Raw genomic sequence first — 55,643 nt, 5'->3', positions numbered from 1 at the left:
CCGCGGGGGCGGGTGGCGTCCGCCGCCACCCGCCCCCTCGTCCTGTCACTCGTCGTGACCCAGCCGGTCAGGAGTCCCCGCCGGTCTCGCCCACCGGGGCCGCCGCGACGTCGTCGATCGCGTACTTCTTCGCCGCCTCGGCCGGTACCGACGGCGGTACGACCCCGCCCAGCGCCAGCTGACGCAGCGTGGCCACGGCCACCGACTCGGCGTCGACGTGGAAGTGCCGACGCAGCGCGTGCCGGGTGTCCGACAGGCCGAAGCCGTCGGTACCCAGCGAGGTGTAGGCACCGGGGATCCAGCGCGAGACCAGGTCCGGCACCGCGCGCATCCAGTCGCTGACCGCGATCACCGGACCGTCCGACCCGGCCAGCTTCTGCTGGATGTACGGCACCCGGGGCTCGTCGCCGGGGTGCAGGAGGTTGTACTCCTCGCACTCCACCGCGTCCCGGCGCAGCTCGGTCCAGGAGGTGACCGACCAGACGTCGGCCGCCACCCCCCACTCGTCGGCCAGCAACTGCTGCGCCTTCAGCGCCCACTGCATGCCGGTGCCGGAGGCGAGGATGTTGGCGCGCGGCGCGGAGCCGCCCTTGCCGCCGGAGACCGCCGGGGCCGGCGAGTACCGGTAGATCCCCTTGAGCAGCCCCGCCACGTCCACGTTCGCCGGCTCGGCCGGCTGCAGGATCGGCTCGTTGTAGACGGTGAGGTAGTAGAAGACGTTCTCCGGCTTGTCGCCGTACATCCGGTGCAGGCCGTGCTCGAAGATGTGCGCGATCTCGAACGCGAACGCCGGGTCGTACGCCACCACGGCCGGGTTGGTCGCGGCGATCAGGTGCGAGTGGCCGTCCTCGTGCTGCAGACCCTCACCGTTCAGGGTGGTCCGGCCGGCGGTGGCGCCGAGCACGAAGCCCCGGGCCATCTGGTCGGCGGCCGCCCAGAACGCGTCACCGGTGCGCTGGAAGCCGAACATCGAGTAGAAGATGTACAGCGGGATCATCGGCTCGCCGTGCGTCGCGTACGACGTACCGGCGGCGGTGAACGAGGCGACCGAGCCGGCCTCGTTGATCCCCTCGTGCAGGATCTGCCCGGTGGTGGCCTCCTTGTACGACAGGAACAGCTCCCGGTCGACCGAGGTGTACCGCTGGCCGTGCGGCGAGTAGATCTTCTGGGTCGGGAAGAGCGAGTCCATGCCGAAGGTACGGGCCTCGTCCGGGATGATCGGCACGAACCGCTTGCCGAACTCCCGGTCCTTCATCACGTCCTTGAGCAGCCGGACGAAGGCCATCGTGGTGGCGACCTTCTGCTTGCCGGAGCCCTTCTTGACGTCGGCGAAGCGCTCCTTGCCCGGCACCGGCAGCGGCGCCCACTCGGTCCGCCGGGTCGGCAGGTAACCGCCGAGCTGCTGGCGCCGCTCGCGCAGGTACTCCATCTCCTCGGACTTCTCGCCCGGGTGGTAGTACGGCGGCAGGTAGGGGTTGTCCTCCAGCGCCGAGTCCGGGATGTCGAGGTAGAGCCGGTCACGGAAGCTCTTCAGGTCGCTGAGCGTGAGCTTCTTCATCTGGTGGGTCGCGTTGCGGCCCTCGAAGCTCGAACCCAGCGTCCAGCCCTTGATCGTCTTCGCCAGGATGACGGTCGGCTGGCCGGTGTGCTCCATCGCCGCCTTGTACGCCGCGTACAGCTTGCGGTAGTCGTGCCCACCCCGCTTGAGGTTCCAGATCTCGTCGTCGGTCATCCCCTCGACGAGCTTGCGGGTGCGCGGGTCGCGGCCGAAGAAGTGCTCCCGGACGTATGCCCCGGACTCCGCCTTGTAGGTCTGGTAGTCGCCGTCCGGCGTGGTGTTCATCAGGTTGACCAGCGCGCCGTCGGTGTCCGCGGCGAGCAGCGGGTCCCACTCCCGGCCCCAGACCACCTTGATGACGTTCCAGCCGGCGCCCCGGAAGAACGCCTCCAGCTCCTGCATGACCTTGCCGTTGCCCCGGACCGGGCCGTCCAGCCGCTGCAGGTTGCAGTTGATCACGAAGGTGAGGTTGTCGAGCTCCTCGCGGGCCGCCGCGCCGATCGCGCCGAGCGACTCCGGCTCGTCCATCTCACCGTCACCGAGGAACGCCCACACGTGCTGCTGCGAGGTGTCCTTGATACCCCGGTGGTGCAGGTAGCGGTTGAACCGCGCCTGGTAGATCGCATTGAGCCCGCCGAGACCCATCGAGACGGTCGGGAACTCCCAGAAGTCCGGCATCAGCCGCGGGTGCGGGTACGACGGCAGCCCGCCGCCGGGATGCGAGAGCTCCTGCCGGAAACCGTCGAGCTGGTGCTCGCTCAGCCGGCCCTCCAGGTACGCCCGGGCGTACATGCCGGGGGAGCCGTGACCCTGGTAGAAGATCTGGTCCCCACCACCCGGGTGGTTCTTGCCCCGGAAGAAGTGGTTGAAGCCCACCTCGTAGAGCGACGCCGAGCTGGCGTACGTGGAGATGTGGCCGCCGACGCCGATCTCCGGCCGCTGGGCCCGGTGCACGAGCATCGCCGCGTTCCACCGGATGTATGCCCGGATCCGCCGCTCGATGTGCTCGTCCCCGGGGAACCAGGGTTCCCGCTCCGGGGGGATGGTGTTGATGTAGTCGGTGGTGGTCAGGGGTGGGACCCCCACCTGGCGTTCCCTGGCCCGCTCCAGCAGGCGCAGCATGACGTACCGTGCGCGTTTGGCGCCGCGTTCGTCGATGACACCGTCGAGTGACTCGACCCACTCGCTTGTTTCTTCGGGGTCGATGTCCGGAAGCTGGCTCGGCAGGCCGTCGCTGATCACCGGGCGCTTGCGTTCCGTGGCCACAGGCGTTCCCTAGGTTGTGTGTGGGATAGGTCTCTAGCGCCATCCTGCCTCCTTGTGCCGGTGTCCGTCACGTCTAGACCCGCCAGAGGCGATGCTCGACACAGGTACCAGGGGGTAACTTTCCGGCAACACGTCGTTCTCGGACACGGACCAGGCAGGCGTTCATGAATGGGACGGACGGCCGGTGCGGCAGACTGGGCACATGGACAGTGAGGTGATCACCATCCGGACCGGTTCCCGTCCGGTGGTCCGGGACATCACCCAGGAGGCCGAACGGTTCCTCGCCGGCCGGGGCGACGGGCTGCTGCACGTCTTCGTGCCGCACGCCACCGCCGGCCTGGCCATCATCGAGACCGGCGCCGGCTCCGACGACGACCTGCTGACCGCGCTCGACGACGTACTGCCCACCGACGACCGCTGGCGGCACCGGCACGGCTCGCCCGGGCACGGGCGGGACCACGTGCTGCCGGCCTTCGTGGCGCCGTACGCGACCCTGCCGGTGCTCGGCGGGCGGCTCGCCCTCGGCACCTGGCAGTCGATCTGCCTGGTCGACCCGAACGGCGACAACTCCACCCGCCAGGTCCGCTTCTCCTTCCTCGCCGGCTGACGGCCGGCCGGCTGGACGGGAGCGCCACCCGATCCGGGCCACCCGGAACGGGTGGCCCGGATCGGCTAGCCTCGCGCGGATGACACCCTCCCCGATCGAGGCGCCGATCGTCGCCGTCACCGTCTTTCCGGACCGGGCCCGGGTCACCCGCCGGGCCGACCTCCGGCTGCCCGCCGGCGAGCACCGGGTACGGATCGGCCCGCTTCCGCTCGGCCTGCGGCGGGACTCGCTGCGGGTCGGCGGTCGTGGGCCGGCGAGCGTGCTCGGCGTGGACGTGGCGACCGACGTGCGACCCCGGAGCGCCGAGCCGGGCGCGGTCGAGCTGGAGCGGCGGCGCCGTGAGCTGACCGCCGAGATCGCCGAGCTGGCCGACGCGGAGACCGTCGAGACCCGCCGTACGGAGTTCCTGACCCAGCTCGCCCAGCGGGCCGGCGGCACGTACGCCCGGGCCCTGGCCGGCGGCGACGCGACGCCGGGCGACGTCCTCGGCTTCACCGACGCGGTGGCCGAGCAGACCGCCGCGAGTCAGGCCCGGCGGCGGGACCTGACCCGGCGGCGTGACGAGGTCCAGGAGCGGCTGGCCGCCGTCGACCGGGAACTCGCCGCGCTGCCCGGCAAGCGGCAGCCGGACCGGCTCACCGCCGAGGTGGTCGTCCAGGTCGAACCCGACGGTGCCGGCGAACCCGGCCCGGAGGCCACCGTCGAGGTCCGACTCGAGCTGTCGTACGTGGTCGACGGGGCGGGCTGGACCTCCTCGTACGACCTGCGTCTGGTCGACGAGACCCTGACCCTCACCTGGTTCGGGCAGGTCAGTCAACGTACCGGTGAGGACTGGCCGGAATGTGAGCTGCTGCTCTCCACCGCCCGGCCGACCACCGGCACCAACCTGCCGGAACTGAGCCCGTGGTATCTGGACCAGGCGGACCCGACGGCCTGGATGGCGAAGGAGGCCGCCCGGGGCGGCGGACCGGTACGCGCGTTCGCCGCCGCCGCACCGTCGGGCGGGCCGGGTGGACCGGGGCGCCCCGGATCCGCGCCCCGGCCACCGGCACCGGTCGCCCAGCCGACCGCGACCCTGGAGCAGGGCGTGGCGGCGGCCACCTACCAGCCGGCCCGTCCGGTGGCGGTGCCGGCCGACGGCGGTACGCACCGGGCGGTCGTCGCGGTGCTCGAACTCGGGTCCACCCTCGACTACGTCACCGCGCCGGTGCGTACCCCGGACGTGCACCTGCGGGCGACGGTGACCAACAGCTCCGACCACACCCTGCTGCCCGGCTCGGCGTCGGTGTTCCACGGCAACGACTTCGTCGGCGCCACGAAGCTGCCGACCTGGGCGCCGGGGGAGGAGGTCGAGTTGGCGCTCGGCCTGGACGACCGGATCCGGGTCAAGCGCGAGCTGGTCCGCCGCACGGACACGAAGGCCACCCTCGGGTCGACCCGGCGCCGGGAGGTGGAGTACCGGACCACCCTGGCCAACCACACACCCCGGCCGGCCCGGATCACCGTGCTCGACCAGTTGCCGGTCTCGCGCGGCGAGGGGATCACCGTGCGCGAGCTGCGGCTCGACCCGGCCCCGACCGAGCGGGGTGACCTGGGCGAGCTGCGCTGGCGGCTGGAGCTGCCCCCGGGCGGGTCCCGGGAGGTCCTGTTCGGCCTGCGGGTGGAACTGGCCAAGGGCGTCGACCTGACCGGCTGGCGCGAGTAGTCGCCAGGATCCCCCTGGACGGCCGGTGCCGGCCGACCCGGACCCGAACCGGGTCGGCCGGCACCGTGGGTGGGTTCCGGCGCGCGGGCACGCCCGCCGGAACCGCGGGTTCGGCTCAGGGCCGGACGGTCTCCTGGGCAACCGGGTCGACGGCCGGGGCGCTTCCGGTCCGGGTGGCGGCGGACGCGGGCGGGTCGAGCGGCCGGTCGTACGTCTGGTGCAGGCCCGGTGCCCGGTCCTCGACCACGAACGACGCCCGGGTGTGCACCGGCGCGTCCGGCGTGGTGACGTACGGCAGCACCTTGAAGTCGACCGCGAGTTCGTCGGCCCTGATCTTCGTCAGGACGTAGCCGCGCTGGTTGTTGTAGAACTTCAGGTGCGGGTTGATCTTCAGGAACGAGTGGTCGGCGGGGTTCGAGTCCGCGCCGTTGCCGGTGGTGGAGATCGAGGAGCAGACCAGTTCGGCGCCGACCGTCCGTGAGGTCGGGTCGGCGTAGTCGAGCTTCAGCTCACTGGCCCAGTGCGCGTGCACGTCGCCGGTGAGGACCACCGGGTTGCGGACCCCGGCGTTCAGCCAGCCCCGGGTGATCCGGTCCCGGGAGGCGACGTAGCCGTCCCAGGAGTCCATGCTGGTGACCGTCGCCGGGCCGGCGTTGTTGTCCCGCTGGGCGAAGAAGACCTGCTGGCCGAGGATGTCCCAGCGGGCGTCCGAGCGGTGGAAACCGTCCAGCAGCCAGCGCTCCTGCTCCGGCCCGGTGATCGAGCGGGCCGGGTCGAGGGCGGCCGGGCAGTCCTGGTAGCCGTCGCCGCAGGCCTGGTCGTCGCGGTACTGCCGGGTGTCGAGCATGTGGAAGTTCGCCAGCCGGCCCCACCGGATCCGCCGGTAGAGCTGCATGTCGATGCCGCGCGGTACGGAGGTGCGACGCAACGGCATGTTCTCGTAGTACGCCTGGAACGCGGCCTTCCGCCGGGCCAGGAAGTCCGGCTGCGGGATGTCGGGCTTCTCGTACACCTCGTCGGCCCAGTTGTTGTCCAGTTCGTGGTCGTCCCAGACCACCAGCCAGGGCGCGGCGGCATGTGCGGCCTGCAGGTCGGCGTCGGTCTTGTACTGCGCGTGCCGCTGCCGGTAGTTGGCCAGCGTCACGGTCTCCGGACCCTCGTGGTCCCGGATGTTGCCGCCCGGGATCGTGTAGCTGTCCCTCGTGTACTCGTACTGGTAGTCGCCGAGGTGCAGGACGAGGTCCGGCTCCTCCTCGGCGAGCCGCCGGTAGGCGGTGAAGTAGCCGTGCTCGTACTGGGAGCAGGAGGCGAAGGCCATGGTGAGGGTGCCACCGAGCGCCCACGGCGCCGGGGCGGTGCGGGTCCGGCCGACCGGCGAGGTGTGCTTCTCGGCGTGGAACCGGTAGAAGTACTCACGTCCCGGGGACAGTCCGTCGAGTTCGACGTGCACACTGTGCCCGGTCTGCGGGCGGGCCAGCGCCGTGCCCCGGCGTACCACGTGCCGGAACCGTTCGTCGGCGGCGACCTCCCAGCGGACCGGCACGGTGCGGTCCGGCATGCCGCCCATGCCGTCCTCGGCCAGCGGCTCGACCGCGAGTCGGGTCCAGAGCACAAAACCGTCGGCGTCCGGGTCGCCGGAGGCGACCCCGAGGGTGAACGGGTCGGTGCGCAGCGGTCGGGCGGCGGCGGCCGCGGTGGGCAGGGCGGTCAGCGCGCCGGCGGCGCCGACCGCGGCACTGGTGGCCAGAAGGGTACGGCGGGACAGGGCCATCGAGATCTCCCAAGATCCGGTGGACAGACTGGCAAGCACGTTGGTCGGCACCGGTGCCGGGAACGGAGCGTGGCGATAGCCGTCGGCCGAACAACCGGTGAAGGGACGGTCGTGCGGTCGGTCGGGCCTTCGGCGACGGTTGGATGGCGCGATGACGACAGTCGGTCAGGCCAAAGGCGACGGTCGGTCGAGGTCGGCGGCAGTCGGTCAGGACGGTCCGGTGGTGCTGGGCGATGACGGGCGCAGCAGCCGGCGCAGTTCGGCGGGGGTCCGGCCGAGCTGCGCCCGTACCGTCCGGGTGAGGTGGGCCTGGTCCGCGAAGCCGAGGTCGGCGGCGAGCGCGGCCAGGCTGTCGGTGCCCTGTTCGAGCCGGTCGAGGGCCCGGCCGACCCGCAGCCGGTTGCGGTACCGGGTCAGCGGCACCCCGACCAGCTGCCGGAAGGACCGGCTGAGCCGGTACGGCGAGACGTCCAGCAGCCGGGCCAGCGGTACCAGTCCGGTCGCGGCCGGCTCTCCGTCGTGCAGTGCCTCCCGGGCGGCCTCGACGACCCGACGGTCCCGCGCCGCGTTTCCCGGTGTGCCGGCGGCCGGGGGGACGCCCGTTGCCCGCACGAGCAGGGCCACCAACCGCTCCGCCGCCGCGAACTCCGGGTCGGGACCGCTGCCGGCCCGACGGAGCAGCCGGTGGGCGAGATCGAGTTCGGCGTCGACGTAGACCGTTTCCGGAACCGGCCGTGCGTCGAGCAACTCGTGCCAGAGCGCCGTCGAGATCGTCAGTGCGGTGCAGTCGTCCCCGCCATGCGGATGGGCGAAACTCGCCTCGTCGTGCGGGTGCGCCAGATAGCCCAGCGTCTGGTCGAGCAGCGCCTCCCCGGTCCGTCCCCGGCGGCGGAACCCTCCGGCGCGGACCAGCACCAACTCGTACCGGTCGACGGGCTCCGGCGCGGACCAGCCGGTGTGGTCGTCGTGGCAGCGCACCGCGCAGATCCGGAAGTCGGGCTGGTCGACCAGCACAGTCGTGGTGCGCACGCCGGTCAGGCTAGGCCGGCCGGCGGTGGCCCGCCAACGGGGTTCGGACGCGGGCCGCCGCAAGATTGTTCAAGACGTCGGCCGGGGGCGGGCCGGAGAGTCTCCGGCATGACGGAGACACCTGCGCCGGCGACGGTCGCGGCGCCCGACCGGTCCGGCCTGGTCCGGACCGGGCCGATGCTGGCGGTGCTGCTGATCGGACAGGCGATGGCGACGATGGACGGTTCGATAGTCGCGGTGGCCGCCTCGACGATCCGGGCCGACCTGGGCGCCAGTGGCGCCGAGCAGCAGTTGCTGCTCGCGGCTTACACCCTGGCCTTCGCGGTGCTGGTGGTCACCGGCGCCCGCCTGGGTCAGCGGTACGGGCACGCCCGGATCTTCCGGCTCGGGTTGGCCGGTTTCACCGCCGCGTCGCTCTGCTGCGGCGTCGCGCCGGAGCCGGTGACCCTGCTGGCGGCCCGGGTCGGACAGGGATTGACCGGGGCGCTGATGGTGCCCCAGGTGCTGTCGATGATCCACCAGCACCTCTCCGGACCGGCCCGGTCCCGGGCGATCGGCCGGTACTCGATGGTGCTGGCCCTCGGTGTGGCCGCCGGTCAGATTCTCGGCGGGGCGCTGATCACCCTCGACCCGGCCGGGCTCGGCTGGCGGGCCGTGTTCCTGGTGAACGTGCCGATCGGGGTCGCGTTGCTGGTCGTGGCGGGCCGCTTCCTGCCCGTGGAGGAGCCGGCGCGGACGCCGTCCGACCGATCGGACCGACTGGACCTCGCCAGCGTGACAATGCTCGGCGCGGCGATGGCGGCGATCGTGTCACCGCTGGTCCTCGGCCGGGAACTCGGCTGGCCCGGTTGGCTCTGGCTGCTGTCGTTCGCCGTCGGCGCGGCCGGCCTCGCCGGCTTCGCCACGCGCCAGCGGCGGATGGCCACCCGGGGCGGCTCGCCGCTGCTCGACCTGCGGGTGCTGACCCACCCCGGGGTCCGCTCCGGACTGTTGGCCTGCTGCCTGGTGATGGGCGGGTACGCCGGGCTGGTCTTCGGGCTCGTCCTGCGTCTGCAGGACGGCACCGGGTATCCACCGCTGCTCGCCGGGCTCGCCTTTGTGCCGTACACGGTGGGTTTTGCGGTCTGCGGGCTGCTCGCACCCCGGTTGTCCGGGTGGCCGGCCGACCGGCTCCCGGTCGCCGGTCCGCTGCTGTTCGCGGCGGCCGCCGGCGCGTTGGCCCTGGTCTCCCGGGAGGACTGGCCGTGGGTCATCGCCAGCCTGCTGCTCTGCGGCGCCGGGGCCGGGCACGCCGCCGGGTTCAGCCCGCTGGTGACCCGGATCGCGGCCCGGATCCCGGCCGACGCCGGCGCGGCGCTCTCCGCACTGGTGTCGACCGGTACGTTGCTGGCCAGCGCGCTCGGGGTGGCCGGCCTCGGCGGTGTCTACCTGTCGACGAGCGGACCACAGGACGGGAATCCGACCGCCGGGCTGGGCGGCACGGTCGCGGTGCTCGTCGTGGTGCTCCTGGTCGCCGCCACACTCGCCGGTCACGCGGTCCGGAACCGTCGCCCGGACGGGTGACCGGTCCGGACGACGGTGAACCGCGATCAGCTCTGACGCTGCGCGGTCGCTGGTGGACGATGTGTGGTTGCCCTGCCCGCCCGGGCGTCGTGTCGAGTGGTCAGGGACGGCCGTGGTCGGTAATGCTGTGCGACGTGACCACCCCCCAAGATCTCGACGAACGGTTCCGGGAGGCGGTCGGCGCCCTCGTGGCGCCGGCGACCCGACGGGCGCCGGAGGAGCCGCTGCGCGACGGCGGCACCCTCGACGGGGCCCGGGCCCGGGAACTGTTCGACGCCCAACTGGTCAGCCGGCACCTGGATCTCGCCGCGCGGTGGCTACGGAGCTTCGGCGAGGGCTACTACACGATCGGCTCCTCGGGTCACGAGGGGAACGCGGCGGTGGCACTCGCCGTCCGGGCGACCGACCCGGCGCTGCTGCACTACCGGTCCGGCGCGTTCTACTGCGCCCGCGCCGGCCAGGCCGACGCGTCGCGTGACCCCGCCGAAGCCGGGGCGGACGGCGGGCGTCTCGCCCACCGGGTCGGCATCGCCGAACGGGTCGCCGAGGCGCTGCGCGGGCAGGAGAACGGCGGCGGCAGCGGCCCGCGCCGGACCGACGACGAGACCGGCGATCCGGACGCCCCGCCGGACGCGCTGCTGGGCGCCGCCCGCGACGTGCTGCGCGGCGTGGTGGCCTCCGCCGACGAGCCGGTCGCCGGCGGCCGGCACAAGGTCTTCGGCAACTCGGCGCTGGCGATCGTGCCGACCACCTCCACCATCGCCTCCCACCTTCCCCGGGCGGTCGGACTCGGGTTCGCCATCGAACGGCAGCGCCGCCGGGCCGACGGCCGGGCCCAGCCGACCGGCCGCCGACCGGCCGGCGGACCGGCCCGGGGCGGCGACGTCGACCCGTCCTGGCCGGCCGACGCGATCGTGGTCTGCTCGTTCGGGGACGCCTCGGTCAACCACGCCACGGCGGTCGCCGCGTTCAACACCGCCGGCTGGTGCGACCACACCGGGCTGCGCATCCCGGTGCTCTTCGTCTGCGAGGACAACGGGCTCGGCATCAGCGTGAAGTCGCCGGACGGCTGGGTGGCGAACACACTGCGGGCCAAGCCGGGGATCCGGTACTTCTCCGGCGACGGCTGCGACCTGGTCGAGGCGTACGAGGCGGCGGTCGAGGCGGCGGCCTGGGTACGCCGGCACCGGCGGCCCGCCGTACTGCACCTGTCGACGGTACGGCTGATGGGACACGCGGGGGCGGACGCGGAGGTCGCGTACCGGAGCACCGCCGAGATCAACCGGGACCTGGCCCGGGACCCGGTGGTCACCACCGCCCGACTGCTCGTCGAGTCCGGACTCGCCACCCCGGAGGAGCTGATCACCCGGTACGACGAGATCGGCTGGCAGGTGCGCAAGGTCGCCGAGGAGGTGATCGGCGAGCCGAAGCTGGACAATCCCGCCGACATCGTCGCGCCGCTCGCCCCGCGCCGACCGGTGCGGGTCGCCCGGGCGGTCACCGAGGCCGCCAACCGGGCCGCCGGGCCGGGCGCCGCCGCCCGGGCCGCCGCCTTCGGCGACAGGCTCCCGGAGAACGATGGGCCGCTCACCCTCGCCCAGACGATCAACGCGGCGCTGGCCGACGGGCTGATCGACTATCCGCAGATGACGGTCTTCGGCGAGGACGTGGCGGTCAAGGGCGGGGTGTACGGGGTGACCAAGGGGCTGCGGGAGCGGTTCGGCGCCCCCCGGGTCTTCGACACGCTGTTGGACGAGACCTCGATCCTCGGCCTCGGGCTCGGTGCCGGGCTCGGCGGGATGCTGCCGGTGCCGGAGATCCAGTATCTGGCGTACCTGCACAACGCCGAGGACCAGTTGCGCGGCGAGGCGGCGACGATGCAGTACTTCTCCCGGGGGGCCTACCGCAACCCGATGGTGGTGCGGATCGCCGGGCTGGCGTACCAGGAGGGGTTCGGCGGGCACTTCCACAACGACAACTCGCTTGCCGTACTCCGGGATGTGCCCGGGCTGGTGCTGGCGGTGCCGGCGCGGGCCGACGACGCCGCGCCGATGCTGCGGTCCTGCCTGGCCAGCGCGGCGGTCGACGGCAGTGTCTGCGTCTTCCTGGAGCCGATCGCGCTCTACCACACCCGGGACCTGTACGCCGAGGGCGACGGCGAGTGGCTCGCCCCGTACGCCGGACCGGGCGGCTGGTCGGCCGGCCACGTCCCGATCGGCCGGGGCCGGGTGTACGGGGTCGGCTCGGCCGAGGACATCACCATCATCACTTTCGGTAATGGTGTTCGGATGTCGCTGCGGGCCGCGGCGAAGCTGGCCGAGGAGGATATCGGCACCCGGGTGCTGGACCTGCGCTGGCTCGCCCCGCTGCCGGTCGCGGACATCATCCGGGAGGCCCAGGCGACCGGCCGGGTGCTGGTCGTGGACGAGACACGCCGGTCGGGAGGGGTCGGCGAGGGGGTGGTGGCGGCGCTGGTTGATGCCGGTTTTGTCGGGTCTGCTCGTAGAATCGCCGCTATCGACACTTTCGTCCCGTTGGGCCCGGCCGCCCGTCGGGTTCTCGTCTCCGAGGAGGCCATTACCCAGGGTGCCCGTACGCTGCTGGCACGGTAAATTCCCTTCGACTCGGTGCGCCACTTGCGCGCGGCCGGACAACTGTGTGGACTTTGCGTCATCGGCGTCACAGGGATGCCGCTGGCAGGGAGATGAGGAGGCACGTGACAGTGAGCGCGACCGCTGGTCAGGCCGCCGACGGAGTACGGAGTCTGGCGGACCGGTTCGGCATCGAGCCGGGGATGGTCGTCATGGAGATGGGGTACGACGACGACGTCGACCACGACCTCCGCGACGCCCTGACCGATCGCTGCGGAGAGCTGGTGGACGAGGACACCGACGAGGTCGTCGACGCGGTGCTGCTCTGGTACCGGGACGGCGACGGTGATCTGTTCGAGCTGCTCACCGACGCCCTGGGGCCGCTGGCCGACAACGGGGTGGTGTGGCTGCTGACGCCGAAGGCCGGACGGGACGGACACGTCGAGCCGAGCGAGATCAGTGAGTCGGCGCCCACCGCCGGCCTGCAGCAGACGTCGACGGTCAACGCCGGCAAGGACTGGAGCGCCGCCCGGCTGGTCCTCCGCCGTGGCGCCAAGGCCAAGAAGTAGCGCGGGCCACGGCAACGGGTGCCGCCCTCCCCGCCGGTGGTGCCGGTAAGGGCGCCAGGGGAGGCGGTACGCCGCGGTGGTGCGACGGTAACTGGCCAGCTCGGTGTGGCCACGATCGGAAGGAGACGCCAGATGCTGCTCGAGGTGGGTGCGCAGGCACCGGACTTCGTGCTGAAGGACCAGAACAACCAGGAGGTCCGGCTGACCGACTTCCGGGACCGCCGGGCCGTGCTGCTCGTCTTCTATCCGCTGGCCTTCACCGGCACCTGCCAGGGCGAGCTGACCGAGGTGCGCGACAACCTCGACGAGTACCAGAACGACGAGGTGCAGGTTCTGACGGTCAGCGTCGACTCGGTCTTCTCCCACAAGGTGTGGGCCGACCGGGAGGGTTTCGGGTTCCCGCTGCTGGCCGACTTCTGGCCGCACGGGGCGGTGGCCCGGGCGTACGGGGTCCTCAACGAGACCACCGGCGTCGCCCACCGGGGCACGTTCGTGATCGACAAGGCCGGCACGGTCCGCTTCGCCGAGCTGAACGGGCCCGGTGAACGCCGCGACCAGGCGGCCTGGCGCAAGGCACTGGCTGCCGTAGTGGCCTGACGGGCGAGCGTCCCGCCACACCGGGACGTGACCCTGGCCGCCGCGATCCGCCCGGCCCGTCGCGGGCGACGCCGGTCCCGCCCGGCCGGTTCGCCGGGCGCGGGTGACCCCGGCCGCCGCGATCCGGGAACTGGTTCGACCACGGGCGGGTCCGGCAGGGTAAGCTTGCCGCCGCCGGTAGCCCGTACGGGCGTTCCGGGCGCGTAGCTCAGTGGGAGAGCACTCGCCTTACAAGCGAGGGGTCGCAGGTTCGAAACCTGCCGCGCCCACCAGTGCGGACGTGGGGGTGGAGGCGCCCGCTCACCGGCGCCCCGCCGCACCCCTCCCGTCGGGAGACGGTCTCCGTCGTCCCGTCCCGGGACGGCTTCTTTCGGAATTTCTCCGCCCCTCTTTCAACTTTTTCCTTCACCGCCGGGTCTGTTTCCTGTCGAACAACCCCGACCGACCCGGAGGAGCATGTGGCGGAGGACGGATTCCGTGAGTTCGTGGAGGTCCGATATACCGACCTGTTACGGACCGCGTACCTGCTCACCGGGTCGACGCACGCCGCCGAGGACCTGGTGCAGAGTGCCCTGATCCGGGCGATGCGCCGGTGGCGGGACGTGCAGGAACCGATGGCGTACGTACGCCGGATCATGGTCAACGAGCGGCTGAGCCGGTGGCGGCGGATCGGCTCCCGGGAACTGCTCACCGGAGTGATTGGCGACTGGGGACGCGGACGTGAGCCGCAGACCCGGGACGTCGCCGACGGCGTGGTGGTACGCGACGAACTGCTCGGCGCGCTGAACGGCCTACCGGCCCGGATGCGGGCGGTATTGGTGCTGCGCTACTGGGAGGACCTGTCCGAGGCCCAGATCGCGGAACTGCTCGGCTGCTCGGTCGGCACGGTCAAGAGTCAGGCGTCCCGGGGGCTGGCCCGGCTGCGGACCGTACTGCCGCCACCCGCCCCGGACGCCACGCCGTTACCCGCTCCGGCTTCCGCTTCCGGGCCGGCGCCCGCTCCCGCGCGTACCCCACTCCCGCCGTCGACCGCCCGCCAGTTCGGGAACCAGCGTCTGCCGGCCGACACGATCTCCGGAAGGAACGTTTGATGACCCAGGAACTCAGGGACGGACTGGCCCGGCTCGCCGACCCCGTGGTGTCGCGCCCCGAGCCGTACCGTCGGTTGCTCGAGCGGGCCCGGCGACGCCGGCGGCGGCAGGCGCTGACCACCGGCGCGGCGGCCCTGGCGGCGCTGGTCGCGGTGGTCCCGTTGTTCGGCGGAACGGTCCGCGGGGGCGAGGCCGACCCGGCCGACCAGGTGGAGATCCAGCCGCCGGCCCCGGTCGCCGACCCGCTGGCCCGGCGGCTGCTGGACTCGCCGCTCCGGGGCAACCTGGCCGGCGACCACCAACTGATCGAGTCCATCACCCGCGGCTACCGGGCCGCCCGGGCGGAACTGCGGGTCGACCCGACACTGGACGCGGTACGGGTACTCTTCGCGCACGACCTGCCCACCGCGCGAGTGGTGGTGGTCGTTTTCGCCGACGACGAGCACGCGGTGCTCCGGACGGCGATCGGCGATCCCGGCGCGTCGGTACGGGGTCTGCTCGACAAGACCGGCACGCCGATCGACACGCTTCCGTTCGAGTCGTTCGTCAACATCGCCCGGGGCGGCCAGCACGCCTCCGACGACGTCACCCTGGCGCTCGGCCCGGCAGGTTGCCAGGTCGAGTCCACCTCGAACGGACAGCTGACCGCCGACGGAACGGTACGCCGCGAGTGGCGGCCGACCGGCGGCGACGGATACGTGGTGGCGGGCCCTGAGCAGGTCGGCGAGCGATGGCGGTTCCGCTGCGACGGCGTCGTACGGTACGACACCGTGCCCGGGGTCACCCGGTCCCACCCCCGACCGGATGCCACGGCCGTGCCGCCGGGTACCCCGGACGGTGTCGACCCGACCGCCGCCGCGAACGCCGCCCGCGCGCTGACCGAGGAACTCACCTACGCGGGGCTGGCGGTCGGACCGGTACAGGTCAGGTGGCACGGCCGGATTCCCGGCGCGTCCGCCGACACCCCGCCGGCCCTGCTCGTCACGTCCTGTGCCGCCGGTGGCGGTTGCGCGGCGCTGCTTCAGGTGGGGACGGGGCGGACCGAGTCGGTCAGGATCCCGTCCGGCGGAGGATCGCTCGTGCTTCCGGCGCTGTGGCGGAAGGCCGTCGGGCGCCCCGACCTGGTGGTCGCCCAGATCCCGGCCGACCCGACCGATGCGCCGGCCGACCCGTCAGGCCGGCCGGCCACGCCGACGGGTGTGCTGGTGGTCGGCCCGGCCGCGGCGACCCGGGTCGAACTGCTCGGTGCCGGGAAGCGCGTGGTCGCCGAGGGGCCACTCGACGGTGGCGTCGGCCGGCTGGAACCGGGCGCCGAGGAGGTCAGCACGGTCCGGGTCTACGACGCCGCGAACCGGCCGGTGGCGTCGATGCCGGTCCGGCCCGGCTTCGGGTCGGTCGACTTCGGCGAGGAGTGGCCCTCACGCTGACCCGTCGCCGCCGCCACGCCGGCCCGACCGGTCCGGGCGCCGCCCCTGTGGCCCGGTCCGGCCGGTCGTGGCGGCGCCCGGCCGGCCGGCATAGGTTTCCTTTAAATGTGGCCTAAGCTTCGCTATCTCCCGCGTCCGGAGATTGACTCAGAATCCCGTTCGGCAATACGGTTCGGGCCGAAAACGCACCGGTAACATCGCGTCACCCGGGGAGGATGAGGACGTGGCCACGGCCCGATCTGCAGTGAAGGCAACGCGTTGGACGGCCACCGTACTGGTCGGCTTTGTTGCTGGGCTGCTCACACTGCCGGCGGCGGGACTGGCCGCCCCGGCCGGGCCCACCCAGCTCGGAGCGGCGGACATGACGCTGCTCAACGGCGTACGGCTGGCCGGACTCTGGGAGATGCCGGCTGGCACGATGGCGGCCGAGAAGGGCAGCAAGGAGGAGGTCCGCAAGGTCGGGGCGGAGATCGCCGCCCAGCACGACGAACTGGACCGGCTGGTCGTCGAGGCGGCCAACAAACTCGGCGTCCAACTGCCCACCGAGCCGAGCGCCCAGCAGAAGGGCTGGCTCGACGAGATGAAGGGCGCCACCTGGGACCGGTTCGACCGGATCTTCGTGGACCGGCTGCGGGCCGCGCACGGCAACATCTTCCCGGTGATCGGCGTGGTCCGCTCCAGTACCCGCAACGACGTCGTTCGCACGCTCGCCGAGCAGGCCAACGGGTTTGTCATGAACCACATGACGCTGCTGGAGAGCACCGGCCTGGTCCGCTACGCGGAGCTGCCGCCGATCGCCCTGCCCGCGCCGCAGGACGAGGGACTGGTCGCGGTGGCCAAGGCCAACGCGGAGTTCGGTGCCGGGCTCAGCTCCACCGTCATCTGGGCGGTGCTGCTCGGCGCACTGGCCCTCGGCAGCATCGCCACGGTCCGGCTGGTCCGCCGACGGTAGCCGGGCATTACCGTAGCCGGGCTGTTCCGCCCTGGGTCAGGAGGCCGGTCCGCGCCACCGGTAGACCCAGGGCGGTCCCTCGTCCCGGGTCGCCTCCAACTCGTAGATCTCCGCCCGGGCCAGTCCGCCGTCGACCAGGTGGTGGTGGGTGAGCGGCGGCCGGCCGTGTACGTCGAGGTCGACGATCACCGTGTCGCCGTCGGCGACGCCGCCGACCAGCGGGATTTCCGTGGTGACCTCCATGCGCCCATCCTGCCGTCGTCGGCGCCCGGGCGCAGCCGAACTCAGCGCCAGTGGTACTCGAGGTCGGCGACGCCCAGTCCGACGCTGACCCGGGCGAGCACCGCGGCCAGGATCGCCGGCCGCTGGTCGTGCGGTACGTCCCGGGCCGCTTCCCCGTACCGTTGGGTGACGTGTGCCCAGACCAGCTGCTCGGTCTGCTCGGCCGGTATCCACGGGCGCGGACAGCGCCGTTTCGGACAGCCGTAGTACCGGCGTCCGCTCGACGAGAACGACGGGATCAGCAGTCCGTCGCAGGGACCGCAGCAGAGCAGGTCGCGGAGCAGGTAGCGCCCCGGGGTGGTCCGCTGCACGATGGGAAAGTCCATGGTCACCACCTCGCGTCAGGATGCGACGCATCCATAACTATCGTCATCTTGTCCGGTAGTACGGCTCGCCGGGCCGAACTGTTCGATTCGCGACTGGACCGGACGAAAAGCAGCCACCGCCGGACCCGCTGTCCGTTGTCGTCGGCGGGCCGGGGCGGCCTGTCCCGGCCGGGTGCTAGAAAGGACCCGCCGAGTGGCTGGTGTGGTGGAGAGAGGACCTGTTCGTGCTGGTGGTGCACGGAGTGTGGCGGGGCGCTGGCCGGCTCGCGGTGTGGGCCGAGGACTCCGCCCTGCCACCCCGCTGGCCGCGCCGGCCCGGCCGGGCACCCCGGGAGCGGCCGCACCCGTTCGCCGCCGACCACTCCGGGCTGGCCGACGCGCTCGGTGAACTCGCCGCCAAGGCGGCGACCGGCACCGTCCTGCTCACCCTGCCGACCCGGAGCGGTGGGCCCACCGACTCGCCGGAACTGGTCCGCACCGAGCCGGTCGAGCCGGGCCGTGGCCCGGTCACCCTCGCCGGTTGGCGGGCGCCGACCCTGGAGTACGACGCCGACCACGCGCTGCCGCTCCTGCTGGCGTTCGGCGAGCGGGAGCCGACCGACGTCGACCGGCCGGTGCCCGGAGCGTCCCTGCGGCATCTGGCGCGGCTCGCGGAGTTCGCCGTCGAGCTGGTCGGACGCGGCCGGACCCTGCCGGGTCTGCGCCGCCCGACCGCGACCGGCGCCGTCGACGGCATCCGGCCCGGTACGTCGCCCGGCCCGGCGACCGCTGGCGGCGGGGCGGGTGGCGAGACCGTCGAGGCGGTGTGGCGACCGCTGTTGACCGGGGCGGACGCCGGCTGGGCCCGGGCCCTGACCATGGCGCTGCCCCCGGCGGCCCGGTCAGCCGGGCCGGACACGCCACCCGCGGCGGTCGATCCGGCACCGCCGGCCTCTGGCGCGGCGGTCGACCCGGCGGTCGGCTCGGCGGGGGCGACGGTCGCCGACGCACTCGACACCCTCACCGACGCCGCCGCCCGGAGCGCCCTGGACGGCGTACGCCTGATCGGGGCCGGTCGGACCACCGGCGCGGACACCGCCGTGCGGGCCTGGCTGCGGGCCCTGACCGGCCGGCAGCGTGCCTTCACCGCCCGGCCCGAGGCGATCGGCGTACTCGACGCGGAGCTGCGGGCCTGGCAGCGCGACGCCGCCGGGGGCCCGGTCCGGGCCTGCTTCCGACTGGTGGAACCGGCCCTGCCGCTGCCCGACGTCGACCCGGAGCTGGCCCCGCGGGTCGACCCGGAGACGGTCGCGCCGGTCGCCCCGGGGACGGCTTCCCGGGTCGACTCGGAGTCCGTCGACCCGGAGTCCGTCGTGTCGGTCGAGCCGGACGCCGGTGCTGGCCTTTCGTTCGCGACCGCAGGGCTCGCGAGCTCACTCCTCGCGCTCACCCCGTGGCGGATCGAGTTCGCGCTCCAGGCGGCCGACGAGCCGAGCCTGATCGTCGGCGCGGACCGGATCTGGGCGTCCGGGGCCGACCTGCCGGCGCTCGCCCGACAGTTGGCCGCACCGCAGGAGATCCTGCTGACCGAACTCGGCCGGGCCAGCCGACTCTGGCCGGAGCTGGAGGACGCGCTGCGGACCGCCGCCCCGGAGGCGATGGAACTGGACACCGAGGGCGCGCACCGGTTCCTGCGGCACGGCGCACCGGTCCTGCACGCGGCCGGCTTCGGGGTCCTGCTGCCCTCCTGGTGGCAGCGGCCCGGTGCGCGGCTCGGCGCCCGGTTGCGGGCCCGGTCCCGGACCGCGCCCGGCACCGTCGCCGGCCGCAGCGCCCTCGGTATGGCGGCCCTGGTCGACTACCGCTGGGAGCTCGCCCTCGGCGACCAGCCGCTCACCGCCGACGAACTCACCGCGCTGGCCACCCTCAAGACCCCACTCGTACGGCTGCGCGGCCAGTGGGTCGAGCTGGATCCGAAACGGCTCGCGGCCGGGCTGCGGCTGCTGAGGACCACGGGTGAACTGAGCGTCGGGGACCTGCTCCGGCTCGGCCTGGCCGACCAGGACGATCCGGCGGCGTTGCCGGTGCTCGCGGTGGAGGCCGACGGTCCGCTCGGCGACCTGCTCGCCGGGCAGGCCGAGCGGCACCTCGCCGAGCGTGACGCGCCGGAGGGCTTCCGGGGCGCGCTGCGCCCGTACCAGCGGCGCGGGTTGGCCTGGCTGGCCTTCCTCCAGTCACTCGGCCTGGGCGGCATCCTCGCCGACGACATGGGGCTCGGCAAGACCGTGCAACTGCTCGCCCTGCTCGCCGGGGACCCACCGGACAGCGGGCCGACCCTGCTGGTCTGCCCGATGTCGCTGGTCGGCAACTGGCAGCGGGAGGCGGCCCGGTTCACCCCCGAGCTGCGGGTGCACGTACACCATGGTGCGGAACGGGTGCGGGGGCCGGAGTTCACCGCGGCGGTGCGGGACGCGGACCTGGTGGTGACCACGTACTCGTTGGCGGCCCGGGACGCCGCCGCGCTGGCCGAGGTCGACTGGCACCGGATCGTGGTCGACGAGGCACAGTCGATCAAGAACGCGGCGACCCGGCAGGCGGTCGCGGTCCGGTCGCTGCCGGCCCGGCACCGGGTCGCGGTCACCGGTACGCCGGTGGAGAACCGGCTGGCCGACCTCTGGTCGATCATGGAGTTCGCGAACCCGGGCCTGCTGGGCGGCGCGACGACCTTCAAGAAGCGGTACGCCGAGCCGATCGAACGGCACGGCGACGACGAGGCGGCGGCCCGGCTGCGCCGGATCACCGGCCCGTTCGTGCTCCGCCGGGTCAAGACCGACTCCTCGATCATCTCCGACCTGCCGGAGAAGCTGGAGATGGAGGTGCTCTGCAACCTGACCCGGGAACAGGCCTCCATCTACCAGGCGGTGGTGGACGACATGCTGGCCAAGATCGAGAGCAGCGAGGGGATCGAGCGGCGCGGACTGGTCCTGGCCACGATGACCAAGCTCAAGCAGGTCTGCAACCATCCGGCGCAACTGCTCCGGGACGGTTCGGCACTGTCCGGCCGGTCCGGCAAACTCGCCCGACTGGAGGAGATCACCGAGGAGATCCTCGCCGCCGGCGAACGGGCCCTGCTCTTCACCCAGTACGCCGAGTTCGGCGGCATGCTCCGGGCCCACCTGGCCGCCCGGTTCGGCCGGGAGGTGCTCTTCCTGCACGGCGGGGTCGGCAAGGCGGACCGGGACACGATGGTGGCCCGCTTCCAGGACGAGACCGGACCGAGCCTTTTTGTGCTCTCCCTGAAGGCCGGCGGCACCGGGCTGACCCTGACCGCCGCCAACCACGTGGTGCACGTCGACAGGTGGTGGAATCCGGCGGTGGAGGACCAGGCGACCGACCGGGCGTTCCGGATCGGTCAACGCCGGGCGGTGCAGGTACGCAAGTTCGTCTGCGCCGGAACGGTGGAGGAGAAGGTGGCCGCGATGATCAACGAGAAGCGGGGACTGGCCGCGAAGATCGTCGGCAGCGGTGAACAGTGGCTCACCGAACTGTCCACCGCACAGCTGCGCGACCTCTTCGCCCTCGAGTCCGGGGCGGTGGTGGAGTGAGCGGGCGGCAACCCTTCACCGAGTACGGCCGACCCCGACGGGTCAGCGGTGGGCTACGGGCCCGCAGCACCCGGGGCACGATCGGCGAGTCCTGGTGGTCCCGACGTTTTGTCGACGTACTCGAGTCGTTCGCGCTCGGCACCCGGCTCAGCCGGGGACGGTCGTACGCCCGCGCCGGACAGGTGCTCTCGCTGGAGGTGGCACCCGGCGAGGTGACCGCCGTGGTGCAGGGCTCCCGCCCGCGGCCGTACGCGGTGTCGATCCGGTTCCGGCCGTTCCCGGAACCGCTCTGGGCCCGGCTCGAGACCCTGCTCGCCGCAGAGGCGCTGTTCAGCGCCCGGCTGCTCGCCGGTGACGTACCGCCGGACCTGGAACAGGTCTTCGCCGAGGCGGGCGCGCCGCTGTTCCCGGCCACGATCGACGAACTCGACCAGCGGTGCAACTGTCCCGACGTCGCGGTGCCGTGCAAACACCTGGCCGCGACCCTCTACCTCCTCGCCGAGGCGTTCGACGCGGACCCGTTCCAGCTGCTGCACTGGCGGGGTCGGGAACGGAGCCGACTGCTCGCCCGGCTTCGGGCGCTCCGTACCGGTGAGTCCACACCCGACCTGCCGGGGCACGGTGCCGATCCGGCGGGGCGGAAGGTGCGCCGGAGCGCCCGGCGTACCGGTCGGACCGCTGCCGCGGCGGCGGACCCGGACGGGGCGGTCGCGGCGGCGCCCGCGGTCCCGTCGTCGGCGGACGCCGCGCTGGCGTCGCCGGTCGGTGCCGGGATGGCGCTCGCGGACCTGCCCGCCACGACACTCGCCGAGGTGGCGGACCGGTTCTGGGTCAACCCCGTCCCACTGCCGGACCGACCGCCGGTGCTGGCGACCGGTCCGGGGCTGGTACTGCGACAACTCGGCCCGCCCGGCGCGGCCATCGGCGGCCCCGGGCTCGTCGAACGGTTGACCCGGGCCTACCGCCGGTTCGACCCGACCGGGGACTGAACCCTCTCCGCCCCGGCAGCCGTGGCGCTTCACCACCGGTGGCGTCGGGCCTGCCACATCAGCAGCGTCGCCGCGACCAGGACCGCCGGAGCGATCGCGACGGCCAGCCAACCGCCGAGGACGACCAGGGCCGGCACCGTCGCCCACAGGACGAAGGTCATGATGAGTATCAGCCGGGCCCGGCGGACTCTGGCCCGGTCGCCCAACCGGGCGACGAACTCCGGATCGGTTACGCGAAGATGGTGCGTGATCTCGTCAAAGCGGCGCTGATCCTCTTTGCTGAGCATGGCGCGGGCCCTTTCCTCAGGCGTCAACCAGTCCGACGCCGGAGTACCCGGTCCCGGGCCGCTCTCACGCTCCTGCTGCTCTCGCTACCTCCCACGGCGACCCGGACGATCGCGACACACCGATCAGTGTGGGCACCACCCGCCCAGACCGGTCAGTAGCTGCGGCGGGGAGACGGCAGGTGGGCCGGGAAGAGCGGCTCGGGCAGCGTCGGGGTGACCGCGTGCAACGCCTCCAACAGCAACTCCTGGACGCTGTACGGGTCGGGGAGCCGCCAACGGGTCTGCTCCGGCGACCGCACCCAGCGGACCGTGCCCTCCGGCAACCGGGTCGGTGGGGCCGGAATCCACGAACCGGCGCCGTGCTGGATGACGTACAGGGACTGGTCGAGTTCCGGGCGTAGCGCCTCACCGGGACCGACCAGCAGCATCCACCGGCCACCCGGGGTGGCCGCGACCGGACCCCGGGCCCGCTCCGCGACACCGCGACCCATTCGGGACCGCACCTGTTCCAGCGCGTACCGGCCCAGATAGGCGGGGACCTCCAGGACGTCGAAGGCCCGCCCGGTCGCCAGCAGGATCGAGTGTGGACGCAGGCGCCACCAGGTGGCCACCCGGGCCGGATCGGCACTCGCCTGCTGGTCCCACTGCTCCAGGGCGGGATGACAGCCGGTGGTGGGGCAGCCCGCCCGGCCACAGATGAACCGGTGCCGGGCCAGGCAGGCGCCGGGTGTGACGGTCCAGCCGTGGCTGGCGTACCGCACGGCGACGCGGCGCAGCCGGACCCGTTCGAGCTGGTCGAGGCGGACGGAGGGCGGACGGACTTTCCTCCACATCGCGGTGAACCCCCTAATTTATCGATTTCGGCCAGTGACGGGGGTCGAAACCCGTCACTGGTGGCGAACGTGGTCGTTCTTTCGGGCAAGCGGCCGATCGTCGCATCGAAAACTACGAGCGGCCGCCGACCGGGTGACGTACATGCTGTGCGACCTGCACAGACGTGAGAACAGCACGGTTTGACCGGCGCGGGAGTGCCGGCCGGAACTGTCCGACGAGGTGGAGAGGAGGGACGAGGTGGACGAACTTCCGATCGGCCGCCGCGTCGCCTACTGGCGTGGTCGCCGCAAGATGTCCCAACAGGTCTTCGCCGATCGGCTCGGCAAGTCCAAGAGCTGGGTGGACAAGGTCGAGCGGGGCGTACGACGACTCGACAAGTTCTCCGTGCTCTACGAGATCGCCGACATCCTCCAACTCGACGCCCAACTGCTGCTCGGCAAGGCGCCGGAGCGGCGGACCGACGGGCTGACCTGCATCGACGAGGTCGAGGTCGAGGAGATCCGGTCGGCGTTGGAGCGCTACGACTCGATGACCTCGTTCTTCACCGCCGCCCCCGAACCGCCGTCGCTACAGGAGATGGCGAAGTCGGTCAGCCACGCCTGGCTCACCTACCAGTACGCCCGGTACGGCGTACTGACCCGGGCCCTGCCCAAACTGCTCCGCGACGCGCAGGCGCTGGACAGCACGGCCGGCGGTGACGACGCCCGGAGAGCCGCCCACCTGCTCGGGCAGGTCTACCAGATCGCCTCCTCCGCGCTGCGCAAACTCGGCGAGTACGAGCTCGCCTGGCTCGCCGCCGACCGTTCGATGGCGGTGGCGCAGCGCGCCGACGACCCACTGCTGGCCGGCGTGGCCACCTACCGGGTCGGCAACGCGCTGCTCGCCCTGGGGCGGGCCCGGGCGGCGCTGGAGGTCAACGTCAGTTTCGCCAACCGGATCGCCCCCGGTGGCATCAACGGTGCCACCCCGGACCGGCTCTCGGTCTACGGCATGCTGCTGCTGCAGGGCGCGATGGCGGCGGCCCGGATGGGGGACAACAACACCGTCCGCGACCTGGTCAACGGGGCCGCCGAGGCGGCGGACCGGCTCGGCGGCGACGACAACCGCTACTGGACCAGTTTCGGCCCGACCAACCTGGAACTGCACCGGGCGGCGGCCGCGGTGGAACTGGGCGAGGGCCGGCACGCGGTGGAGACCCACGAACGGCAGATCGTGCGGCGGGAGGGGTTCCACGCGCTGCTGCCGGAGCGGCGGGCGCACCACATGCTGGATCTGGCCCGTGGCTTCGCCCAGATCGGCGACCTGGACCGGGCCGGTGAGGCGTTGGTCGAGGGGGACCGGCTCGCCGCGTCCGAGATCCGGTGCCGACCGATCGCCCACGAGGTGATGTCGAACGTGCTGCGTCGCACACGGGGTGCGCCGCCGGCGCCGATTGCGGAGTTGGCTGAGCAGATGGGAGTAGGAATATGACCGCGTGGTGGAGGTACGCCTGGTGATGGTGGAATCGACCGGTGCGCGCGTTCTGTACGTCATCGCCTGCGGCACGCCGCTGACCCGCAACGTCGGACGACTGGTGACGCACGCGCAACAGGACGGCTGGGACGTGTGCGTGGTGCTGACCCCGGACGGGACGAAGTTCGTCGACGTACCGGCGCTGGCGCGGCAGACCGGTTATCCGGTGCGATCGACGTACAAGAACCCGGGGGATCCGGACGTGCTGCCCGACGCGGACGCGATGATCGTCTCTCCGGCGACGGTGAACACGGTGAACAAGTGGGCGGCCGGGATCGCGGACACGCTCGCGCTCGGCCTCCTGGTGGAGGGCCTGGGCAAGGGGCTGCCGATCGTGGCCATGCCGTTCACGAACTCGGCGATGGCGGCCCATCCGGCGTTCCTGGAGAGCATCGCCCGGCTGCGGGACTGGGACGTCACGGTGCTCTTCGGCGACCATGTCCTGCCGTTGCACCCGCCCGGGACCGGGGAACGCCAGATCGAGCGGTTTCCCTGGGAGATGGGGGTGGCGGCGTTGCGGACCCGGTTCTCGGTCAGCGGCCAGCTGGGCTGATCCGCGTACCGGTGCCGGTCGGCGGTGTCCCGGCCCGGTCCGGCCGAGCAGATCTCGGCCGGACCGGGCTCCGGATCGGGCCGGTGCGGCCCTGCCGGCCCCGGACCTGGTCGGCGCGGCCCCGCCGGCTCCCGGATCGGGCCGGACGGTCGTACCGGCGGCGCGGATCGCGGCTCGTCGCCGGTAAGCTGGGCCGCCGTGGGTGCATCCGGATCTCCGACGGCCAGCGTGGCCGATGTCGTGGCTGTCCTGGACGGGCGTTATCCGCCGTCCTGGGCCGAAGGGTGGGACCGGGTCGGGCTGGTGGTCGGGGAGCCCTCCGCACCGGTACGCCGGATCTGCTGTGTGGTCGACGTGGTGCCGGAGACCGTCGCCGAGGCGCTCGACCACGGCGCCGAGCTGATCGTCGCGCACCACCCGCTGCTGCTGCGGGGCGTCTCGTCGGTGGCGGCGACGACGTACAAGGGGCGGATCGTGCACCAGCTGATCCGCAACGGCGTCGCCCTCTACGTCGCGCACACCAACGCCGACGTCGCCGACCCCGGCGTCTCCGACGCGTTGGCGGCCCGGCTCGGCCTGACCGGGCTGCGTCCGCTGCGGCCGGCCGCGCCGGGCAGCCCGGCCGCCGGCCAGGGGCGGGGCATCGGCCGGGTCGGCGAACTGCCGGCGCCGATGACGCTGGCCGACCTGACCGGGTACGCCGCCGAGGTGCTGCCGCCGACCGCCTGGGGGGTCCGCGCCGCCGGCGACCCCGGGCGGATGATCCGTACCGTCGCGGTCAGCGGCGGTGCCGGCGACTCCTACCTCGAGGACGCCCGACGGGCCGGAGCCGACGCCTTCCTCACCGCCGACCTGCGGCACCATCCGGTCAGCGAGTACGTCGCCGAGGGCGGCCCGGCACTGCTCGACGCCGCACACTGGGCGACCGAGCGGCCCTGGCTGGACGACGTCGCCGAGCACCTGCGTACCCACCTGCCCGTCGAAACCGTGGTGTCCGACCTGGACACCGACCCGTGGACGGTGCACGCCGCATCCCCCGCCTCCGCCGTGGACAAGGAGTCCCGCTCATGAAGGCCGACCCGAAAGAGCAACGTCGTCTGCTCGACCTGCAGGCGATCGACACCGCTCTCGCCCAGCTCGCCCACCGGCGCCGTACCCTGCCGGAACACGCCGAACTGGAGACCCTGGCCCGGGAGCTCTCCGCGCTGGAGGACGAGCGGATCCGGGCCCAGGTCGCCGTCGACGACCTGGACCGTGACATCGACCGGCTGGAGCGGGACGTCGACCAGGTCCGGACCCGGAAGAACCGGGACGAGGCCCGGCTCACCATGGGCAGCGGCCCGGCCCGGGAGCTGGAGGCGCTGCAGCACGAGCTGGTCTCGCTCAACCGGCGGCAGACCGAGCTGGAGGACGCCCAGCTGGAGCTGATGGAGCAGCGGGAGACCGCGCAGGGCGTACTCGACGGGATCCAGGAGCGGATCACCGCCGCCCGGCAGCGGCGTACCGAGGTCGAGGGACGCCGGGACGAGACGCTGGCCGAGATCACCAAGGACGAGGAGTTCAAGACCGGGGCCCGCCAGCCGCTGGCCGCGGACCTGCCGGGTGACCTGCTGACCCTCTACGACCGGATCCGTGAGACGTCGGGCGGACTCGGCGCCGCGCTGCTGACGGGTGGCCGCTGCGGCGGCTGCCGGCTGGAACTGTCCGGGGCGGACCGGGCCCGGATCCGGGCCGCCGCGCCGGACGAGGTGGTGCGCTGCGAGGAGTGCCGGCGGATCATGGTCCGTACCGCCGAGTCGGGGCTGTGACGAGGCGGAATGGTCGGTCGGACAGGGAGCGTGCCGGTGGGCGGTCGTAGGGTCGTGGTGGAGGCGGACGGCGGGGCGCGGGGCAACCCCGGCCCGGCCGGGTACGGGGCGGTGGTCCGGGACGCCGACACCGGAGAGGTGTTGGCCGAACGTTCCGAGTCGATCGGGGTCGCCACCAACAACGTCGCCGAGTACCAGGGGCTGATCGCCGGCCTGGAGGCCGCCCGCGAGGTGGGGGCGACCGGGGTCGAGGTGCGGATGGACTCCAAACTTGTCGTCGAGCAGATGGCCGGGCGCTGGCAGATCAAGAACGCCGGGCTGCGTCCGCTCGCCGCGCAGGCGGCCGGCCTGGTCCGCCGGTTCGACGCGGTGACGTACACCTGGATTCCCCGGGAGCGGAACCGGCACGCGGACGCGCTGGCCAACGCGGCGATGGACCTGGCCGCCGGCAAGGTGCCGAAGGCGGCGACGGAGAGCGGGCCGGCGACGGCCGCCGCTGCCACCGCCGCCGGTACGGCGGACGCCGAGCCGACCGGCCGGGCCCGGGCCACCGAGGTCGCCGCGCAGGGCTCCACCGCCCGCAGCTCCTGGGAACCGCGGCCGGCGGAGACCGCGACCCGGCTGCTCCTGGTGCGGCACGGCGAGACCGAGTACACCGAGCAGCGCCGGTACTCCGGCCGGGGCGACGTGCCACTGTCCAGCCGCGGCCTGGCCCAGGCCGGCGCGGCGGCCCGCCGGGTGGCCGGGCTGGCCCCGTCGGTCGCGGCCGTGGTCAGCTCACCGCTGTCCCGGTGTACGGCGACCGGCGGCATCATCGCGGGTGGGCTCGGCGGGGTGCCGTTGAAGGTCGAGCCGGACCTGATCGAGTGCGACTTCGGCGCATGGGAGGGGAAGACCTTCGGCGAGGTACGCGAGCACTGGTCCGCCGAGATGGACGCCTGGCTCGCCTCGACCGAGGTCGCACCGCCGGGCGGGGAGTCCTTCGCCGAGGTCGGCGTACGGGTACGTCGGGCGATGGCCGGGCTGCTCGCCGCGTACCCGGGGGAGACCGTGGTGGTGGTCTCGCACGTCTCGCCGTTGAAGATCGCGCTGCGGGACGCCCTCGCCGCCAGCGACACCTTCCTGCACCGGCTCTATCTCGACCCGGCCGGGCTCTCCGTGCTGGACATCTGGCCGGACGGCGGGATGGCGGTCCGGTCGGTCAACGACACCGCCCACCTCACCGGACTCTGACGGTTCTCCCGGCTGGCCTGCCGGCTTTCCCGGCGGCTGCCGACCGGCTCTCCTGGCGCTTTCCCGGCTGGCCCGTCGGCGGCGACGGGGCGGCCGGGGTGGCCGGTGCGCCTGCCTGGTCAGTCGGCGCTGAGGAAGGTGAGCACGGTCCTGACGAACCGGGCCGGGTCGTCGACCCACGGTGAGTGGCTCGCGCAGCCCTGGACCGCGACCTCGGCCCGGGGGAGGAGCGCGGCCAACTGCCGGGCCGCCGCCGGGGTCGGCGCGGGGTCCAGTTCGCCGGCCACGATCAGCACCGGGGCGTCGAGTCGGGCCAGGCCGGCCCGGACCTCGTCGACGTCGGGGCTGAAGCCGTCGTAGTACCCGGCGGCGGCGACCGGCGACCGCTCCCACTGCTCGGCCTCGGCGTGCGCCCGGGCCCGCTCGTCCCACCGGCCGTACGCGAACGGCGCGGCGGCGGTGCGCAGCGCGGCCACCTCCTCCGGGTCGGCGTTCCGGGCCGCCGCCTCCTGCCAGGCGTCCATCGCCGCCCTGGCCCGGGCGTACCACCACTCGCCGGAGCGGGCGTCGACCGCCTCGGCGAAGCCGACCGTCTCCACCCCGACCGCACGCAGACCCGGGGCGACCAGGACGAGCCGGGCCAGCCGGTCGGGGATCCGGGCCGCGTACAGCTCGGCGAGGTTGCCGGCGGCGGAGTGGGCGAGCAGGTCCATCCGGTCCAGGCCGAGATGCTGTCGAAACGCCTCGACGTCGTCCACCAGCCGGTCGCAGCGGTACGTCGTCGGGTCCTCCGGGGTCGCGGACTCGCCGCTGCCGCGCAGGTCGAGCAGGAGCAGGGTGCGCTCCCGGGCCAGCCCGCCCAGGTCTCCGAGATAGCTCGACGCCCGGGCCGGGCCACCGGGTAGACAGACCAGCGGCGGGCCGGATCCGATGACGTGGTACGCCAACCCGGTGCTGTCGTACGAGGAGAAGCGCGGCATCGGGCCAGGATGGCAAAACTCCCGTACGCGGATCAAGATGAATCGCCGAACTTCGATATTCTCACGTGCGGAACATCCGTTATCGGCCAGCTTGTCACCCGCCGGGCCGGTCGATCCGACCGCCGCTCGGCGCACCGCAGTCACCGCTGGGCGCATCGATAACGTTTCCCGAACGTGACGGCCGACACGCTGTCCTAACCTCCGGCGTCACACGCAGATCCGACGGTCCTCCCAAGGGGGCGGCATGAGCGAAGCTGATCCGGAGTCGGCGGCACCAGCCACGGCGGCGACCACGGCACCGACCACGGCGGTGTCCCGAGCCAAGGACCACAGTCCCTGGAACTGGCTCCTCTTCGTCCCGATCGTGGTGCCGCTGGTCACCCCACTGTTCAACACCGACGCGCCACGGCTGTTCGGCTTCCCGGTCTTCTACTGGCTGCAGCTGGCCTTCATCGTGCTCGGCGTCGGCACCACCACGCTGGTCTACCAGATGACGAAGAAGCGGAGGTGAGTCGCGGTGTGGCGGGACCATCTCACTGAGATCATCGTCTTCACGCTGCTGTTCCTGCTGGTCAGCGGCATGGGCTTCGTGGCTGCCCGGTGGCGGGCCCCGAAGGACATGGCGCACCTCGACGAGTGGGGACTCGGCGGACGCAGCTTCGGCGGCTGGATCACCTGGTTCCTGGTCGGCGGCGACCTCTACACCGCGTACACCTTCGTGGCCGTACCGGCGCTGCTGTTCGGGGCCGGCGCGGCCGGGTTCTTCGCGGTGCCGTACACCGTCATCATCTACCCGCTGGTCTTCCTGGTACTGGTCCGGCTCTGGTCGGTGTCGCACCGGCACGGCTTCGTCACCCCGGCCGACTTCGTCCGCAAGCGGTTCGACTCACCGACCCTGGCGCTGATCATCGCGATCACCGGCATCGTGGCGACGATGCCGTACATCGCGCTGCAACTGGTCGGGATCGAGGCGGTACTCAAGACCATGGGCGTCAGCGGGGAGAGCACCCTGGCCCGGCACCTGCCGATCATCGTCGCCTTCGCCATCCTGGCCGCCTACACCTACCAGTCCGGACTCCGGGCACCGGCACTGATCGCCTTCGTCAAGGACTCGCTGATCTACATCGTCATCCTGGTGGCGATCATCTACCTGCCGTACAAACTGGGCGGCTGGGGAGAGATCTTCGACGCGGCGGACGCCAAGTTCGACGCGAGCCCCTCACCCGGGGACGGCATCCTGCTCAACCCGAACAACCAACTGCAGTACATCACCCTGGCCCTCGGTTCGGCGCTGGCGCTCTTCCTGTACCCGCACAGCCTCACCGGCGTACTGGCCGCCCGGAACCGGGACGTGATCAAGCGCAACATGTCGGCGCTGCCCGCGTACAGCCTGCTGCTCGGGCTGATCGCCCTGCTCGGCTACATGGCGATCGCGGCCGGGGTCACCCCCCTGCCCGGCAACTCGGCGGGCAGCGTCGACAACAACACCGTCGTACCACTGCTCTTCGAACAGCAGTTCCCGAGCTGGTTCGCCGGAGTCGCGTTCGCCGCGATCGGGATCGGCGCCCTGGTGCCGGCCGCGATCATGTCGATCGCCGCGGCCAACCTCTTCACCCGCAACATCTACAAGGAGTACCTGCGCAAGGACGCCTCGCCGGCCCAGGAGGCGAACGTCTCCAAGATCACCTCGCTGGTGGTGAAGATCGGCGCGGTCGCCTGCATCGTCTTCCTCGACCCGCAGTTCTCCATCGACCTGCAGCTCATCGGCGGCGTCATCATCCTGCAGACCCTGCCGGCGGTCGCCCTCGGCCTCTACACCCGCTGGTTCCACCGGGGGGCGTTGATCGCCGGCTGGGCCGCCGGGATGGGCCTCGGGATGTGGATGCTCTACCAGATCCCGAACCCGGCCACCAAGCGCGCCCACTTCGGTGGCTCCGCCTTCCCGCTGGAGAAGTTCGGCTTCGACGGATCCACCAAGACGATCTATGTCGGACTGGTCGCCGTCACGGTCAACCTGCTGGTCGCGGCGATCGTCACGCTGATCCTGCGGGCCGCGAAGGTCACCGAGGGCACCGACGGCACCGAGACCGACGACTACTTCGCCGACGAGGGCGACCCCCGGGTCATCCCGGCACCCCGGGAGGAGGCCGAGGTCGCCGGCGCGGCGACCGAACCCGCGCCCAAGGTCTGACCGGACATCCCCACCCACCACCCCTCCAGATCCCCGTGACCAGGGACCCGTCCCCGCTCGCCGCGCCGCCCCCGTACGCGGCGAGCCGCCCTGGTCACGGGGATCTCCTCCGCCCAGTGGTCCAATCTCCGTCGCAGGCGGTGGACCGGGCGACGGCGGTCAGCCGAGCGCGCGGTAGAGCAGCAGCAGGCCGACCGACGTACCGAAGACCACGATCACCGTCTTGAGCACCGCCGACGGCAGTCGACGGACCAACCACGCGCCGGCGTACCCGCCGACGATGGTGGCCGGCGCGACCAGCGCGACAGCCGTCCAGTCGACCGGGCCGAAGACCGCGAAGACCACCGTCGTGGTCAACCCGACGACCGCGGAGAGCACGTTCTTGATCGCACTGATCCGGGCCAGGGTCTCGTCCAGCACCAGCGCCAGCCCGGCGACCAGCATCACCCCGAGCGCGGCGCCGAAGTAGCCGCCGTAGACCGCGCCGACTGCCACCATCACCTGGACCGCCGTCAGCCGCCGGGCCGGCCCGGTCACCGCTCTTGTCGTGCTCCCGGGGTCGGTCGCCGCCGACGGCCAGCGCGCGGTGTCGACGACGGAGGTCACGGCCGGCACCGGGTACGTGGCCGGCGCCGGTCGACCCGGAGGTGCTCCGGCCACCAGACGCCGCAACCGGTCCTGGAAGGCGAGTACGGCGGTCGCGCCCAGCACGAGGAACGGCACCACCAGCTCGAAGGCGCGGGCCGGGGTGGTGAGCAGCAGGAAGCCCCCGGCGGCGGTGCCGAGTACGGCGCCCGGGACCAGCCGCATCAGCCAGCGCCGGTCCGGCAGGTCGGCCCGGCTGGCCGCCACACTGGCAAGGTAGCCGGGGCAGACGGCGATCGAGTTGCTGACGTTTGCGGCCACCGGCGGCAGCCCCACCGCGATCAGCGCGGGGAACGTGATCAGCGACCCGCCGCCGGCCACCGCGTTGACCGTTCCCGCGGCGAGCCCGGCGGCGAGCACCAGCAGCACCTCGGGAAGTTCCATCGCCCGTGAGGGTAGCCGGGCGGTCTGGCGACGCTCCCGGAACCTCCCAACCGGTGGGCAGTTGCCGTGGGCAGGTCGGGGGCCGTGGACCCCTACTTCGGATCTTCGTTACGATTGACCACGCGACGGACGAGTCGACCGGGCGGTCGCGTCGGCGGGCCTCAGCGCCCGCCGCCGAGGAACGTCCGGACTCCACAGGGCAGGGTGGTTGCTAACGGCAACCCGGGGCGACCCGCGGGAAAGTGCCACAGAAAACAAACCGCCGGAACGAGCGGTTCGTGCCCTCGGGCGTGGATCGACCGGATCCGGTAAGGGTGAAACGGCGGGGTAAGAGCCCACCAGCATCCCGGGTGACCGGGATGGCTCGGTAAACCCCACCCGGAGCAAGGCCAAGAAAGGCCCTCGCCGCAAGGCGATGGCCTGCGCAGGCGTTTGAGGGCTGCCCGCCCGATGTCTGCGGGTAGGCCGCTGGAGCCTGTCGGCAACGGCAGGCCGAGATGGATGACCGCCGCCGGCACCACCGGCAACGGTGCGTGCCGGGCACAGAATCCGGCGTACAGGTCGACTCGTCCGTCGTACCCCAGGTCACGGTCCTGATCAAGGTCGTGACCTGCTTCTTTGTTTGGTTCCGTTGGTTGACCTTGGTCAGCGTTGGGCGGCGTCTGACGGCCCGGTGACGGCCCAGACGGCCCAGAGACGGCCCAGGAACGATCTTCAAGCCCGTTCCCGGACGGCCCTGGGCGCGGCCCGTGGCGGCCCGTTCGGTGGGCGGTGGGCGACGCGCGGCCGGGGTCGGGCGCGTCCTGGCGGTGGAGCTGGTGACCGGCCCGGTGACTCGGTGGCAAGCCAGTCCGGGGTTTGGACTGGCGCGGCAGTTCGGAAGCCCCGACCACGACGGGGCCAGCCTCGCCGGCTTCCGTACCGCCGTACGCTGTCGCAGCACGGCGCCCGCTGCCACACTCTCCGGGTGGCCACCTTCAGTTGCGGCGCCTGTGGCATGGTGCTGACGCCTGACCTGACGCACGCACCGGGAGAGCTCACCCGCCCGGAATACGCCGGGCGGGGGCCAGGTCCGGCGACGATACGCCGTGGCTTTTTCGCCATAGACCCTGAGCCGTTCGGCGCACCGTTCGTGCCAGCAGACGATCAAGACGACTGCCCGCATGCCATGCCGGGTCTTGCGAAGATCGTAGACGGCGTATTCGTTCTCTCTGCCGGCCCGCGCAACACCATCGTTGTCCACCCGGACGATGCCCATTCGCTGCGGCCGCACCCGGAAGACTCCCGTCTGACCGGCTGCTGCGGGCCGAACGGTACCGAGGGCCCAAATCTGGTCTGCCCCTGCGGCGCCGAGGTCGCAACGCTGATGGCGGACTGCTACGGGCCCCGTGAGCTGCACTTCGACCCGTACCGGGTGTCGTCGTCAGAGGATGAGGTACCGGCCGCGAACCGAACCCTGACCGGGCGCCAGCAGCAGAAGGTCTGATGCGGCGCGGGCGCGCTTCCCCGGCGGGTGTCGGTGGCTTCCCGCCCCGGCGCCGTAGGCGGCCGGGGCGGACTCCCGCCGGACGGGCCACTGCGCCCGCGCCGCGCGGCGGCGCGCTTGATTCTGGATAGACGAATTCGGCAATATTGCTATCCACAGAGATGTCGTGTCTCGGTAGATGCTTTACACCTGCGTCCCAGTTGATACTTGACATGATCCTTCGGAGGACGCGAAGGCCCTCACGGTCCGTGGCAGGAGTTCATTGAGGCCATGAGCGGGTGCTTCGGCTATAGGAGCATGCACGCGCGGTGCTTGAGCAAGTCATCCGCCAGGTTCTCAATCCCTGCCGTAGCGCCGACGGCTCGCAGGGCCTGCATTACCGTGCTCCGGACGTTGTCAGGGGTTTCGTGGTCGCCGAAGGCGGGGAGCGCCATCAGCAGGTGTGCGGGTTCCCTGGGCAGTAGATCCCATGGGAATCCGGAGGCCGCGTACTCCGCACCGAGGTCGGCGCGCACTGCTTCCTGCGCAGGGGCGTCAAGAACCCAGTCGATGCCGACGTCGCCCGGCAGGTTGCAAACGACCAGGTGCATCGTCCCGTCCCCAACGGGCACGACGAACACCGGCCACTGGTCGGGCCGCTCGAAGTTGTCGAGGTAGGCATCGAGATCTGCGAGATCCACGCCGAATGCGTCCGGTGCCGAACGAGCCATGCCCACCTGGAGCAGAAACGCCGGCCAGAACAACCCGTCGGCCGTCCAACTCGTCGCGTCGATTAGCGGCGAGGCCGCCAACGGGGGCTGGCATCCGTCCAGATAACCGGGGAGGTACACAGAGCAGCCTACCTCGGCGGGCATGAACGAGGGTTCCATCGCCACCTCTCTGCTTGCGACGGCGCCACCGCAGCCAGCCGTACCCCGACCGTCATCGCTCTTGCCCTCATCCGGTCCTCCCGTTCCGCGCCGACCCACGGCGCGCCGGTCGACAATCAAACCGTTGTACGACGGAGGCACGGCTCGATCGGGTTGGTCGGATGCCACGACGACACGCGCGTCGCCGCGACCACGGTGGCTCAGCCATTCCGGCATGCTGACGCCGCCGGTCTGATTACCTGGGATGTCAGCGTCGATGCGACCGTCACTCCCGCCGCACCGGTTTGTCGCTGGCGCCCGCGCCGGGAGCTACCTCGCCGTCCTGGCGGGCCTGCCCAACACCGGCCGGCCGAGGACGGTGTCGGCTCTGGAGCTGCTCGTCTGCGCCCTGCGCCGGCCCGCCGGACCATGCCCGAGTCAGGACAGCGTGCGCAGAACCGTCCCGACCAGCCGGTTCGCGGGCACGTAGCCGTAGCGGCGCGAGTCGTCGCTGCGGGCCGCGTTGTCGCCGAGCACGACGAGGGCACCGGCCGGCACGACATCGTGGTCGACCTCGGCCAGCGCCGGTACGGCCGACCGTGGAACCGGATCGCCGGGTACCGCCGCGACCCGCTTGACCAGCCACTCCGACCTGCGCCAGGGCGGCGGCGGGAGCGCCGGCACCCCGGCCGCAACCAGCCGTTCCCGCTCGGCCTCCAGCCGGTCCCGGTCGGCGTCGCGGGGATCGGCGAACACCACCACGTCGCCCGGCGTCACCGCGGCCACGGCGCACCGCCGGACCAGCACCCGCTGCCCGTCGGTGAACGTGGGCAGCATGCTCTCCCCGCGCACGGTCACCACGACGAACCGGCGCCGGACGGCCGTGGCGACGTATCCGGCGAGCACCAACGCCGCCGTGACCGCGACCGCTGTCACCATGCGAGCCCGCCCACCGGCGACGGGGTGGTCCCGTCGCCGTCGCCGGCACCGTCCCGGTAGCCCCTGGCCTGCAGACCGAACAGGGTGGCGTACCGGCCACCGGCCGCCATCAGGTCGGCGTGCCGGCCGGACTCCACGACGCTTCCAGTTTCCAGGACCACGATGCGATCGGCGTCGCGCACCGTGGACAGGCGGTGGGAAATCAGGATGCTGGTCCGCCCCTTCCGGAGGTCCCGCAGGTGGGCGTGCAGCGTGTACTCGGCCTCCGCGTCCAACCCGGAACTCGGTTCGTCCAGGATCAGCACGTCGCGGCCCGCACGCAGTAGCGCCCGGGCCACCGCGACCCGCTGCCACTGCCCACCGGAGAGCACCGTGCCGGTCTCCGGTTCGGCCGGGTCGGCGAAGAACAGCCGGGACAGGAACGTGTCGTACCCGCGCGGCAGGCGCGCGATCGGGTCGTGGCAGCCCGCCAGCCGGGCCGCGTGTTCGATCGCGGCCGGGTCGTCGATCCGCGCCACGTCGCCGACGCCGATGTTCTCCGCGGCCGTCAGGTCGTAGCTCATGAAGTCCTGGAACACGACGCCGAGCCGGTCGCGAAGCTCGCCCGGGTCCAGGTCGCGCAGGTCCACGCCGTCCCAGTGGATGCTGCCGCGCACCGGGTCGTAGAACCGGCACAGCAGCTTCACCAGCGTGCTCTTGCCCGCGCCGTTGAGCCCGACCAGGGCGACCGACGTGCCCGCCGGGATGGTGAGCGTCACCCCGCGCAGGATCCACGGCTGGTCGTCGGCGTACCGGAACCAGACGTCACGCAGTTCGAGGCCGACCCGCAGGGACGGGCATGGCAGCGGCGCGGCGCGCACCGGGAGGTCGGCCGGTTCCGCCACGACCGCGCGGTAGTGGTCGAACAGCAGCAGCGCCTGCTGCACCAGCCCGTACTGCGTCACCGTCCCGGTCAGCGCAGCCTGGGTACCGGCGACGGCCGCGATGAACAGGGTGACGTCGCCCGCCGTCAGCCGGCCCCGGCCCGCCAGCCCGATGGCCCACACCAGCCCGGCCGCCGCGATCACCGAGCCGAGGACGGCGAGCGTCATGTGCCCGGCGAACGCGCGCCGGTCCACGGCCCGCTGTTCGCGGTTGATGTGGGTCAGTTCGCGCAGCAACCGGCCGGCGAAGAAGTCCCCGAGGCGGAACAGCCGCAGCTCCTTGGCTGCCTCCAGGCTGGACAGCAAGGTGGTGTAGAAGGCCTCGCGCCGCTCGGCGTGGCTGATCCGCCAGGTCATCGCCGCCCGGCGGCGGCCCAGCGCCACCTCCACCCACAGGGTCGGAACGACGGCGGCGCACACCACCGCCACCATCACGGGCGCGACAGCCAAGAGGGCGCCGACGAACCCGGCGAACGTCAGGACACCCTGGACGATGCCGAACGCCCCGGTGACGATCTGGCCGGGGCCGGCGCGGCCGGCGTTCATGGCGAGCTGGATCCGGTCCTGGAACTGCGGTTGCTCCAGCCGAGCCAGGCCGGCCAGCCGGTTCACGGCGCCGTACAGCCGGGTCGTGACGACGACGCGGAGCGCGCGTTCCAGGGCCGCGTCGAGGTAGCGGGAGACGGCCGCCTCGGCGCCGACGGCGATCCCGAGGGCCCCGAGTCCGACCGCGAGCAGCATCAGGGACGCGTCGGGGGCGGCCGGTGCGGCCGTCAGGCGGTCGACGATCGCCCTGGTCAGCAGGGCCGCCACCCAGCCCCAGACGCCGGCCAGCACGGTGAGCAGCAGCTGGGTCAGCAGCACGCCCGGGGCGGCGGACCAGCACAGCCGCATGGCCGCGGCCAGGTGCCGCGCCGTGCCGGTGACGCCCAGCCGGACCGTGGCCCGGTCGGCACCGGGACCGTCGGTCGAACCGGCCATCAGCTCGGAAGGCGGTCGGGCAGGAGGGCGGGCAGATCCGTGACCGCCATGGTCGCCCCCGTCACCCGGCCGTCGGCGTCGAGCACGCCCATCGCGGGGAAGCCCCGGACCGCGAACGCCCGTTGCAGCGGGCCGTCGTGCGGCTCGGTGACCACCCGGGCGACCGGCTCCAGCGCGGCGAGGGCCGCCCGGTTGGCGTCGGCGTCGCCGTCGACCACCACGGCCACCACCCGCTCGCGTCCAAGCGACCGGACCAGCGTCACGAACTCCGGCAGTTGCCGCCGGCACCCGTCGCAGTCGTGCGCGAAGAATCCGACGAGCACGCCGCGCAGGTCGTCGCGGGTCAGCGGTTCACCGGCGGTGGTGGTGGCCCCAGCGAACGGCGCGGGCCACGCACCGGCGGGGAGCATGATGTCCGCGTCGCTGGCGGCCCCGGACCGGCCGGTGCGGAGGATCTCGCTGTGCACACGGAGCCTGCGGATCATCCCGAAGGTCAGCAGCAGGTTCAGACCGGTGACGATAAACAGCAGGACGACGGCGGCGACGAGCACGGCGGACAGCACCTCCAAGGGACCCGGGGGCCCGGTCCGGGTCGACGGACGAAGCGACGCGGCGGTGGACGGGCCGGTCCCGGCACCGGCGCCGGCCCGTCCACCGCGGATCAGCAGCCCGGGTCCCGCGCCTGGCAGCCCTGGTTGACCGGGGCGCCGTTCACCCACGACCACAGCTCGTAGAAGCGGTAGTTGTCTTTGCAGTAGCAGTAGCGGCCCCAGTAGTCCGCGTTCGCCTCGGCCTCGGGCAGGAACAGGCCGATCGCCTTGTCGGCGGCCCGGCGCGCAAGTGACAGCATGTGCTTCTCCTCTGATCGATGGACGGGCAGGCCGGACGCCACCGACATCGGGCTCAGCCGGATACAGCCGCCGGATGGGCCGGCGCCGGGGACGCCGATCCGCCCGTTCCGGCTCGGCTCCCGACAGCAACATGCCGACCCCCCGTGTCGGCGGCTCGGCATGCGAATGGTAACATGCGCTCGCCTTTTGATCGACAAATGTCTACGCCATACGATCGGCGAGCGTCCAACCAGGACAGGGCTCCCGCGTCCACGCCGGCATGTCGGCCGGGTCGGCGCCGCCGACGCCCAGCGAGACCTCGCCGTGCCGGGCCCGGAAGGTGAAGGGCTGCCCGTCCGGCAGTCGGCCCTCCACCCGCACCGGCGCCGCCGGGCGGATGAGGTCGGCCCGCCAGCCCGTCCTGTCGGAGGTGCGAGTCCGTCTTACAGGCCCACATCTCTGATGTGTGAACGAGCGCAGTCCGCTGCCGGATGTCGTTGCCCGGTCGCTGCGGGAGCGCATCGAGCGATGTGAGCATGCCCGCACCCCACACGGCCATCCTCAATCGAGAATCATCGAGCCACAGCTGTCAGGGCACGCCCAAATGAAAGAGCGAGGCCAGCTAGATCTGTTGGAGCCAGGCCACGAAGAACAGTCCCATGGCAACGCAGATCAGCAGTGCCACCGGCAGTACCCACGGCCGCAGCCGCTGCCCGTCGAGGGCGGCGGTGAGCCGCTGGTGCAGCGCGGCGATGGCGAGCAGCAGGGCGAGCCCGGCGGCGGAAGTGGGAATGCCCACCAGGAAGTGCACCACCCAGGCGCCAGCCAGGGTCGGCCCGCCCCACGCGTGGTCGTACGGCCCGGGGACCACCAGGCCGTAGAGCATCCCGCGCAGCACCATCAGCAACTGGACCCCGAGCGGCGGCAGCGCCGCCGCGCCGAGCAGGAGGCTGAGCAGGCCGTGACCGGCGACGGCGAGCCAACCCGCCCGGCGCCGGACCTCGGCGGGTGGCGCCCCGAGCACCCGGGTCCGTAGCGCGCGCCACCAGGAGAGCGCGGTGCCCGCCCGGCCGAACAGGACGGTCGGCAGGGCGGCCGGGGCCACCAGCGGCAGCAGGGCGCCGTAGGCGAGGCTGCGGCCGGTCAGCGCCGCGATCCGGCGCCCCCGGCTCCTCTCTTCCGTGGCGGCGGAACGCAGGTGGGATTGAACGGACACGGCTTCTCCTGCAGGGCTCGTTTCGGTGACGCCGTGACCGTACGGCCGCGTCAACGGGCAGGACGTCACCCCACGGTCCGGTCTTGCCGTACCCCTCTGGTACTACGGTTGGCCGCCGCCGGCGGTAGATTTCCCGGCGTGACCTCGGGGGATGTCCGCCGGCCCGGCTCGATCGGACCGGCAGTGGTGATCGGCGCGCTGGCCGGAGCGGCGCTGGCCGCCCGCTGGGGCTGGCCGGCGGGGTTGTCCGGGGCGGTCGCCGGCGCGGCACTCCTCGGTACCGCCGAGGCCGTGGCGCGGGCCCGGCAGCGCCCCGGCGAGATACCCGCGCTCTGGTCGCGGATCGTCATGAGCGCGGCGATCGCCGCCCCGCTCGGTTGGGCCGGCGGGTGGCTCACCGGCGCCGGTCCGCTCGTGGTGGGCCTCGTGACCGGCGTGGTGGTGGGGCTGCTCGGCGTACGACCGCACAAGGTGCTGCTCGGGCCGCTGGTCGGGGCCGCCGTCGGCTACGGCCTGTCGACCGTCGACGAGAGCGTCTGGGCGGGTCGCCCGGCTCCTGCCGCGATCGTTGCCGCCGCCACCGTGCTGGCGTACCGGATGCTGGCGGCGCTGGTCTTCCGTGATCCCCAGGTGAGCCTGCTCGCCGAGCGGGTCGCGGCCGAGGAGCTTCCGTTCGTGGTGCCGCTGGAGTCGCGCACCCGGTACGTCGGTACCGGCTACGTCCGCGAGCTGGCGCGGGTGATCGGCGGCGACTACCGCGCGGACGCGCCCGACGTCGGCATCGTCGCCTCCTTCGACGAGCTGGCCGGTCCGGGGTTCGACCCGGCCGGCGTCGACCCGAGGGTGCGCGAGTTCTACGAGCACACCACCCGTTTCACCCTCGACATCGTGCCCGAGTGGCGGCTCTGGGTACGCCCCGGCTACCTGCTCTACCGCACCTTCCTGGCCCGCCCGCTCGGACAGGCGAACGTACCGATGAACCAGCGGGAGACGCAGCGCGGCGTACGCAGCCGCATCGACACGATCAGCCCCGAGCGGGGCGGCGTGGTCGGCATCCGGGGCTGGATCCGCTCGTACGTCGACACCGACGAACCGATCTACGTCGGCATCTACACCACGTACCGGCACGACGGGCGCGGGTACGTCAGCGTCGGTTTCCCGTTGCCGCAGGCCAGCTTCACGGCCACCCTGCTGCCCCGCCCGCGCCCCGACGGCGGCCTGGTCCTCACCAGCCGCAGCGACCTGCCCCACCCGGGCCACTACCTGACCTACGTCGAGCCGGAGTCGCGGCAGCTCACCACGCTCGCTGTGCACGGCTTCGCCGAGGAACTCGACGTGTACGTCCGGGACGGCGAACTGCGCGCCGAGCACGCGTTCCGGGTCTTCGGGCTGCCGTTCCTGGTGCTGCACTACACGATCCGCCGCAAGCCGCCGGCCCAGTAGCCTCGCGCCTCACCCGGGTGGGGCGAAGGCACACTCGTCGCACGGTCCGTCGTGGCCCTCGGGCCGACGACAGCGGCGAGCCGGATTCCGGTCGACGGGCAGGTTGCAGGGCGGCCGGTACCGGATGTGCTGCTGGTGCTCCTCCGAGAACGTCGTGTAGTCGAAGCCGATGACGTCCGCGTGCCCGAGCGAGTCGCGCAGGCTGGCGGCCAGTTCGGCGCCCCGTTCGTGCCGGCGGAGGATCAGGATGGTTGTCCAGCGGCCATCCCGGGCGTGACCAGATGCGTTCATGGATGTCGTCAGCTGGCCTGTCGGCACTGACCCGGCGCCGAACATGCCGTTGATCTGCTGGTAGGCAATGCGCGCAGGTGTGGCCGGAGCATCAGGTCGACGGCATGTTCGTCAGGTGCCGCATCGCCACCAGGGTCTGGTTGATGGTGGACGGGAGGTCGGGGTCGCCGTGCTGGTTGAGCCAGCGGGTCACGGCTATCCGGAACGTGGCCACGGCGATCTCGGCCGCCAGTTGGGCGGCCAGGTCGTCGATACCGCGGTCGCGGAAGCCCTGCTTCAGGGCCTCCGCCATCAGCGAGAACTTGCGCAGCTCGCGCTCGTGCAGGGCGGGCTCGGCGTCGATCGCGGCCCGTCGGCGTAGCAGGTAGTCGAGGCTGCGGCCCTCGAAGATCTTGGCTGCGGCGGGGGCCAGGCCTTCGCTGATCAGTTCCATCGGGCCGAGCGACGGCGGGGCCTCGGCCATGAGCCGGGCCACCTGCTCGGGCACCTGCTCCTCGCCGGCGAACAGCACCTCACGCTTGTCGGCGAAGTGTCGGAAGAACGTACGGGTCGTGAGTCCGGCCCGCGCCGTGATCTGCGGCACGGTGGTCTGGGTGAAGCCCTGCTCGAGAAAGAGGTCGAGCGCGGCCTGCTCGAGTCGTTCTCGTGCTCCTGGCTGCCATCGACCCATGCGGCAGATTCTAGTGATGACATGTCGTGTCGTGCCGTGCGATAGTCATGACACGACGTGTCATGACTGACGGAGGCGAACATGACGGGTGAGATCTGGGTTCTCGGCGCGACCGGACGGGTCGGCCGGGAGGCGGTGGAGCGTCTGCGACAGGCGGGCGTCGAGGTGGTGGTGACCGGCCGCAATCCGAAGAGACTGGCCCAGGTGAGTCCGGACGCCCGGGCGGTGACCGGCTCGCTCGACGAGGTCTGCGCGCGGCTGGCCACCGAGGCACCGAGCGTCGTGGTCAACACGGTGGGCCCGTTCGCGGTCACGGCACCGCAGGTCGCGCGGGCCTGCCCGCCAGGCACCCACTACGTCGACGTCGGCAACGAACTGAGCGCGTTCGAGTTGCTCCACGGCATGGACCGGGAGGCGGCGGCGACCGGTCGCACCCTGGTCTGCGGGGCGGGCTTCGGCGTGCTCGCGACCGAGAGCATTCTGCTGCATCTGCTGGCGGCCGAGGAAAAGCCTGCGCGGGTACGCGTCGACGCCGTCGCGTCAGTCGCGGTCGAACCCGGTGCCCTCGGCGAAGCCCTGGCCGCCACCATCGTGCAGGCGTTGTCGGACGGCGGCCGTGAGGTGCGGCAGGGCCGGATGGTACGTGCCTGGGCCGGCGGTGCCGCCGAGCGATTGACCACCCCCGACGGCGACGTGGTTACCACCGCTTCCCTGGGCGGCGGCGAGCTCTTCGCGGCCTGGCAGGCCAGCGGCGCCCCGTCGGTGATCGGCGCCTCGGCTCTCGCCCCGGCCAACCCGGCCGTCCGAGCGGCTCTGCCGGCGATCGGTGGCGTGCTGCGGCTGCCCGGCCTGGCCGGCTTCGCCACTCGGCGGCTCGCCCGCATCACCACGACCACGGCCAAGGAGCGCCCTCGCCGATCGTCCTGGGCCCGCGCCCGGATCGAATGGCCGTCCGGTCGTGTGCGTGAGGGCTGGTTGCGCACCGGCGACGGTATGACGTTCACCGTCGGCGCTGTCACCGAGGTGGCCCAGCGACTGGCCAAGGGCGAGGGCCGCCCTGGCGCTTTCACCCCCGCCAGGCTCTTCGGCCCCGAAGTGGCGCTGGCCGCCGGCGCCGAGTTCGTGCTCACGAACTGACGAGCGGTCCGTAGCGTGTCGCGAAGCCTGCGTCGTCGACACCCCCTCGACAACGGGTGGCGCGGTGCAGGGCGGCGACACCGCCGCTGAGGTTGCGCCAACCGACCTGGTGCCAGCCCGATGAAGCGATCCGCTTCGCCAGCGCCGGCTGATTCGGCCAGGCGCGGATGGATTCGATCAGGTAGTCGTAGGCGTCGGGGTTGCTGGACACCCGTCGGGTCACCATGGGTATGGCCCGAAGCAGGTGGGCGAGGTAGAACGTGCGGAATGCGGGGTTCGTCGGATGGCTGCACTCGCAGACCACAAGCCGCCCGCCTGGCCTGACCACCCGGGCGAGCTCGCGCAACGCGGCATCGAGATCGACCACGTTGCGCAGGGCGAAAGAGATGGTCACCGCATCGAAGGCACCATCCGGGAACGGCAGGCACAGCGCGTCGCCTGCCACCAGCGGCACGGCGGGCCGGACGCGGCGGCCGACCTCCAGCATGCCGGTGGAAAGATCTACTCCCACGGCGAACGCCCCGGAACGGGCCAGCTCCTCGGTGGAGACGCCCGTGCCGGCGCCGACGTCGAGCACCCGTTCGCCTGGGTGCAGGCTCAATGCCGCTCTGGTCGCCCGCCGCCACCTGGTGTCCTGGCCGAACGAGATGATCCTGTTGGCCAAGTCGTACCGCTCGGCGACGCCGTCGAACATCGCGGCGACCGCTGCGGGCTGTTTGGCCATATCCGCCCGGGTCATGCTGTCATCGCCGAGGACGGCGTGGCCGTCACGAGCAGGTATTCGAGCTCCAGCCGGAAGCGACCGTCGTCGGCTACGCCACGGTCGCCCACGAACGAGCGCAGGTCCGCGCGTAATGCGTCCCACCGGCCCTGTGCGACGAGTCGATCCCGTTCGGCGACGACGTGTCCGGCGCTGTCGACGAGCAGGCTGGTCGCCGCGTCGGCGCTGGTGAAGCTCAGATCCAACTGGTGAACGTCCGCCGACGTGATCCGGAGGTCGGCGGCTGCCAGGAGCCGTCCGACCGGCTCGCGGGCACCCCAGTGGCTCGGCGGGAGGCCTGCGGCCGGAGGCGGCGGTAGATAGCCGCCGAGGACCTGCCCCATGGCCGGCAGCAGACTGCCCGGTGTCCAGGCAGCCAGCAGGACCCGGCCGGAGGGGGCACACACCCGGCTCAGCTCTCGGGCCGCCGCATCGTGGTCGTTCGCGTACATGACGCCGAACACGGAGAGGACCACCTCGGCCGAGTTGTCGGCGAGAGGCAACCGGCACACGTCGCCGAGTCGCCAATCGACCGCCAGGCCGTCAGCTGCGGCACGCCGCCGGGCCAACTCCAACAGCGCGGGCTCGAAGTCCACCCCGACGGCACGGACTCCACACCGAGCAGCCAGGAGCGCCGCGTTGCCCGTACCGGTGGCCACATCGACCACCCGCTCATCGGGCCGTATCGCGGCGGCTGCCACCACCGCTTCGGCGACCGGCATCAGCCGCCGCGCCATGGCCGGATAATCGCCGGCACCCCAGGTGGTCACGGATGCACTCATCACGCCTCCCTCATCGCGGAAGGCGCCCTTGGCTCCGATGGTCCCGGGGTGAGCGTGGCGGACCTGGTCCGTCGCAGCGCCTCTCACTCCGGCATCGCCGACCGTAGATGGCGAAACGGGTCCTGGCAATGCGGTGACTGAGAAGCCTCTCAGCAAGGGCCGACCCGCCGACCGGGTGTTAGGTCGACCACCCGGCAGATGTCTGCACGTCTGGTTAGCGTAAGTGGCGTGACCTCCCAGAACCGGCGACCGGGCTACCTGCGACTGGCGCAGGAGTTGCGCGAGCGGATCATGAGCGGGGAACTGCCCCGGGGATCGGCGATGCCCAGCGAAACGGAGCTGTCCGAGTCCTCGCAGATGTCCCGGACCAGCGTGCGGAACGCCATCCGCCAGTTGCGCGAATGGGGTCTGGTCCGGGCCGAGCAGGGACGGGGCACCTATGTGCGGGCGCCCCGACAGCGGATCCGCCGACGCAACACGCAGCGGTACCAGTGGGAGAAGGACCGGGTACTGCTCGACGACGCCGAGCGGCGGCGGACCGGCGGCACCGAGCACGACACCGGCTGGGCGGCTCATGACCTGCGGTTCCACGCCGAGTACTCGCAGGTCGAGGCGGACCAGGAGATGGCGGCGGCGTTCGGGTTGCCGGTCGGTGCGCCGCTGCTGCGCCGGGTGTACTGGACCAGTTCCCGGCACGAGACGGCGCCGTTGTCGGCGTCGTACTCGTACCTGCCGTACGACCTGGTGAAGGCGAACAAGCAGCTCCTGTCGGCGGACCAGGAGCCCTGGCCCGGCGGCACCCAGCACCAGCTCTCCACCGTCGGTGTCGAACTGGACCGGATCGAGGAGGTCGTCCGCGCCCGCCCGCCACTGCCGGACGAGGCGGAACTCCTCGACATCGAACCCGGCGTCGCGGTCCTGGACGTACGCAAGACGTCGTACGACATCACCGACCGGGTCGTCGAGGTCGCCGACGTCGTCTTCCCGGGCGACCGGACCGAACTGTGCTTCACGACGACGCTGCAGCGGTGGCACGCCTGACCTGCCCCCGTTGACGTCGTACGCCCGACGCCCGCCGGCGCGCCGGTAGTCCGGACGGTGGAGACTGGGTTACGTGGCTTCCGCGATGCGGTGGACCTTCGTCCTTGATCCTGCCGGCGGGTGGAGTGCGCGACGTCGTCCGGCGACGGACGCCAACCTGGTCGTGGCAGCGGAACTGTTCGCGGACGAAGTCGGCACCCTGGAGCGGCTTGGCCGGTTCACCGAGGCCTGGGTGGCCGGGGCGGCGACGGATCCGAACTTCAGCGCCGGATGCGAGGCCGTCGTCTTCACCCTCGTCGACTCTGTTGTCGTACGGACCGAGGCACGTTACGGCCACTTCGAGGCGGCGGAACTCAGCCTGACCGACTTCCGGGCCATGCTGGACGGCTTGCACCGGGCAGTGCGCGGTAACGCCGAGGGTTGACCGGCGACCCGACGGATGCGGTGCGGTGGCGCTACTCGAATCGTCCCGACCCGCCGGTGTGATGGCATCGGCGCTGTCGGCAACCGGCCCGGACATCGAGGTTGTCGCGTCCTGCCATCCTGGCGGGATGTTGCGTACCCGCCTTGCCCTGGCCGCGGGCGCCCTGCTGGTCGTGGGCGCCTGTGTGCTGCCCTGCGGGCCGCTCGCCGACGAGATGGGTGCCTCGTTCCCGTACCAGGATCCGACCCCGGAGATGCTGCTCCGACAGGCGGCGGAGATCGCGGAGGCGCGTCGCGTCCTGGTGACCCGGCTGTGGATCGCCGCCGGCGTTGCCGTGGTCGGGCTGGCCCTGCTCCTGTACGGCATCTGGCGCTGGCGTCGTCGACCGCGTCCCTACTGACGCCGGTGGGCGCGGCCGGACCACCCGGGCGGCCGGACCACCCGGGCGACCGGAGCATCAGGGTGCGGACGGGGACTACCTTCCGCTCCTGGCCGTCCTCTATCCCGACTTCTCCGACCGCAACCTCGCCTCGCTCGTCGCCGGCTGGCAAAGTCACTGGCCTCCGCGACCCGCTGGCGAAAGAATCCCGGCGTGACACTGCACCGCAACGAACTCCCGGTCGACGAGTCGCTGGTCCGGACCCTGCTGAAGGCACAGCGCCCGGAGTGGGCCGAGCTGCCGTTGTCGGTCGCCGGCTCGGGCACCGACAACACCATGTTCCGGCTCGGCGACGACCTGCTCGTACGCCTGCCGCGCACCCCCGACAAGGAGCCGTCGATCCGCAAGGAGCAGAAGTGGCTGCCCCGGCTGGCGCCGCGGCTCACCCTCGCCGTCCCCGAACCGGTCTTCGCCGGTGCACCCAGCCCGGATTTTCCGCTCGCCTGGTCGGTCTACCGGTGGATCGACGGCGCCGAGCCCGGTCCGGACACCGTCGAGGACTGGCCCGCCTTCGGCACCGACCTGGCGGCGTTCGTCCGTCAGCTGCACGGCCTGGACCTGACGGGTGCGACCCGGGCCGACGACCTCGGCGGTTACCGCGGCGGCAGCCTGCGGTCATTTGACGAGTGGGTCGGCGGATACTTCGCGGACTGTCGGGCCATCGGCCCCAGCCTCGACCTGGAGACCGTGGAGCGGTTGTGGCGGGACGCGCTCGACCTGCCCGAACCGTCCGGATCCCACGTGTGGCTGCACAGCGACCTCCGGCCCACCAACCTGCTGGTGCGGGACGGCCGGCTGTGCGCGGTCATCGACTTCGGGGCACTCGCGGTCGGCTTCCCCGACGCCGAGCACGCCCCGGTCTGGGACCTGCCGACACCGGCCCGACAGGCGTACTGGGACAGCCTCGACCTCGACGACCTGACCTGGACCCGGGCCCGCGCCTGGGCGATCGGGGTCGGCGTCGCCGGCCTCGCGTACTACTGGTCGACCTATCCGGCCTTCGTCGCCGAATGCCAGGCACGGCTCCGGGCGATCCTCGACGACGCCGCCACCCGGTGAGCCGGTCGACCGACCACCGTCACCAGCCGAACGAGCGGAGCACCTCGGCCACCACGTCCTCGGCGGGTGGGCGGGCGTCGAGGGGGCCGCCCGGTTACCGGAAGCGAAGACAGCGGCCCTTCCTCACCGGGGGACGGGGGAGGTGGGCGGGGGCGGAGTAGGCGTCGGGGTGGGGTTTGCCGCGGGCGGGCAGGGCACCTCGAGCTGGGAGAAGTCGCCGCGTTCCTCGTCGATGACCTGGCGGAAGCAGACCGCCAGTTCGGTGCGGGTCAGGCCGGCCATCCCGGGCCGGGACATCTCGACGTGCACCCGGAAGAGCAGCCGAACCCCGGGGGAGCGGCGGCGGTCGGTTCCGTCGACACGTACCACGTCGACCCGCTCGTTGCGGGCGGCGTCCTGGCCGAGTGCGGCGGCGTCGACGGCGTTGCCGTGTACGAGTGCGTGACCGATCCGGGCGGCGCGACGTACCGCTTCCTCGTGGGCCCGTTCCTCGATGGTCGGCTCGGTGAGGATGGTGAGCACGGTGTGTCCGGCCGCGCCGACGAGTAGCAGCAGAATGGCGAACACGACCAATGGCGGCACCCGGGGGAGCCGTCGTCTGTGACCCGCCTGTCGTATCGCACCCACACCGCGAATTGTGCTCCATTTCCGGGCGGCAGGTGCCCAGGTCAGGACGATGGCGCCGGCTTGGGTGAGCGGTGTCGGGGCTCCCAGGTGGCCCGGTGGGCGCCGCCGGGGCAAACTTTCTTCCGGGGCTGCCGGAGCACCGGCGGGGCCGTTCCGGACGACGCTCACAGTGGTGAATCCCTTGATGTAAAAAGGCTTTCCCTCGTACGACGACTCTTTGCCGATTCCGCGCCCGGTCTTTTCTGGTCGGGTCTACTGTGGAAGTCACCCCGTCTTTTTGCGCGAAACGGTGGCGCATGGTCGTTTCGCCGTGCACAGTGATGCCATGAGCGACAGCGGGAGTGGTACGCAGTACTTCTGGTGCATCCGTCACCACCGGGTCGAGACCGGTGCGGACGTCTGCGCGGCGAGGTACGTGCTCGGGCCGTACCACTCGGCCGCCGACGCGGAGCAGGCGCTTGAGCGGGTGCGCGAGCGCAACGAAGCGTGGGAGGCCGAGGATGCCCGCTGGGCCGGGGAGGAGCGCTAGACCGGCGCGGCGAGAGCCCGCGTCGAGGAACTCCGTGGTGCTCCGTGAGGAGACCCCCGAGAGCATGTCCCGCAAGGAGGAAACACAGATGGCCGAAGCAACCAGGGCCACCCGCCCGGTAGCCAGAAGCGCTGCCGGGAAGAAGACGATGGCGCGGAGTCGGACGGTGGGTGCCGCCAGGAGCACCGCCGCCCGGGGTGCCGCGAGCACGTCGGCGGCCACCAGGGCGCCGGCGAAGAAGGCCCCGGCCAAGCGCGCGACAGCGGCCAAGAAGGCGGCGGCCACCAAGGCGCCGGCGAAGAAGACGACGGCCACGCGGGCGCCGGCGAAGAAGGCGACGGCGAAGAAGACCGCGACCGCCACCCGTACGGGCGCCAAGCGCACCGCGGCGAAGGGCACGTCGACGGCGAAGAAGACGACCGCGACGGCGAAGAAGACCACCGCGGCGGCGAAGAAGACGACGACGGCCACCAAGCGCAGCACCACGACGGCGGCGCGGAAGACGACCGCGGCGGCCAAGAAGACCACCGCGGCGGCCAAGAAGGTCGCCAAGAAGACCCCGGCGAAGAAGGCGCCCGCCAAGCGGACCACGGCGGCGAAGGCGCCGGCGAAGAAGGCACCCGCGAAGAAGGCGCCGGCCAGGAAGGTGGCGGCGAAGCGGACGACCGCGCTGACGAAGCGGGCGACGGCGGGCGCCACCCGCGGCACGGCGGCGAAGCGGGCGACGGCGGGCGCCACCCGCGGCACGGCGGCGAAGCGGGCGACGGCGGGCAGCACGCGCGGCACGGCGGCGAAGCGGGCGACGGCGGGCAGCACGCGCGGCACGGCGGCGAAGCGGGCGACGGCGGGCAGCACGCGCGGCACGGCGGCGAAGCAGGCCGCCGCCCGCAAGACGACGGCCAAGGCGCCGGGCCGCCCGACGGCCCGACCGACCGCCCGGAAGATGACGGGCTGAGCCAGCCACCACCGGAACGCCCCGGAGCGGGGGCGTTCCGGTGGACACACCGCCGTCGGTCACCAGGTGGCTGACAGCCGCCGGCCAGCCGGCGGGCGCGTGACCCCGGTCGGGGTACGGGGTGTGACCGGGCGCATGGCGGCGGATCGCTTCGACGTCCGGCCGGATTTGCGAGGATGCCGGCATGGGATATGACGCGAGTACCCTCCCCGACGTGTCCGGACTGACCGTCGGGTTCATCGGCGGCACCGGCGACCAGGGGCGGGGCCTGGCCTACCGGCTGGCGCGGGCGGGGCAGCCGGTCCTTCTCGGTTCCCGCTCGGCGCAGCGTGCGGTCCAGGCGGCGGAGGAACTCCGTGCCCTGCCCGGGCTGCCCGTCGACGTGTCGGTCTCCGGCGGCGACAACGTCGAGGTGGCGACCCGCAGTGACGTGGTTGTCGTGGCGGTGCCGTGGGCCGGGCACCGGGACACCCTCGCCGACCTGCGGGAGCCGCTCGCCGGCAAGGTGGTCGTCGACTGCGTCAATCCGTTGGGCTTCGACAAGCAGGGGCCGTACCCGTTGCCGGTCGAGGAGGGCAGTGCCGTGCAGCAGGCGGCGGCGTTGCTGCCGGAGTCCCGGGTCTGCGCGGCGTTCAACCATGTCAGCGCGCCGTTGCTGGCCGACCCGACGATCGACCGGATCGACCTCGACGTACTGATCTGCACGGAGGAGCGGGAACTCGTCGGGATCGTGGCGGCGCTCGCCGCGCGGATCCCCGGGATGCGGGGCGTGTACGCGGGCCGACTGCGTAACGCACACCAGATCGAGGCGTTCACCGCCAACCTGATCGCGATCAACAAGCGGTACAAGGCGCACGCCGGGATCCGGGTCACCGACATCTGACCTGGGTCGATGGTCGACAGGCCGGTCGCCCGGTCAGCGCCGCGCAGCGGATGCGCGGTGCTGACCGGGCGACGGCCGTTCCGGGTTCAGAAGGTGTGGTCGAGGGTGGGGAACCCGCCGTCGCGTACCTCGGCGGCGAACCGTCGGGTCGCCTCGGTCAGCACCCCGTTCAGGTCGGCGTACCGCTTCACGAAGCGGGGCATCCGGCCGGACCGCAGCCCCGCCATGTCCTGCCAGACCAGCACCTGCGCGTCGCAGTCCGGTCCGGCGCCGATCCCGATGGTGGGAATCGGCACCTCGTGGGTGATCTGCTTGGCGACCTCGCCCGGCACCATCTCCAGCACCACCGAGAACGCCCCGGCCTCGGCCACCGCGACCGCGTCCGCGACCACCTCGTCGGCGGCGTCGCCCCGGCCCTGCACCCGGTAGCCGCCGATCGCGTGCTCCGACTGCGGGGTGAACCCGACATGGCCCATCACCGGGATACCGGCCCCGGTGATCGCCCGGATCTGTTCGGCCACCCGCCGGCCACCCTCCAGCTTCACCGCGTGGCAGCCGCCCTCCTTCATGAACCGTACGGCGGTGCGCAGCGCCTGGGTCGGCCCCTCCTCGTACGAGCCGAACGGCAGGTCGGCGACGACCAGCGCGTAGTTCGTCGCCCGGACCACCGCCCGGACCAGCGGCAGCAGTTCGTCGGCGGTGACCGGGACGGTGGTCTCGTAACCGAAGACGTTGTTCGCCGCCGAGTCGCCGACCAGCAGCACCGGGATGCCGGCCTGTTCGAAGATGCCGGCGGTGTACTGGTCGTACGCGGTGAGCATCGGCCACCGCTCGCCCCGTTCCTTGGCGGCGAGCAGGTCGCGGGTACGGACTCGCCGGGTCGCCGGGCCGCCGTAGAGGGCGGTCACCTCGCTCGGGGTGGACTGCATCCCTTGCTCGGACATCGTTGTCTCCTCTCGCCTCGAGGCCGCGTCCGCGGTCCCCGGGTCACCGCCGATCGTCGCATCGATCCGGGTGCCGTCGGCAGGGGCGAGTGCAGGTTGTCACACCCCGTGCCCCCGTTCGGGCGTACCCGGGCGGGGGGCACGGATCACGTCCGCTCGCGCCACCGGTTCGTGATCGGCAGTCGGCGGTCCCGGCCGAACGCCTTGATGGAGATCTTCGCCCCGGGGGCGGACTGTCGGCGCTTGTACTCGGCGACGTCCACCATCCGTAGCACCCGGTCCACCACCGCCGGGTCGTGCCCGGCGGCGACCAGGTCGTCCCGGCCCTGGTCGCCGTCGACGTAGCCGACCAGGATCGCGTCGAGGACGGAGTAGTCCGGCAGAGTGTCGGTGTCCAGCTGGCCCGGGCTCAGTTCGGCGCTCGGCGGTTTGCGGATCGAGTTCTCCGGGATCGGCGGGGTTTCGCCGGCCCGGACCGCCTCCGCGTTGCGCCAGTTCGCCAGCTTCCAGACCAGGCTCTTCCAGACGTCCTTGAGCGGGTTGAACCCGCCGACCGAGTCGCCGTAGAGGGTGGAGTAGCCGACCGCCAGTTCACTCTTGTTGCCGGTGGTGAGGACGAGGTGCCCCTCCTGGTTCGACAGCGCCATCAGCAGCACCCCGCGTACCCGGGCCTGCAGGTTCTCCACCGCCATCCCGGACAGCGACAGGTTCGCCAGGTAGCTGTCGACCATCGGCTGGATCGGTTCGACCCGGAAGTCCAGGCCGGTGCGTTTGGCCAGCTCGGCGGCGTCCTCCCGGGAGTGCTCGGAGGAGTGCTGGCTGGGCATGGAGACGCCGACCACCCGCTGCGGTCCGAGCGCGTCCACCGCGATCGCGGCGACCACCGCCGAGTCGATGCCGCCGGAGAGCCCGAGCACCACCGACCGGAAGCCGTTCTTGTCGACGTAGTCGCGCAGTCCCAGCACCAGCGCCTGCCAGACCTCGCCCTCGTCGACGACCGGTTCGGTGATCCCGCCGGTGGCCGGCGGCCCGGCCGGGGCCGGCAGCGCGTCGCTGAGGTGGATCCGGGTGACGGTCATCTCGTCCGGTCCGTCGGCCGAAACCCGGTCGGCGGCGGGTGCGGTGCCGCTCGGTGCCGGTTCGCTCGCGGCGGGCAGCTCCAGGTCGTGCAGGAGCAGGTGCTCGACGAACTGCGGGGCCCGGCTGAGCAGTGTGCCGTCCGGCGAGACGATCATCGAGTCGCCGTCGAAGACCAGCTCGTCCTGGCCGCCGACCATGTTGACGTACGCGATCGCGGCGCCGGCCTCGGCGGCCCGGCGGCGGACCAGCGGCAGTCGTACGTCGTCCTTGTTCAGCTCGTACGGCGAACCGTTGATGTTGACGACCAGCCCGACCCCGGCGCGGCGGGCGACCGCGAACGGGCCCCCGGCCTGCCACAGGTCCTCGCAGATGGTGAGCGCGACGTCGACCCCGCCGAGCCGGACCACCGGCAGGACGTCGCCGGAGACGAAGTAGCGGTCCTCGTCGAAGACTCCGTAGTTGGGCAGGTGGTGCTTGAAGTACCGGGCCACCGCCCGGCCACCGTGCAGGACGGCGAGCGCGTTGCGGGGCCCGCGGGTCGGCCTCGCCTCCGCGTTGGCGCTGGCCGGACCGTCCGCGTCCAGGTAGCCGACCAGCACCGGCAGCTCCCCGAGCCCGTCGGCGGCGAGGTCGGCGGCGAGTTGGTCGAGAGCGGCCCGGGACGCGGCGACGAAGCTGTTCCGGAAGACCAGGTCCTCGACCGGGTAGCCGGTCAGCATCATCTCGGGGAACGCCACCAGGTGCGCGCCGGCGTCGGCGGCGGCCCGGGACCGTTCCCGGATGATCGCGGCGTTGCCGGACAGGTCACCGACGGTGGGGTTGACCTGGGCGAGAGCGATACGCAGGGTCGGCATGTCCTCATCTTGCCGCAGCCCGCGCCGGTCGGCTCGGCTCCACCCCCGGCGGGCCGGGTAGTCCTGATCACCCAAACTCCCGTAACGTCCGTGTAACCGAACCGGTGAAGACTGGACCGCTAGGCCGCGCGCCGGCTGGGCCGGTCCGAACAGAGTGTGCGAGGGGTACTGAGGTGGACCGTCAGCAGGAGTTCGTGCTCCGTACGCTGGAAGAGCGTGACATCCGTTTCGTCCGGTTGTGGTTCACCGACGTACTCGGCACGCTGAAGAGCGTCTCGGTGGCGCCGGCCGAGTTGGAGGCGGCCTTCGACGAGGGCATCGGCTTCGACGGCTCGGCGATCGAGGGCTTCGCCCGGGTCTTCGAGTCCGACATGGTCGCCATGCCCGACCCGACGACGTTCCAGGTCTTCCCGTTCGAGGGCGGGGTGAGCGGGGAGAGCGCCCGGATGTTCTGCGACATCCTGCTCCCCGACGGCAGCCCGTCCTGGGCCGACCCGCGGCACGTGCTGCGCCGGGCGCTGTCCAAGGCGGCGGAGAAGGGCTTCACCTTCTACACCCACCCCGAGATCGAGTTCTTCCTGCTGGAGAACGGCCCCAACGACGGCTCGCTGCCGGTCCCGGTCGACTCCGGCGGCTACTTCGAGCACACCACGCACGCGGTCGCCCGGGACTTCCGGCGGCAGGCGGTGCTGGCCCTGGAGCGGATCGGCATCTCGGTCGAGTTCAGCCACCACGAGGTCGCCCCCGGCCAGCAGGAGATCGACCTGCGCTACGCCGACGCGCTGACCACCGCCGACAACATCATGACCTTCCGGCACATGGTGAAGGAGGTCGCGCTCTCCACCGGGGTACGGGCCAGCTTCATGCCGAAGCCCTTCACCGACCAGCCCGGCAGCGGCATGCACACCCACCTCTCGCTCTTCGAGGGTGAGCGCAACGCGTTCCACGACGCCAGTGACCCGATGAAGCTGTCGAAGGTCGGCAAGGCGTTCATCGCCGGCCTGCTGGTGCACGCCCGGGAGTACACCGCGGTCACCAACCAGTGGGTCAACTCGTACAAGCGGCTCTTCCCGCAGGCGCTGCCGGACCGGATCACCGAATCCCCGGCGTACGTCTGCTGGGGTCACCTGAACCGCTCCGCCCTGGTCCGGGTCCCGGCGTACGGCAAGCCGAACTCGGCCCGGGTCGAGGTCCGTTCCCCGGACTCGGCGACCAACCCGTACCTCGCCTTCGCGGTGCTGCTCGGCGCCGGGATGAAGGGCATCGAGGAGGGCTACGAGCTGCCGCCGGGGGCCGAGGACGACGTCTGGTCGCTGTCCAACGCCGAGCGTAAGGCGATGGGGTACGAGTCGCTGCCGGAGAACCTCGCCGAGGCGATCGACGTGATGGCCGGCTCCGAACTGGTCGCGGAGATCCTCGGCGAGCACGTCTTCGACTTCTTCCTGCGTAACAAGCGCGCCGAGTGGGAGCAGTACCGTCGCGAGGTCACCCCGTACGAGCGGCAGCGTTACCTCGGTCTGCTCTAGGTTCCGGCCGCTCCCACGGCGACGGGTACGGCTTGCCAGGCCACGCTATCGTCCTCACGACGCGGCCCCCTCCATTGGCCGCCCACACCTGAGGGAGACAGTCGGTGGTCGAGGATCTGCTCGTGGGAGCCTGGCAGAGCATCGTGTTCGGGGTGGTCGGCATCGCGCTGATGGCCGCTGGGTTCATGCTGGTCGACGCCCTCACCCCGGGCAAACTGCGCGACCTGATCTGGGTACGGCGTAACGGCAACGCGGCGTTGCTGCTGGTGGCCAACCAGCTCGGCATCGCGGGCATCGTCTTCACCGCGATCCTGACCAGCTACACGGACTTCACCAAGGGTCTCGCCTCGACGATCCTGTTCGGACTCATCGGGCTCGGCGTCATGGCGCTCGCCTTCCTGGTGCTGGACTGGCTCACCCCGGGCAAGCTCGGCGAGATCATCTGCACCGACGAGCCGCACCCGGCGGCCCGGGTGAGCGCGGCCACCCACTTCGGGGCGGCGCTGATCGTCAGCGCCTGTATCGCCTGACCGCGGCCGGGAGTCGCCCACTGGCGGACGGAGGTGGGGCGGCGGCGAGTGCCGGACCGCCGCCCCACGCCGTACCCGTTCCCCCGCCCCGATCAGCTGGGCGGGGGCACGG

At 72.2% G+C, this 55,643-nt stretch carries 51 protein-coding genes, 1 tRNA gene, 1 other RNA gene and 1 pseudogene; 32 read left to right on the top strand and 22 right to left on the bottom strand.

Annotation, left to right across the window (positions count from 1 at the left end; all coding sequences use genetic code 11):
• Positions 1-67: 67 nt before the first annotated feature.
• Positions 68-2,824 carry a pyruvate dehydrogenase (acetyl-transferring), homodimeric type gene (aceE, locus tag ABGB05_RS21970; protein ID WP_347655337.1) on the bottom strand — a complete coding sequence of 919 codons (2,757 nt, stop codon included), beginning with the start codon at positions 2,822-2,824 and terminating at the stop codon, positions 68-70.
• Positions 2,825-3,026: 202 nt separating this feature from the next.
• Here aceE and ABGB05_RS21965 point away from each other — a divergent pair, with 202 nt between their 5' ends.
• Positions 3,027-3,431, top strand: a complete 405-nt coding sequence (locus ABGB05_RS21965; protein ID WP_347655336.1) for a YjbQ family protein — start codon at positions 3,027-3,029, stop codon at positions 3,429-3,431.
• A gap of 79 nt (positions 3,432-3,510) precedes the next feature.
• Positions 3,511-5,136, top strand: coding sequence for a mucoidy inhibitor MuiA family protein (locus ABGB05_RS21960; RefSeq protein ID WP_347655335.1), 1,626 nt, complete (start codon positions 3,511-3,513; stop codon positions 5,134-5,136).
• A 115-nt stretch (positions 5,137-5,251) separates the two neighbouring features.
• Here ABGB05_RS21960 and ABGB05_RS21955 read toward each other — a convergent pair whose 3' ends face one another.
• On the bottom strand, positions 5,252-6,907 hold the full coding sequence (locus tag ABGB05_RS21955; RefSeq protein ID WP_347655334.1) for an alkaline phosphatase D family protein: 1,656 nt from the start codon (positions 6,905-6,907) through the stop codon (positions 5,252-5,254).
• A gap of 207 nt (positions 6,908-7,114) precedes the next feature.
• Positions 7,115-7,936, bottom strand: coding sequence for a helix-turn-helix domain-containing protein (locus tag ABGB05_RS21950; RefSeq protein ID WP_347655333.1), 822 nt, complete (start codon positions 7,934-7,936; stop codon positions 7,115-7,117).
• Positions 7,937-8,044: 108 nt separating this feature from the next.
• Here ABGB05_RS21950 and ABGB05_RS21945 point away from each other — a divergent pair, with 108 nt between their 5' ends.
• The 8 genes from ABGB05_RS21945 (at position 8,045) to ABGB05_RS21910 (ending at position 16,726) form a co-directional block, all read left to right on the top strand.
• Entirely contained in the window at positions 8,045-9,499 is a 1,455-nt protein-coding gene (locus ABGB05_RS21945; RefSeq protein WP_347655332.1) for an MFS transporter, read from the top strand.
• Between the two features lie 122 nt (positions 9,500-9,621).
• The gene (locus ABGB05_RS21940; RefSeq protein ID WP_347655331.1) at positions 9,622-12,111 is read left to right on the top strand and encodes a thiamine pyrophosphate-dependent enzyme; all 2,490 of its coding nucleotides are present in this window, start codon (positions 9,622-9,624) and stop codon (positions 12,109-12,111) included.
• Positions 12,112-12,221: 110 nt separating this feature from the next.
• A complete protein-coding gene (locus ABGB05_RS21935; RefSeq protein ID WP_331217159.1) occupies positions 12,222-12,659 on the top strand; it encodes a DUF3052 domain-containing protein in 438 nt (145 codons plus the stop codon).
• Between the two features lie 132 nt (positions 12,660-12,791).
• A complete protein-coding gene (locus ABGB05_RS21930; protein WP_347655330.1) occupies positions 12,792-13,256 on the top strand; it encodes a peroxiredoxin in 465 nt (154 codons plus the stop codon).
• 197 nt (positions 13,257-13,453) lie between these two features.
• A tRNA-Val gene (locus ABGB05_RS21925) sits at positions 13,454-13,528 on the top strand.
• On the top strand, positions 13,529-14,347 hold the full coding sequence (locus ABGB05_RS21920) for a SigE family RNA polymerase sigma factor (protein ID WP_347655329.1): 819 nt from the start codon (positions 13,529-13,531) through the stop codon (positions 14,345-14,347). It abuts the tRNA gene before it with no gap.
• A complete protein-coding gene (locus ABGB05_RS21915; RefSeq protein WP_347655328.1) occupies positions 14,347-15,774 on the top strand; it encodes a hypothetical protein in 1,428 nt (475 codons plus the stop codon). Before ABGB05_RS21920 ends, ABGB05_RS21915 begins: the two co-directional genes overlap by 1 nt.
• Positions 15,775-16,018: 244 nt before the next feature.
• Positions 16,019-16,726, top strand: a complete 708-nt coding sequence (locus ABGB05_RS21910; protein WP_347655327.1) for a DUF4142 domain-containing protein — start codon at positions 16,019-16,021, stop codon at positions 16,724-16,726.
• Positions 16,727-16,762: 36 nt separating this feature from the next.
• On the opposite strand, the gene ABGB05_RS21905 is transcribed toward ABGB05_RS21910, so the two are convergent.
• Together ABGB05_RS21905 and ABGB05_RS21900 are read right to left on the bottom strand one after the other, a co-directional pair.
• Entirely contained in the window at positions 16,763-16,969 is a 207-nt protein-coding gene (locus ABGB05_RS21905; protein WP_347655326.1) for a hypothetical protein, read from the bottom strand.
• Between the two features lie 41 nt (positions 16,970-17,010).
• Positions 17,011-17,334 carry a zinc ribbon domain-containing protein gene (locus ABGB05_RS21900; RefSeq protein ID WP_347655325.1) on the bottom strand — a complete coding sequence of 108 codons (324 nt, stop codon included), beginning with the start codon at positions 17,332-17,334 and terminating at the stop codon, positions 17,011-17,013.
• Positions 17,335-17,558: 224 nt separating this feature from the next.
• On the opposite strand from ABGB05_RS21900, the gene ABGB05_RS21895 reads away from it, so the two are divergent.
• Both ABGB05_RS21895 and ABGB05_RS21890 read left to right on the top strand, forming a co-directional pair.
• Entirely contained in the window at positions 17,559-20,918 is a 3,360-nt protein-coding gene (locus ABGB05_RS21895) for an SNF2-related protein (RefSeq protein WP_347655342.1), read from the top strand.
• Positions 20,915-21,907: an SWIM zinc finger family protein gene (locus ABGB05_RS21890; protein ID WP_347655324.1), complete on the top strand. Its 993-nt coding sequence runs from the start codon at positions 20,915-20,917 to the stop codon at positions 21,905-21,907. Before ABGB05_RS21895 ends, ABGB05_RS21890 begins: the two co-directional genes overlap by 4 nt.
• 29 nt (positions 21,908-21,936) lie before the next feature.
• Here the strand turns inward: ABGB05_RS21890 and ABGB05_RS21885 are convergent, their stop codons facing one another.
• Both ABGB05_RS21885 and ABGB05_RS21880 read right to left on the bottom strand, forming a co-directional pair.
• Positions 21,937-22,194, bottom strand: coding sequence for a DUF3040 domain-containing protein (locus tag ABGB05_RS21885; RefSeq protein ID WP_347655323.1), 258 nt, complete (start codon positions 22,192-22,194; stop codon positions 21,937-21,939).
• A gap of 152 nt (positions 22,195-22,346) precedes the next feature.
• A complete protein-coding gene (locus tag ABGB05_RS21880) occupies positions 22,347-23,027 on the bottom strand; it encodes a bifunctional DNA primase/polymerase (protein ID WP_347655322.1) in 681 nt (226 codons plus the stop codon).
• 238 nt (positions 23,028-23,265) lie between these two features.
• Between ABGB05_RS21880 and ABGB05_RS21875 the strand changes: the two genes are divergently transcribed.
• The 5 genes from ABGB05_RS21875 to ABGB05_RS21855 all read left to right on the top strand — a co-directional run bounded on the left by ABGB05_RS21875 (position 23,266) and on the right by ABGB05_RS21855 (position 28,134).
• Positions 23,266-24,498, top strand: coding sequence for a helix-turn-helix domain-containing protein (locus tag ABGB05_RS21875; RefSeq protein ID WP_347655321.1), 1,233 nt, complete (start codon positions 23,266-23,268; stop codon positions 24,496-24,498).
• A gap of 25 nt (positions 24,499-24,523) precedes the next feature.
• On the top strand, positions 24,524-25,093 hold the full coding sequence (locus ABGB05_RS21870; protein WP_347655341.1) for a flavoprotein: 570 nt from the start codon (positions 24,524-24,526) through the stop codon (positions 25,091-25,093).
• 198 nt (positions 25,094-25,291) lie between these two features.
• Positions 25,292-26,164, top strand: coding sequence for a Nif3-like dinuclear metal center hexameric protein (locus ABGB05_RS21865; protein WP_347655320.1), 873 nt, complete (start codon positions 25,292-25,294; stop codon positions 26,162-26,164).
• Positions 26,161-26,901 carry a C4-type zinc ribbon domain-containing protein gene (locus ABGB05_RS21860; protein WP_347655319.1) on the top strand — a complete coding sequence of 247 codons (741 nt, stop codon included), beginning with the start codon at positions 26,161-26,163 and terminating at the stop codon, positions 26,899-26,901. The genes ABGB05_RS21865 and ABGB05_RS21860 overlap by 4 nt, the downstream gene beginning before the upstream one ends.
• Positions 26,902-26,937: 36 nt before the next feature.
• A complete protein-coding gene (locus ABGB05_RS21855) occupies positions 26,938-28,134 on the top strand; it encodes a bifunctional RNase H/acid phosphatase (protein WP_347655318.1) in 1,197 nt (398 codons plus the stop codon).
• Positions 28,135-28,253: 119 nt separating this feature from the next.
• On the opposite strand, the gene ABGB05_RS21850 is transcribed toward ABGB05_RS21855, so the two are convergent.
• The gene (locus ABGB05_RS21850; protein WP_347655317.1) at positions 28,254-29,114 is read right to left on the bottom strand and encodes an alpha/beta hydrolase; all 861 of its coding nucleotides are present in this window, start codon (positions 29,112-29,114) and stop codon (positions 28,254-28,256) included.
• Between the two features lie 244 nt (positions 29,115-29,358).
• On the opposite strand from ABGB05_RS21850, the gene ABGB05_RS21845 reads away from it, so the two are divergent.
• The gene (locus ABGB05_RS21845; RefSeq protein WP_347655316.1) at positions 29,359-29,625 is read left to right on the top strand and encodes a DUF3311 domain-containing protein; all 267 of its coding nucleotides are present in this window, start codon (positions 29,359-29,361) and stop codon (positions 29,623-29,625) included.
• Between the two features lie 6 nt (positions 29,626-29,631).
• On the top strand, positions 29,632-31,305 hold the full coding sequence (locus ABGB05_RS21840; RefSeq protein ID WP_347655315.1) for a sodium:solute symporter: 1,674 nt from the start codon (positions 29,632-29,634) through the stop codon (positions 31,303-31,305).
• A 159-nt stretch (positions 31,306-31,464) separates the two neighbouring features.
• Here the strand turns inward: ABGB05_RS21840 and ABGB05_RS21835 are convergent, their stop codons facing one another.
• Positions 31,465-32,334 carry a sulfite exporter TauE/SafE family protein gene (locus ABGB05_RS21835; RefSeq protein ID WP_347655314.1) on the bottom strand — a complete coding sequence of 290 codons (870 nt, stop codon included), beginning with the start codon at positions 32,332-32,334 and terminating at the stop codon, positions 31,465-31,467.
• Positions 32,335-32,464: 130 nt separating this feature from the next.
• Between ABGB05_RS21835 and rnpB the strand changes: the two genes are divergently transcribed.
• Positions 32,465-32,907, top strand: an RNA gene (gene rnpB / locus ABGB05_RS21830) — RNase P RNA component class A.
• A 394-nt stretch (positions 32,908-33,301) separates the two neighbouring features.
• Positions 33,302-33,820: a hypothetical protein gene (locus ABGB05_RS21825; protein WP_347655313.1), complete on the top strand. Its 519-nt coding sequence runs from the start codon at positions 33,302-33,304 to the stop codon at positions 33,818-33,820.
• Between the two features lie 287 nt (positions 33,821-34,107).
• On the opposite strand, the gene ABGB05_RS21820 is transcribed toward ABGB05_RS21825, so the two are convergent.
• The 6 genes from ABGB05_RS21820 to ABGB05_RS21795 all read right to left on the bottom strand — a co-directional run bounded on the left by ABGB05_RS21820 (position 34,108) and on the right by ABGB05_RS21795 (position 39,557).
• Positions 34,108-34,689, bottom strand: coding sequence for a hypothetical protein (locus ABGB05_RS21820; RefSeq protein ID WP_347655312.1), 582 nt, complete (start codon positions 34,687-34,689; stop codon positions 34,108-34,110).
• A gap of 417 nt (positions 34,690-35,106) precedes the next feature.
• Entirely contained in the window at positions 35,107-35,607 is a 501-nt protein-coding gene (locus ABGB05_RS21815) for a S26 family signal peptidase (RefSeq protein ID WP_347655311.1), read from the bottom strand.
• A complete protein-coding gene (locus ABGB05_RS21810) occupies positions 35,601-37,511 on the bottom strand; it encodes an ABC transporter ATP-binding protein (protein WP_347655310.1) in 1,911 nt (636 codons plus the stop codon). Before ABGB05_RS21810 ends, ABGB05_RS21815 begins: the two co-directional genes overlap by 7 nt.
• Entirely contained in the window at positions 37,511-38,062 is a 552-nt protein-coding gene (locus tag ABGB05_RS21805) for a thioredoxin-like domain-containing protein (RefSeq protein ID WP_347655309.1), read from the bottom strand. Before ABGB05_RS21805 ends, ABGB05_RS21810 begins: the two co-directional genes overlap by 1 nt.
• A 110-nt stretch (positions 38,063-38,172) precedes the next feature.
• Complete coding sequence (locus tag ABGB05_RS21800; RefSeq protein WP_347655308.1) at positions 38,173-38,361, bottom strand: hypothetical protein; 189 nt, start codon at positions 38,359-38,361, stop codon at positions 38,173-38,175.
• 602 nt (positions 38,362-38,963) lie between these two features.
• Positions 38,964-39,557 (bottom strand): hypothetical protein, encoded by a 594-nt coding sequence (locus ABGB05_RS21795; RefSeq protein WP_347655307.1) that lies wholly within the window; start codon positions 39,555-39,557, stop codon positions 38,964-38,966.
• A 138-nt stretch (positions 39,558-39,695) separates the two neighbouring features.
• On the opposite strand from ABGB05_RS21795, the gene ABGB05_RS21790 reads away from it, so the two are divergent.
• Positions 39,696-41,000, top strand: a complete 1,305-nt coding sequence (locus ABGB05_RS21790; protein ID WP_347655306.1) for a hypothetical protein — start codon at positions 39,696-39,698, stop codon at positions 40,998-41,000.
• A gap of 9 nt (positions 41,001-41,009) precedes the next feature.
• Here the strand turns inward: ABGB05_RS21790 and ABGB05_RS21785 are convergent, their stop codons facing one another.
• The gene (locus tag ABGB05_RS21785) at positions 41,010-41,291 is read right to left on the bottom strand and encodes a hypothetical protein (protein ID WP_347655305.1); all 282 of its coding nucleotides are present in this window, start codon (positions 41,289-41,291) and stop codon (positions 41,010-41,012) included.
• Between the two features lie 91 nt (positions 41,292-41,382).
• Positions 41,383-41,961, bottom strand: a complete 579-nt coding sequence (locus ABGB05_RS21780) for a TetR/AcrR family transcriptional regulator (protein WP_347655304.1) — start codon at positions 41,959-41,961, stop codon at positions 41,383-41,385.
• 81 nt (positions 41,962-42,042) lie between these two features.
• Between ABGB05_RS21780 and ABGB05_RS21775 the strand changes: the two genes are divergently transcribed.
• Positions 42,043-43,098, top strand: a complete 1,056-nt coding sequence (locus ABGB05_RS21775; protein ID WP_347655303.1) for a saccharopine dehydrogenase NADP-binding domain-containing protein — start codon at positions 42,043-42,045, stop codon at positions 43,096-43,098.
• A 52-nt stretch (positions 43,099-43,150) separates the two neighbouring features.
• Here ABGB05_RS21775 and ABGB05_RS21770 read toward each other — a convergent pair.
• Positions 43,151-43,837, bottom strand: a pseudogene (locus ABGB05_RS21770) (demethylmenaquinone methyltransferase); the annotation flags it as partial.
• Positions 43,834-44,640 carry a class I SAM-dependent methyltransferase gene (locus tag ABGB05_RS21765; RefSeq protein WP_347655302.1) on the bottom strand — a complete coding sequence of 269 codons (807 nt, stop codon included), beginning with the start codon at positions 44,638-44,640 and terminating at the stop codon, positions 43,834-43,836. The pseudogene ABGB05_RS21770 and the gene ABGB05_RS21765, both read right to left, overlap by 4 nt.
• A 228-nt stretch (positions 44,641-44,868) precedes the next feature.
• On the opposite strand from ABGB05_RS21765, the gene ABGB05_RS21760 reads away from it, so the two are divergent.
• From ABGB05_RS21760 to ABGB05_RS21745, 4 genes are all read left to right on the top strand, one after another.
• Entirely contained in the window at positions 44,869-45,681 is an 813-nt protein-coding gene (locus ABGB05_RS21760) for a GntR family transcriptional regulator (RefSeq protein ID WP_347655301.1), read from the top strand.
• Positions 45,682-45,754: 73 nt separating this feature from the next.
• Positions 45,755-46,105 (top strand): hypothetical protein, encoded by a 351-nt coding sequence (locus tag ABGB05_RS21755; protein WP_347655300.1) that lies wholly within the window; start codon positions 45,755-45,757, stop codon positions 46,103-46,105.
• Between the two features lie 127 nt (positions 46,106-46,232).
• A complete protein-coding gene (locus ABGB05_RS21750) occupies positions 46,233-46,505 on the top strand; it encodes a hypothetical protein (protein WP_347655299.1) in 273 nt (90 codons plus the stop codon).
• A gap of 192 nt (positions 46,506-46,697) precedes the next feature.
• Positions 46,698-47,603 carry an aminoglycoside phosphotransferase family protein gene (locus ABGB05_RS21745; protein ID WP_347655298.1) on the top strand — a complete coding sequence of 302 codons (906 nt, stop codon included), beginning with the start codon at positions 46,698-46,700 and terminating at the stop codon, positions 47,601-47,603.
• A 123-nt stretch (positions 47,604-47,726) separates the two neighbouring features.
• On the opposite strand, the gene ABGB05_RS21740 is transcribed toward ABGB05_RS21745, so the two are convergent.
• Entirely contained in the window at positions 47,727-48,170 is a 444-nt protein-coding gene (locus tag ABGB05_RS21740) for a hypothetical protein (RefSeq protein WP_347655297.1), read from the bottom strand.
• Positions 48,171-48,555: 385 nt separating this feature from the next.
• On the opposite strand from ABGB05_RS21740, the gene ABGB05_RS21735 reads away from it, so the two are divergent.
• From ABGB05_RS21735 to npdG, 3 genes are all read left to right on the top strand, one after another.
• Entirely contained in the window at positions 48,556-48,759 is a 204-nt protein-coding gene (locus tag ABGB05_RS21735; protein WP_347655296.1) for a hypothetical protein, read from the top strand.
• A gap of 166 nt (positions 48,760-48,925) precedes the next feature.
• Positions 48,926-49,714 (top strand): hypothetical protein, encoded by a 789-nt coding sequence (locus ABGB05_RS21730; protein WP_347655295.1) that lies wholly within the window; start codon positions 48,926-48,928, stop codon positions 49,712-49,714.
• A gap of 184 nt (positions 49,715-49,898) precedes the next feature.
• Positions 49,899-50,597: an NADPH-dependent F420 reductase gene (gene npdG / locus ABGB05_RS21725; protein ID WP_347655294.1), complete on the top strand. Its 699-nt coding sequence runs from the start codon at positions 49,899-49,901 to the stop codon at positions 50,595-50,597.
• 86 nt (positions 50,598-50,683) lie between these two features.
• Here npdG and panB read toward each other — a convergent pair whose 3' ends face one another.
• Together panB and ABGB05_RS21715 are read right to left on the bottom strand one after the other, a co-directional pair.
• A complete protein-coding gene (gene panB / locus ABGB05_RS21720; protein ID WP_347655340.1) occupies positions 50,684-51,526 on the bottom strand; it encodes a 3-methyl-2-oxobutanoate hydroxymethyltransferase in 843 nt (280 codons plus the stop codon).
• Positions 51,527-51,687: 161 nt separating this feature from the next.
• Positions 51,688-53,475 carry an NAD+ synthase gene (locus tag ABGB05_RS21715; RefSeq protein WP_347655293.1) on the bottom strand — a complete coding sequence of 596 codons (1,788 nt, stop codon included), beginning with the start codon at positions 53,473-53,475 and terminating at the stop codon, positions 51,688-51,690.
• A 173-nt stretch (positions 53,476-53,648) separates the two neighbouring features.
• Here ABGB05_RS21715 and glnA point away from each other — a divergent pair, with 173 nt between their 5' ends.
• Together glnA and ABGB05_RS21705 are read left to right on the top strand one after the other, a co-directional pair.
• On the top strand, positions 53,649-55,001 hold the full coding sequence (gene glnA / locus ABGB05_RS21710; RefSeq protein WP_347655292.1) for a type I glutamate--ammonia ligase: 1,353 nt from the start codon (positions 53,649-53,651) through the stop codon (positions 54,999-55,001).
• A 104-nt stretch (positions 55,002-55,105) separates the two neighbouring features.
• Positions 55,106-55,531, top strand: a complete 426-nt coding sequence (locus ABGB05_RS21705; RefSeq protein ID WP_347655291.1) for a DUF350 domain-containing protein — start codon at positions 55,106-55,108, stop codon at positions 55,529-55,531.
• Positions 55,532-55,643: the final 112 nt, after the last annotated feature.

The sequence above is a fragment of the Plantactinospora sp. B5E13 genome (assembly GCF_039871775.1).
Lineage (GTDB): Bacteria > Actinomycetota > Actinomycetes > Mycobacteriales > Micromonosporaceae > Plantactinospora.
This window is presented reverse-complemented; position numbering and strand designations above follow the sequence as displayed.

Coding starts and splice junctions, on each gene's coding strand:
- ABGB05_RS21870 (WP_347655341.1), top strand. CDS start 24,524: ATGGTGGAATCGACCGGTGCGCGCGTTCTGTACGTCATCGCCTGCGGC.
- ABGB05_RS21885 (WP_347655323.1), bottom strand. CDS start 22,194: ATGCTCAGCAAAGAGGATCAGCGCCGCTTTGACGAGATCACGCACCAT.
- ABGB05_RS21905 (WP_347655326.1), bottom strand. CDS start 16,969: ATGGAGGTCACCACGGAAATCCCGCTGGTCGGCGGCGTCGCCGACGGC.
- ABGB05_RS21965 (WP_347655336.1), top strand. CDS start 3,027: ATGGACAGTGAGGTGATCACCATCCGGACCGGTTCCCGTCCGGTGGTC.
- ABGB05_RS21810 (WP_347655310.1), bottom strand. CDS start 37,511: ATGGCCGGTTCGACCGACGGTCCCGGTGCCGACCGGGCCACGGTCCGG.
- ABGB05_RS21820 (WP_347655312.1), bottom strand. CDS start 34,689: ATGGAACCCTCGTTCATGCCCGCCGAGGTAGGCTGCTCTGTGTACCTC.
- ABGB05_RS21940 (WP_347655331.1), top strand. CDS start 9,622: ATGCTGTGCGACGTGACCACCCCCCAAGATCTCGACGAACGGTTCCGG.
- ABGB05_RS21955 (WP_347655334.1), bottom strand. CDS start 6,907: ATGGCCCTGTCCCGCCGTACCCTTCTGGCCACCAGTGCCGCGGTCGGC.
- ABGB05_RS21815 (WP_347655311.1), bottom strand. CDS start 35,607: ATGGTGACAGCGGTCGCGGTCACGGCGGCGTTGGTGCTCGCCGGATAC.
- ABGB05_RS21960 (WP_347655335.1), top strand. CDS start 3,511: ATGACACCCTCCCCGATCGAGGCGCCGATCGTCGCCGTCACCGTCTTT.
- ABGB05_RS21750 (WP_347655299.1), top strand. CDS start 46,233: ATGTTGCGTACCCGCCTTGCCCTGGCCGCGGGCGCCCTGCTGGTCGTG.
- ABGB05_RS21845 (WP_347655316.1), top strand. CDS start 29,359: ATGAGCGAAGCTGATCCGGAGTCGGCGGCACCAGCCACGGCGGCGACC.
- panB (WP_347655340.1), bottom strand. CDS start 51,526: ATGCAGTCCACCCCGAGCGAGGTGACCGCCCTCTACGGCGGCCCGGCG.
- ABGB05_RS21900 (WP_347655325.1), bottom strand. CDS start 17,334: ATGGACTTTCCCATCGTGCAGCGGACCACCCCGGGGCGCTACCTGCTC.
- ABGB05_RS21880 (WP_347655322.1), bottom strand. CDS start 23,027: ATGTGGAGGAAAGTCCGTCCGCCCTCCGTCCGCCTCGACCAGCTCGAA.
- ABGB05_RS21775 (WP_347655303.1), top strand. CDS start 42,043: ATGACGGGTGAGATCTGGGTTCTCGGCGCGACCGGACGGGTCGGCCGG.
- ABGB05_RS21735 (WP_347655296.1), top strand. CDS start 48,556: ATGAGCGACAGCGGGAGTGGTACGCAGTACTTCTGGTGCATCCGTCAC.
- ABGB05_RS21930 (WP_347655330.1), top strand. CDS start 12,792: ATGCTGCTCGAGGTGGGTGCGCAGGCACCGGACTTCGTGCTGAAGGAC.
- ABGB05_RS21800 (WP_347655308.1), bottom strand. CDS start 38,361: ATGCTGTCACTTGCGCGCCGGGCCGCCGACAAGGCGATCGGCCTGTTC.
- ABGB05_RS21945 (WP_347655332.1), top strand. CDS start 8,045: ATGACGGAGACACCTGCGCCGGCGACGGTCGCGGCGCCCGACCGGTCC.
- ABGB05_RS21715 (WP_347655293.1), bottom strand. CDS start 53,475: ATGCCGACCCTGCGTATCGCTCTCGCCCAGGTCAACCCCACCGTCGGT.
- ABGB05_RS21860 (WP_347655319.1), top strand. CDS start 26,161: ATGAAGGCCGACCCGAAAGAGCAACGTCGTCTGCTCGACCTGCAGGCG.
- ABGB05_RS21850 (WP_347655317.1), bottom strand. CDS start 29,114: ATGCCGCGCTTCTCCTCGTACGACAGCACCGGGTTGGCGTACCACGTC.
- ABGB05_RS21780 (WP_347655304.1), bottom strand. CDS start 41,961: ATGGGTCGATGGCAGCCAGGAGCACGAGAACGACTCGAGCAGGCCGCG.
- ABGB05_RS21915 (WP_347655328.1), top strand. CDS start 14,347: ATGACCCAGGAACTCAGGGACGGACTGGCCCGGCTCGCCGACCCCGTG.
- npdG (WP_347655294.1), top strand. CDS start 49,899: ATGGGATATGACGCGAGTACCCTCCCCGACGTGTCCGGACTGACCGTC.
- ABGB05_RS21785 (WP_347655305.1), bottom strand. CDS start 41,291: ATGAACGCATCTGGTCACGCCCGGGATGGCCGCTGGACAACCATCCTG.
- ABGB05_RS21835 (WP_347655314.1), bottom strand. CDS start 32,334: ATGGAACTTCCCGAGGTGCTGCTGGTGCTCGCCGCCGGGCTCGCCGCG.
- ABGB05_RS21765 (WP_347655302.1), bottom strand. CDS start 44,640: ATGAGTGCATCCGTGACCACCTGGGGTGCCGGCGATTATCCGGCCATG.